The organism is uncultured Xanthomonas sp. (genome assembly GCF_964278005.1).
GTDB lineage: Bacteria > Pseudomonadota > Gammaproteobacteria > Xanthomonadales > Xanthomonadaceae > Xanthomonas_A > Xanthomonas_A sontii.
In genome coordinates, this window is sequence record NZ_CAXYKF010000023.1 from 1 (window position 1) to 57,671 (window position 57,671).

General features: G+C 69.3%; 40 protein-coding genes and 1 pseudogene. 30 read left to right on the forward strand and 11 right to left on the reverse strand.

Translation table 11 applies throughout. The annotated features are described in order from the left end of the window. Positions 1-824 precede the first annotated feature (824 nt). Positions 825-1,886 carry a LacI family DNA-binding transcriptional regulator gene (locus ACHWVH_RS14470; protein WP_394687440.1) on the reverse strand — a complete coding sequence of 354 codons (1,062 nt, stop codon included), beginning with the start codon at positions 1,884-1,886 and terminating at the stop codon, positions 825-827. 319 nt (positions 1,887-2,205) lie between these two features. On the opposite strand from ACHWVH_RS14470, the gene ACHWVH_RS14475 reads away from it, so the two are divergent. From ACHWVH_RS14475 to ACHWVH_RS14505, 7 genes are all read left to right on the forward strand, one after another. Then, positions 2,206-5,340, forward strand: a complete 3,135-nt coding sequence (locus ACHWVH_RS14475) for a TonB-dependent receptor (protein ID WP_267093409.1) — start codon at positions 2,206-2,208, stop codon at positions 5,338-5,340. A gap of 93 nt (positions 5,341-5,433) precedes the next feature. Beyond that, positions 5,434-6,192 (forward strand): SapC family protein, encoded by a 759-nt coding sequence (locus tag ACHWVH_RS14480; protein WP_394687441.1) that lies wholly within the window; start codon positions 5,434-5,436, stop codon positions 6,190-6,192. 20 nt (positions 6,193-6,212) lie between these two features. Continuing rightward, entirely contained in the window at positions 6,213-7,214 is a 1,002-nt protein-coding gene (locus ACHWVH_RS14485; protein WP_394687442.1) for a cupin-like domain-containing protein, read from the forward strand. A gap of 13 nt (positions 7,215-7,227) precedes the next feature. Beyond that, a complete protein-coding gene (locus tag ACHWVH_RS14490; RefSeq protein WP_267121833.1) occupies positions 7,228-8,757 on the forward strand; it encodes a tryptophan halogenase family protein in 1,530 nt (509 codons plus the stop codon). Between the two features lie 24 nt (positions 8,758-8,781). Beyond that, the gene (xylB, locus tag ACHWVH_RS14495; RefSeq protein WP_394687443.1) at positions 8,782-10,314 is read left to right on the forward strand and encodes a xylulokinase; all 1,533 of its coding nucleotides are present in this window, start codon (positions 8,782-8,784) and stop codon (positions 10,312-10,314) included. 44 nt (positions 10,315-10,358) lie between these two features. Next, a complete protein-coding gene (xylA, locus tag ACHWVH_RS14500) occupies positions 10,359-11,693 on the forward strand; it encodes a xylose isomerase (RefSeq protein WP_394687444.1) in 1,335 nt (444 codons plus the stop codon). 22 nt (positions 11,694-11,715) lie between these two features. After that, positions 11,716-14,268, forward strand: coding sequence for a glycoside hydrolase family 3 protein (locus tag ACHWVH_RS14505; RefSeq protein ID WP_394687445.1), 2,553 nt, complete (start codon positions 11,716-11,718; stop codon positions 14,266-14,268). 14 nt (positions 14,269-14,282) lie between these two features. Here the strand turns inward: ACHWVH_RS14505 and ACHWVH_RS14510 are convergent, their stop codons facing one another. Then, positions 14,283-15,341 carry a LacI family DNA-binding transcriptional regulator gene (locus ACHWVH_RS14510; protein ID WP_267103055.1) on the reverse strand — a complete coding sequence of 353 codons (1,059 nt, stop codon included), beginning with the start codon at positions 15,339-15,341 and terminating at the stop codon, positions 14,283-14,285. Positions 15,342-15,437: 96 nt separating this feature from the next. Here ACHWVH_RS14510 and ACHWVH_RS14515 point away from each other — a divergent pair, with 96 nt between their 5' ends. The 6 genes and pseudogenes from ACHWVH_RS14515 to ACHWVH_RS14540 all read left to right on the forward strand — a co-directional run bounded on the left by ACHWVH_RS14515 (position 15,438) and on the right by ACHWVH_RS14540 (position 26,442). Then, positions 15,438-17,594, forward strand: coding sequence for an alpha-glucuronidase family glycosyl hydrolase (locus ACHWVH_RS14515; protein WP_394687446.1), 2,157 nt, complete (start codon positions 15,438-15,440; stop codon positions 17,592-17,594). Continuing rightward, on the forward strand, positions 17,591-19,570 hold the full coding sequence (locus tag ACHWVH_RS14520) for a sialate O-acetylesterase (RefSeq protein WP_394687447.1): 1,980 nt from the start codon (positions 17,591-17,593) through the stop codon (positions 19,568-19,570). Before ACHWVH_RS14515 ends, ACHWVH_RS14520 begins: the two co-directional genes overlap by 4 nt. Next, entirely contained in the window at positions 19,570-21,264 is a 1,695-nt protein-coding gene (locus tag ACHWVH_RS14525) for a glycoside hydrolase family 43 protein (RefSeq protein WP_295939361.1), read from the forward strand. The genes ACHWVH_RS14520 and ACHWVH_RS14525 overlap by 1 nt, the downstream gene beginning before the upstream one ends. Beyond that, positions 21,264-23,969: a glycoside hydrolase family 3 C-terminal domain-containing protein gene (locus tag ACHWVH_RS14530; protein ID WP_394687448.1), complete on the forward strand. Its 2,706-nt coding sequence runs from the start codon at positions 21,264-21,266 to the stop codon at positions 23,967-23,969. The genes ACHWVH_RS14525 and ACHWVH_RS14530 overlap by 1 nt, the downstream gene beginning before the upstream one ends. After that, positions 23,923-25,452 (forward strand): annotated as a pseudogene (locus tag ACHWVH_RS14535) (MFS transporter); the annotation flags it as partial. The gene ACHWVH_RS14530 and the pseudogene ACHWVH_RS14535, both read left to right, overlap by 47 nt. Then, on the forward strand, positions 25,426-26,442 hold the full coding sequence (locus tag ACHWVH_RS14540; RefSeq protein WP_394687690.1) for a glycoside hydrolase family 43 protein: 1,017 nt from the start codon (positions 25,426-25,428) through the stop codon (positions 26,440-26,442). The pseudogene ACHWVH_RS14535 and the gene ACHWVH_RS14540, both read left to right, overlap by 27 nt. 393 nt (positions 26,443-26,835) lie before the next feature. Here ACHWVH_RS14540 and ACHWVH_RS14545 read toward each other — a convergent pair whose 3' ends face one another. Together ACHWVH_RS14545 and ACHWVH_RS14550 are read right to left on the reverse strand one after the other, a co-directional pair. After that, on the reverse strand, positions 26,836-27,939 hold the full coding sequence (locus ACHWVH_RS14545; RefSeq protein ID WP_295918068.1) for a dipeptide epimerase: 1,104 nt from the start codon (positions 27,937-27,939) through the stop codon (positions 26,836-26,838). Next, entirely contained in the window at positions 27,936-29,330 is a 1,395-nt protein-coding gene (locus ACHWVH_RS14550; protein ID WP_295926172.1) for an SH3 domain-containing protein, read from the reverse strand. The genes ACHWVH_RS14545 and ACHWVH_RS14550 overlap by 4 nt, the downstream gene beginning before the upstream one ends. 342 nt (positions 29,331-29,672) lie before the next feature. Between ACHWVH_RS14550 and ACHWVH_RS14555 the strand changes: the two genes are divergently transcribed. The 14 genes from ACHWVH_RS14555 (at position 29,673) to ACHWVH_RS14620 (ending at position 45,720) form a co-directional block, all read left to right on the forward strand. Then, a complete protein-coding gene (locus ACHWVH_RS14555; RefSeq protein WP_394687691.1) occupies positions 29,673-32,459 on the forward strand; it encodes a TonB-dependent receptor plug domain-containing protein in 2,787 nt (928 codons plus the stop codon). Between the two features lie 87 nt (positions 32,460-32,546). Beyond that, on the forward strand, positions 32,547-33,347 hold the full coding sequence (locus tag ACHWVH_RS14560; RefSeq protein ID WP_267086756.1) for an N-acetylmuramoyl-L-alanine amidase: 801 nt from the start codon (positions 32,547-32,549) through the stop codon (positions 33,345-33,347). Positions 33,348-33,460: 113 nt separating this feature from the next. After that, on the forward strand, positions 33,461-34,390 hold the full coding sequence (locus ACHWVH_RS14565) for a hypothetical protein (RefSeq protein ID WP_295926178.1): 930 nt from the start codon (positions 33,461-33,463) through the stop codon (positions 34,388-34,390). Positions 34,391-34,774: 384 nt separating this feature from the next. After that, positions 34,775-35,557: a hypothetical protein gene (locus ACHWVH_RS14570; protein WP_017910732.1), complete on the forward strand. Its 783-nt coding sequence runs from the start codon at positions 34,775-34,777 to the stop codon at positions 35,555-35,557. Positions 35,558-35,711: 154 nt separating this feature from the next. Beyond that, on the forward strand, positions 35,712-37,622 hold the full coding sequence (locus ACHWVH_RS14575; protein WP_295926180.1) for a peptidoglycan-binding protein: 1,911 nt from the start codon (positions 35,712-35,714) through the stop codon (positions 37,620-37,622). A gap of 222 nt (positions 37,623-37,844) precedes the next feature. Beyond that, complete coding sequence (locus ACHWVH_RS14580) at positions 37,845-38,396, forward strand: lysozyme inhibitor LprI family protein (RefSeq protein ID WP_295926181.1); 552 nt, start codon at positions 37,845-37,847, stop codon at positions 38,394-38,396. A 67-nt stretch (positions 38,397-38,463) separates the two neighbouring features. Continuing rightward, positions 38,464-39,828 (forward strand): XVIPCD domain-containing protein, encoded by a 1,365-nt coding sequence (locus tag ACHWVH_RS14585; protein ID WP_394687449.1) that lies wholly within the window; start codon positions 38,464-38,466, stop codon positions 39,826-39,828. 196 nt (positions 39,829-40,024) lie between these two features. Beyond that, positions 40,025-40,714: a M15 family metallopeptidase gene (locus ACHWVH_RS14590; protein WP_394687692.1), complete on the forward strand. Its 690-nt coding sequence runs from the start codon at positions 40,025-40,027 to the stop codon at positions 40,712-40,714. 29 nt (positions 40,715-40,743) lie between these two features. Continuing rightward, on the forward strand, positions 40,744-40,941 hold the full coding sequence (locus tag ACHWVH_RS14595) for a CPXCG motif-containing cysteine-rich protein (RefSeq protein WP_010340161.1): 198 nt from the start codon (positions 40,744-40,746) through the stop codon (positions 40,939-40,941). Positions 40,942-41,020: 79 nt separating this feature from the next. After that, complete coding sequence (locus ACHWVH_RS14600) at positions 41,021-41,410, forward strand: hypothetical protein (protein WP_017910737.1); 390 nt, start codon at positions 41,021-41,023, stop codon at positions 41,408-41,410. 226 nt (positions 41,411-41,636) lie between these two features. Beyond that, positions 41,637-42,023, forward strand: a complete 387-nt coding sequence (locus ACHWVH_RS14605) for an EF-hand domain-containing protein (protein WP_394687450.1) — start codon at positions 41,637-41,639, stop codon at positions 42,021-42,023. A 205-nt stretch (positions 42,024-42,228) separates the two neighbouring features. Next, positions 42,229-42,987 carry an HAD family hydrolase gene (locus ACHWVH_RS14610; protein WP_394687693.1) on the forward strand — a complete coding sequence of 253 codons (759 nt, stop codon included), beginning with the start codon at positions 42,229-42,231 and terminating at the stop codon, positions 42,985-42,987. Positions 42,988-43,408: 421 nt separating this feature from the next. Further along, positions 43,409-43,999 (forward strand): hypothetical protein, encoded by a 591-nt coding sequence (locus ACHWVH_RS14615; RefSeq protein ID WP_394687451.1) that lies wholly within the window; start codon positions 43,409-43,411, stop codon positions 43,997-43,999. A gap of 359 nt (positions 44,000-44,358) precedes the next feature. Beyond that, positions 44,359-45,720: a VOC family protein gene (locus ACHWVH_RS14620; RefSeq protein ID WP_394687452.1), complete on the forward strand. Its 1,362-nt coding sequence runs from the start codon at positions 44,359-44,361 to the stop codon at positions 45,718-45,720. 546 nt (positions 45,721-46,266) lie between these two features. Here ACHWVH_RS14620 and ACHWVH_RS14625 read toward each other — a convergent pair. The 6 genes from ACHWVH_RS14625 to ACHWVH_RS14650 form a co-directional block, all read right to left on the reverse strand. Continuing rightward, positions 46,267-47,637, reverse strand: coding sequence for a leucyl aminopeptidase family protein (locus ACHWVH_RS14625; RefSeq protein ID WP_394687453.1), 1,371 nt, complete (start codon positions 47,635-47,637; stop codon positions 46,267-46,269). A 49-nt stretch (positions 47,638-47,686) separates the two neighbouring features. Further along, positions 47,687-48,403, reverse strand: a complete 717-nt coding sequence (locus ACHWVH_RS14630) for an HAD family hydrolase (RefSeq protein ID WP_017910744.1) — start codon at positions 48,401-48,403, stop codon at positions 47,687-47,689. A 110-nt stretch (positions 48,404-48,513) separates the two neighbouring features. Further along, entirely contained in the window at positions 48,514-49,626 is a 1,113-nt protein-coding gene (locus tag ACHWVH_RS14635) for an AI-2E family transporter (protein ID WP_017910745.1), read from the reverse strand. Between the two features lie 171 nt (positions 49,627-49,797). Beyond that, on the reverse strand, positions 49,798-50,292 hold the full coding sequence (locus ACHWVH_RS14640; protein WP_267093427.1) for a hypothetical protein: 495 nt from the start codon (positions 50,290-50,292) through the stop codon (positions 49,798-49,800). Then, positions 50,289-50,765 (reverse strand): phage holin family protein, encoded by a 477-nt coding sequence (locus tag ACHWVH_RS14645; RefSeq protein ID WP_295926202.1) that lies wholly within the window; start codon positions 50,763-50,765, stop codon positions 50,289-50,291. Before ACHWVH_RS14645 ends, ACHWVH_RS14640 begins: the two co-directional genes overlap by 4 nt. Positions 50,766-50,772: 7 nt before the next feature. Then, positions 50,773-51,144, reverse strand: a complete 372-nt coding sequence (locus tag ACHWVH_RS14650; protein ID WP_010340149.1) for a hypothetical protein — start codon at positions 51,142-51,144, stop codon at positions 50,773-50,775. Positions 51,145-51,317: 173 nt separating this feature from the next. On the opposite strand from ACHWVH_RS14650, the gene ACHWVH_RS14655 reads away from it, so the two are divergent. Beyond that, entirely contained in the window at positions 51,318-51,545 is a 228-nt protein-coding gene (locus ACHWVH_RS14655; RefSeq protein ID WP_153753115.1) for a hypothetical protein, read from the forward strand. A gap of 10 nt (positions 51,546-51,555) precedes the next feature. On the opposite strand, the gene ACHWVH_RS14660 is transcribed toward ACHWVH_RS14655, so the two are convergent. Continuing rightward, the gene (locus tag ACHWVH_RS14660) at positions 51,556-52,989 is read right to left on the reverse strand and encodes a Do family serine endopeptidase (protein ID WP_017913191.1); all 1,434 of its coding nucleotides are present in this window, start codon (positions 52,987-52,989) and stop codon (positions 51,556-51,558) included. 495 nt (positions 52,990-53,484) lie between these two features. On the opposite strand from ACHWVH_RS14660, the gene ACHWVH_RS14665 reads away from it, so the two are divergent. Next, positions 53,485-56,757 carry an LAGLIDADG family homing endonuclease gene (locus ACHWVH_RS14665; protein ID WP_394687454.1) on the forward strand — a complete coding sequence of 1,091 codons (3,273 nt, stop codon included), beginning with the start codon at positions 53,485-53,487 and terminating at the stop codon, positions 56,755-56,757. A gap of 191 nt (positions 56,758-56,948) precedes the next feature. Then, positions 56,949-57,626, forward strand: coding sequence for a hypothetical protein (locus tag ACHWVH_RS14670; RefSeq protein ID WP_295916459.1), 678 nt, complete (start codon positions 56,949-56,951; stop codon positions 57,624-57,626). Positions 57,627-57,671: the final 45 nt, after the last annotated feature.

Sequence of the window (57,671 nt, forward strand, 5' to 3'; positions counted from 1 at the left end):
GCCGTTGCCGTTGCTCCGGCTTTTGACTTGCCGGGTTCCCTTCCGAAGCGGCGGCCGGCCCGGGGAAAAACCCCGAAGGGGCGGCGCACATGGATGTGCGCCGTTCGCGGCAGGGGCAGGATGCCCCATCCGCGAAACCCCGGGCTGGACGCGGACCCGGAGCGCGTTAGCGCGCAGGGCGCGAGGCAGGGTGTGCTTTCTTTTGGTTACTTTTCTTTGCACAAGCAAAGAAAAGTAACTCGCCGCAAGGCGAAAGCTTTGCTCTTGCTCTTGCTCTCGCTATCGCACTTGCTCTTGCACTTGCTATTACTACGGCGGCCGCTGGATTGTAGGAGCGGCTTACGCCGCGACATGCATGACCGATTACGTTGGTCGCGGCTGAAGCCGCTTCTACGGTTCTTCTTGTCTGACACGAAAGCTTGAAGCAACAGCAAAGGCTTTCGCCCTCTCGGGCGAGTTACTTTTCTTTGCTCGCGCAAAGAAAAGGTAACCAAAAGAAAGCGCGCCCTGCCTACGCGCCCTCCGCGCTGCGCGCTCCGGGTCCGCGAACCAGGCGGGATCCGCGGAAGGGGCATCCTGCCCCTGCCGCGGACGGCGCACGTCCATGTGCGCCGCCCTTCGGGTTTTTCCCGCCTGGTTCGCCGCTTCGGAAGGGAACCCGGTAAGTCAAAAGCAACAGCAAAAGCAACAGCCACAGCCACAGCCACAGCAAAGGCAACGGCAACGGCAACGGCAAAAGCGTTCGGCGAATGAGCGTTTTACGTATCTGAGACACAGACGCCGCATCTGCAGCGGCTTCCCGGTCTCTCGCTTATGGCACGGTGCTAGCGAACCAGCGAAGGCCGCAACACCGAATCACGCGCGACCAATCGATGCGGCACCACATGATTGACGCAGGTACGCCCCGAACCGGCCCCCTGCCGGATCTCCCGCAACAACAGATCGATGGCCGCATCGGTCATGTCCGCCACCGGCTGATGGATGGTGGTCAGCTCCGGCCACACCATCGTCGACGCCGACGTGTCGTCGAATCCCACCACCGACAGATCCTCCGGCACCTTCAGGCGCCGACGATGCGCCACCGACACCACCGCCGAGGCCATGTCGTCGTTGCTCGCGAAAATCGCACTGGGGCGTGCCCGCAACGCCAACAGTCGCTCGGCGGCCTCGAGTCCGGCGCGATAGGTGAAGTCGCCCGGCTGCACGAGCGCGGCGTCGTAGTCGATGCCCGCATCCGCCAGGGCATCGCGGTAACCTTGCCAGCGGTGCGCACTGGCGGTCTGGTTCGGGTCGCCGGTGATGTAGCCGATGCGCGTATGCCCGTGCGCGATCAGGTGCGAGACCATGTCATGGCTGGCACGGCGGTCGTCGATGTGCACGCAGGACAGCCTGTCGCTGAACCGGCTCGACGCAATGGAGACGACGGGAATCCCGGCGTCGACGAACACGGCGACGATGGCTTTCGATTCGCACAAGGGCGCGGGGAGAATCACGCCGGCCACGCTGCTGCAGAGCGTGCGTGCGGCCTCGCGGCGTGCCCGCGGACCCAGTCCGTCCCACGTGGCGATCACCAGTTGCGCCGCCACGCGGGTCGAACCACGCAGCGCGCCGACCAGCAGTTCGCGCAGATAGCTGGAGCTGGGGTTGGTGTAGATCAACGCGATGCAGGTGTGCTGCGCGGCGGCGAGCGCGCTGGCGGCCGGGTTGGGCCGGTAGTCCAGTGCGCGCACGCTGCGCATCACCCGCTCGCGCGTGCTCTCGCGCACGCCGGCGTGACCGTGGGTGACGCGCGAGACGGTCATCGGCGAGACGCCCGCATGCGCCGCGACGTCGTCGATGGTGATGGCGTTCCCTCTTCGACGCGTCGTTTTGGGGGTGTTCTTCAAGGAATGCGGTCCTTTGTTGCGACGCATGATGACAAGCGATGTCCCGGGTGCGTAGTCTGCGCCGTGACGCGATGATAGCGCTATCAATCAGCGGCAGTCGGGCTCGGGGGGAGCCTTTATCGCGCGTCGTCTGGCAATCCTGAAACGGAGTTTTGAGTCGCAGCGACCGCAGAGCGCGCTGCGATGTTCGGCGTGGAAGACGGGCATCGCCCGTGCGTGCCTCTTAGGGGAGGGGCGGTACATCCATCGATCGCATGTCAGAGGGGAGAGTCATGAGCGCTTCTATGTTTCGTCGTAGCCCAGACCTGGGGGCTCGTCCATGAGCCGCACGCTGGCGAAGTTCAAATCCAGGGCCATGTTCACCTTCGTCGGTGGCGTCCTGGTCATCAATCCCGCATTCGCACAGGACGCGTCGACGCAGACGCCGCCGGCGGCAGAGCAACAGGCGCAGAGCAGCCCGACGCAGCTGGACACGGTCCAGGTCACCGGCCTGCGCAACAGCCTCAGCCAGGCGATGGACATCAAGCGCGACGCCGCGGGCGTGGTGGATGCCATCAGTGCCGAAGACATCGGCAAGTTCCCCGATACCAACCTGGCCGAGTCGCTGCAGCGCATCACCGGCATCTCCATCGAACGGCGCGATGGCGAAGGCGCGCAGGTCACCGCGCGCGGCTTCGGCCCGCAGTTCAACATGGTGACGCTCAACGGGCGGCAGATGCCGGGCGCCGATGCGTTCGGCGCCGCCGGCCAGGTCGCCATCGGCGGGGTCGACGGCGGCACCCGTGCCTTCAACTTCGCCCAGCTGGCCGCCGAAGCGATCAATGGCATCGAGGTCTACAAGACCAGCCAGGCCAACATGCCCAGCGGCGGCATCGGCGCCACCATCAACATCCTGACCGCGCGCCCATTCGACCACCAGGGCATCGTCGCCAGTGCCGGCGCCAAGGCCGTCTCCGACCGCAGCCAGCCGTTCGACAACGACATCACCCCGGAACTGTCGGGCATCTTCAGCTACAGCAATCCGGACAAGACCTTCGGCGTCGGCGTGAGCGCGAGCTACCAGAAGCGCAAGGGCGGCTCGGTGCAGGCCACCGAAAACTATTGGAACGTGCAGCCGTGGACGGGCTCGATGCCCGGCAATCCGACCGTGGTCAATGCGCCGCAGATCGGCGCGCTGTACGCCCGGCCGAACGACCTGCGCTATGCGTTCTCCGAGTTCGAACGCGAGCGCGTCAACGGCCAGGCGGTGCTGCAGTTCGCGCCCACCGACAGCCTGACCCTGACCCTGGACTACACCTACTCGACCAACGAGATCACCGAGAATCGTGGCGAGCAGGGCATGTGGCTGCAGAACAGCAACTACACCGATGTGACGTTCGATACCAGCGGCGCGGTGGCCGTGCCGACCTACATCCGCGAAATCGCCGGCACCAAGGATTTCGGCCTTGAGCAGCAGCGCAGCATGCAGAAGTACAAGCTGGGCTCGCTCGGCCTGAATGCGGTGTGGAACGTGACCGACCGGCTCAAGCTCAGCTTCGACGCGCACGACTCGAAGAACGAAAGCCGTCCCAACGATCCGTTGACCGGTGGCGGCTCGCTGTTCATGAGCATCGCCGGCACCAACAACTGCACCACCGGGCCGCACTGCGGCGGCTCCTGGGTGCAGGAGCTGAACTTCAACAATGGCCTGCCGATCGGCACCCAGGTCTGGTATCCGAGCGACGCCGCTGCCGCGGCCAAGGCCAATGGCGTGGTCAATCCGGGCTTCGTGCCCGGCGAGATCGGTTCGCAGGTGCTGCGGGTCAACTCGCAGAGCCAGATCAGCCAGATCAAGCAGGCGCGCGTCGACGGCGAATGGAGCTTCGACCAGGGCCGCTTCCAGTTCGGCGTGGACACCAACAAGTCGACCACCCACCGCATCCAGGCCGCCGAGGCGTACTCCACGCTGGGCGACTGGGGCGTGGCCAACGTCGACCGCGATACCGCCGGCGGCCTGATGAACCTGATGCAGCCGGTCAACATCATCGGCCTGTTCCATGACTACAGCGGGACGAGTTGGCCGGCATGGCGCGGCGATGCGGGCCGGCTGGCGGAATGGGCGGCCAGCCAGTACGGCGTCGGCCTGGGCGTGAGCCCGCAGCGCGCCGCCGACAACTTCGTGGAGGAAAAGACCCGCTCGGCGTATTTCCAGGTGGAACTGGATGGCGAGCTGGCCGGTCGGCGCACCAATACCCGGCTCGGCGTGCGCTACGAAACCACCGACGTGGTGTCGACCTCGATCATCGCCACGCCAGAGGCGATCGAGTGGCAGTCCAACAACGACTTCCGCGTGGTGCTGTCCAACGAGCAGCAGCCGTTCAGCGAGAAGACCACGTACAGCTACATCCTGCCCAACCTCGATTTCAGCATCGACCTCACCGACACGCTGAAGGGTCGCGTCTCCTTCGGCAAGAGCATCGCGCGCGCGCCGATCGGCAATCTCTATGCCGGCCCCGGGGCACAGCAACCGTTCGGCTCGGTGCTGATCGATCCGTCCTCGCGCGCCAGCGGCACGGCGCAGAATCCGTCGCTGAAGCCGCTGGAGTCCGACAACCTCGACCTGGCGCTGGAGTGGTACTTCGCCGATGCGAGCTACCTGTCGGTGACGTACTGGAACAAGTCGGTCAACAACTTCATCGGCAACACCGTCGTGCAGGAGAATCTGTACGGCCTGCGCGATCCCACCTCGGGTCCGGACGCGAAGTCGGCGCTGGCGTTCCTCACCAGCGGTGCCTGCCTCGCCCAGGTCGGCCCGGCCAATGCGGCGGCCTGCTCGGCCAACGACACCTCGCTGTTCACCGCGCTGGCCCTGCTGCGCAACAACCCGGCCGGCCTGGCCGCCTACAACGGCACCGGCGCGCAGGTGCTGGCGACCGAAGCGGCCTACGATCTCTACGGCGAGGCCGACGATCCGCTGTACGAGTTCAACGTCAACCGTCCGATCAACCAGAACCAGGCCAAGCTGCACGGCTGGGAGCTCGGCGGGCAGTACTTCCTCGGCGACACCGGGTTCGGCATCCTCGCCAACTACACCATCGTCAAGGGCGACGTCGGCTACGACAATGGTGGCGACCCGGGCATCGACCAGTTCGCGCTGACCGGCCTGAGCGACACCGCCAACGCGGTGCTGATGTACGAAAAGTACGGCTGGTCGGTGCGCCTGGCCTGGAACTGGCGCGACCAGTACCTGATCCTGGCCAACCAGGGTACCAGCCGCAACCCGTACTATGTGGAGCCCTACGAACAGTGGGATCTCAGCGTGAACTACACGTTGAACGACCACTGGTCGTTCGGGCTGGAGGCGATCAACCTGACCGGCGAGGACGTGCGCTGGCGCTCGCGCACCTCGAAGATGATCGTGAAGCTGGCCGACCAGAGCCCGCGTTATATGCTGGGCGTTCGCTACAAGTTCTGAAGAAGCGGGGAGTCCTTCTTCGCATGTCGCACGGGTGTCGCCGCTGTTGCGGCGGCACCTTGTGCCGGGCTCCAGAGGGGAGTGCGCACCACCATGCCGCGTTACGAGATGCTCAACAACATCGCCCATCGCGACCTGCGCGTGGCCACCGACTTCGGTCCGGAGTTCGGCGACGCGGTGGGCATGGTGCCGGCCTACCCCAGCGAGTACGCCGAGCTGCAGCGGGAATATCCGATCTTCCTGCGTAAGGACCCGGCGGACGGCGCCTGGCAGTCGGTGGCGCTGCTGGGGTTCGAGCAGCATGAGAACCTGTTCCTGCAGGACCGGCGCTGGATGGCCTCCTATCTCCCCGGAGCGGCGGCCAAGGGGCCGTTCCTGATCGGCTTCCAAGAGCAGCGCATCGACGGCGTGCTGACCCAGGACGCGGTGCTGCACGTAGACATGGAGCATCCGCGGGTGACGGCGCTGCAGGGCGAGCCGGTGTTTCTGCCGCAGGGCGGCAACACGCCCTATCTCGACCACATCGCCACGGTGCTGCGCGGCATCCACGAGGGTCATGCCTTCGGTGCGGACATGTTCGCGGCGCTCGATGCGCACGGGCTGATCCAGCCGGTGGCGCTCGACGTGCAGCTCGATGCGCAGCACCGCGTCGGCGTGAACGGCCTGCACGCGATCGACCGTGAGCGCCTGGCCCAACTGGACGGCGCCGCGCTGGCCGCGCTCAACCGCGCCGGCTATCTGGAAGGCGCGTATCTGATGCTGGCCTCGCTGCACAACATGCGCCGCCTGATCGCCGAGAAGCAGCGACGCCTGCGCTTGCAGGATACCGCTGGCGCGGCAGGCAGGAATTGAGCGTGCCGGACGGCGCAGCCATGCGGACACTGGAAGACGTGCAGCCCACCGCGCTGCCACTGCAGGACCTGGTGGCGGCGGGGGAGCCGGTGGTGTTGCGCGGCATCGTGCGCGATTGGGGGCTGATGCAGGCCGGGCTGCGCTCCACGCAGGACGCAATGGCCTACCTGCGCAGCTTCGATACGGGGGTGCCCGTTCCGTATTCCTTCGGCGAACCCGGGATCGAGGGACGCCCGTTCTACAACGCCGACTTCACCGAATTGAATTTCGAGGTCCGCCGCGGAACGCTCACGCAGGTGCTGGACGCGATTGCCACGACCTTCGAGGATCCGCGGCCGCCCACGTACTATGTCGCGTCGCTGCCGATCGAGCGGGCGCTGCCGGGGTTCGCGCAGGCCAACGACGCCGGCCTGGCCGGGCAGGGCGTCGATGCGCCGCCGAGCATCTGGATCGGCAACCGGGTCACGGCGTCCTGCCATTTCGACACGCCGGACAACCTGGCTTGCTGTGCGGTGGGCCGGCGCCGCGTCACCCTGTTTCCGCCCGAGCAGATCGACAACCTGTATCCGGGGCCGCTGGAGCCGACGCCTGGCGGCCAGGTGGTCAGCGTGGTGGATGTCGACCGCCCCGACTTCGCGCGTTATCCGCGTTTCCGTGATGCGCTGGCCAGCGCACGGCACGTCGAGCTGGAGCCGGGCGATGCGCTGTTCATCCCCAGCATGTGGTGGCACCACGTGCGCAGCCTGGCGCCGTTCAATGTGCTGGTGAATTACTGGTGGCGCAGTGCGCCGGCGTTCCTGCCCTCGCCGCTGACGGCGCTGCAGCACGCGATGTGGGCGTTGCGCGATCTGCCGGCGCGCGAGAAACAGGCCTGGGCCAAGCTCTTCGATTACTACGTGTTCGGCCCCGGCGAATGTGCAGGCCAGCACCTGCCCGAGGCCGCGCGGGGCGAACTGGCGCCATTCGACGAGGCACGGGCGCGCCGCACGCGCGCGCAGTTGCTGGCGCGGCTCAATCGCTGATGGGAGCATCACCTTGAACCTTGCCACCACAACGGACGGACGCATCCGCAAGGTCGTCATCGCCGGCGGCGGCACCGCGGGCTGGCTGGCCGGCTGCGCGCTGGCCCACCAGTTCCGCGATCGCCTGGACATCACCCTGGTGGAGTCCGAGCATATCGGCACGGTGGGCGTCGGCGAGTCGACCGTGCCGCCGATCCGCACCTTCCACCGCTTCCTGCAGATCGACGAGCAGGAGTTCCTGCGCGCCGTCGCCGGCACGTTCAAGCTGTCGATCTCGTTCGAGCACTGGCGCCGCCCCGGCGATCGCTTCATCCATCCGTTCGGCACGATCGGGCAGGGCACCTGGGCCACGCCGTTCCATCATTTCTGGCTGGACAGCCTGCGCCGCGGCATGCCGTCGGACCTGGGCGACTTCTGCCTGGAGAGCGTGGCATCGCGTGCGGACCGGTTCTCGCTGGAGACCCAGCCGCAGGTCAACTACGCCTATCACTTCGATGCCGCGCTCTACGCGAAGCTCCTGCGCAAGAAGGCCGAAGGGTACGGGCTGCGCCGGGTCGAGGGACAGATCCGCGAGGTCCGGCAACATGCGCACGACGGCTCCGTCGCCTCACTGCTGCTGGAAGACGGGCAGCTCATCGAGGGCGATCTGTTCATCGACTGCACCGGCTTCCGCGGCCTGCTGACCGAGCAGACCCTGCACACCGGCTACGAAGACTGGCGCGAATGGTTGCCCAGCGATCGCGCCGTTGCGGTGCAGACCGAGGCGGTCGCGCCGCCGGTGCCGTATACCCGTGCCATTGCGCACGAGGCCGGGTGGCGTTGGCATATCGCCCTGCAGCACCGGGTCGGCTGCGGACTGGTGTTCTCCAGCCGGCACCTGTCCGACGACGAGGCGCACGCCAAGCTGCTGCGCGACGTCGACGGCCCGCCGCTGCGCGACCCGTGGCTGGTGCCGTTCCGCAGCGGGCGCAGGCTGCAGGCCTGGAACAAAAACGTGGTGGCGCTGGGCCTGGCCAGCGGCTTCATCGAGCCGCTGGAATCGACCAGCATCCACCTGACCATCAGTGCGGTGGTGCGCCTGATCCAGCTGTTTCCACACGACGGCATCAGCCCGGCGCTGGTGGAGCTGTACAACACGGTCAGTCGCCAGGAGATGGAGCACGTGCGCGATTTCATCATCCTGCACTACCACGCCACCCAGCGCGACGAGCCGATGTGGAAAGCCTGCCGCGAGATGGCGCTGCCCGAGTCGCTGGCGATTCGGCTGCGCGCCTGGCGCGAGCGGGCGCACGCCTGGCAGGACCCGGGCGAGTTGTTCCGCGTGGATTCCTGGACCAGCGTGTTGCTGGGGCAGGGAATCCAGCCGGGACCGCCGCATCCGCTGGCCGCCGCCATCGGCGATGCGGATCTGCGCACGCTGCTGACGCGGATCCGGCAGCCGCTGCAGCAGGCCAGCGCGGCGATGCCGTCGCAGGCGGAGTTCATCGAACGCTACTGCAAGGCGACCCCGGACGTCTGGCAGCGGAGCGTATCCCTGGCGTAACGGCACACACGCTGTCGTCCAAAAATGATAGCGCTAACGAAAAGGCGGTACGACGTGGAAGAAAGGGAACTGGTAGCCGGAATCGATGCGGGAACGCAGAGCCTGAAGGTCGTGGTCTACGACCCGGTCGGGCGCAGCGTCGTGGCCAGCAGCAGGGCGCCGCTGGAGTTGCATTCCGCCGCCGATGGCAGCCGTGAACAACATCCGGCCGACTGGGTCGCGGCCCTGCAGGCCTGCTTCCAGGCCATCGATCCTGCGCTGCGCTCGCGCCTCGGCGCGCTGGCGGTCTCGGGCCAGCAGCATGGCTTCGTGCCGGTCGACGCGGCAGGCGAGGTGCTGGCACCGGCCAAGTTGTGGTGCGACACCAGCACCTCGGCCGAGTGCGTGCAGATCATGGACGCAGTCGGCGGCGCGGCGCACACCATCGCGCTGGCGGGCAATCCGATCCTGGCCGGTTACACCGCCTCCAAGCTGCCGTGGACCAGGACGCACCGGCCCGAGGCCTATGCGCGGCTCGCCACGATCCTGCTGCCGCACGACTATCTCAACTTCGTGCTGACCGGCCAGCGCTTCTGCGAATACGGCGATGCGTCGGGCACGGGCTGGCTGGACGTGCGCACGCGCACCTGGTCGACCGAGCTGCTGCGCGCCACCGATCCGCAGCGCGATCTGGCGGATTGCCTGCCGCGCCTGGCCGCACCCGATGCCCTGTTCGACATCGACCCGGCCGCGGCCAACTTGCTCGGCGTGCCAGCGACGCTGAAGATCGCCGTCGGCGGCGGCGACAACATGATGGCGGCCATCGGCACCGGCTGCGTCGTGCCCGGCCGCCTGGCGATGAGTCTGGGCACCTCCGGCACCCTGTTCGCCTACTCCGACACGCCGGTGGTCGACCCGGACGGCGCGTGGGCCGCGTTCTGCTCCTCCACCGGCGGCTGGTTGCCGCTGATCTGCACGATGAACTGTACCGTGGCGACCGAGCAGGTCGCCGCCGCGTTCGGCTTCAGCACCCGCGACGGCGATGCGCACCTGCACGCCACCGCACCCGGTGCCGACGGCCTGATGATGCTGCCGTTCCTCAATGGCGAGCGCACGCCGGACCTGCCGTTGGGCAAGGGCCTGCTGGCGGGCCTGGACACGCACAACATGACCCCGGCCCACCTCTATCGCGCGGCGATGGAAGGGGCGACCTACAGCCTGAAGTATGGCTTCGACGCATTCGTGCGTACGGGCATGCAGTTCGAGCGCATCGTGCTGACCGGCGGCGGCAGCAACAGCGGCGCGTGGCGGCAACTGGTGGCCGATGTGTTCGGCCTGCCGGTGGACGTGCCCATGCAGCCGGAAGGCGCGGCATTCGGCGCCGCCTTGCAGGCGCTGTGGGCCGTGGGCCTGGCACGCGGCGATGCCGCTTCCATTGCCGACATCGCGCAACAGCATGTGGCGGTCGATCCGCAGCTGTCCGCCCGTCCGGATCCGGCGCGCACCCAGGCCTATGCCGCGGCCTATGCACGCTTCCTGCGCCACCTCGATGCGGTCATGCCGCTGTTCCGCGGTTGATCCTCCGTTTCGCACACCCTCCCACCACGACAGGAACCCACACCATGCACACCCAGCCCTTCATCGGCGCCAAGGAATACTTCCCCGGCATCGGCCGCATCCCCTTCGAAGGCCGCGGCTCGGACAACCCGCTGGCCTTCAAGGTCTACGACGCCAACAAGGTCATCGGCGGAAAGACCATGCAGGACCATCTGCGCTTCGCAGTCTGCTACTGGCACACCTTCTGCAACGCAGGACAGGACCCGTTCGGCCCGGGCACGCGCCATTTCCCGTGGGAGGTCGGTGCGCCGCTGGCCAGCGCCGAGGCGAAAGTGGATGCGGCGTTCGAGTTCTTCACCAAGCTCGGCGTGCCGTACTGGTGCTTCCACGACATCGACCTGGCGCCGGACGCCGACGATGCCGGCCAGTACGAGAAGAACCTCAAGCACATGGTCGGCCTGGCCAAGGCGCGCCAGGACGCGACCGGCATGAAGCTGCTGTGGGGCACGGCGAATCTGTTCTCGCATCCGCGCTACATGAACGGTGCCGCGACCAATCCCGATTTCGCCGTGGTGGCGCGCGCCGCCGTGCAGGTGAAGGCGGCGCTGGAGGCGACGGTGGAATTGGGCGGCGAGCACTACGTGTTCTGGGGCGGCCGCGAAGGCTATGCCTCGCTGGTCAACACGCAGATGAAGCGCGAACTCGACCACTTCGCGCGCTTCCTGACCATGGCGCGCGACTACGGCCGCAGCATCGGCCTGAAAGGCAACTTCCTGATCGAGCCCAAGCCGATGGAGCCGATGAAGCACCAGTACGACTTCGACAGCGCGACGGTGGCGGGCTTTCTGAAGGCGCACGGCCTGGACAAGGACTTCAAGCTCAACATCGAGGCCAACCACGCCACGCTGTCCGGCCACACCTTCGAACACGACCTGCAGGTCGCTTCCGACCACGGCCTGCTGGGCAGCATCGACGCCAACCGCGGCAATGCGCAGAACGGCTGGGATACCGACCAGTTTCCGACCGATCTGTACGACACGGTCGGCGCCATGCTGGTGGTGCTGCGCCAGGGCGGCCTGGAGGGCGGCCTGAACTTCGACGCCAAGGTGCGCCGCGAGTCCACCGAACTCGAGGATCTGTTCATTGCCCACATCGGCGGCATGGATGCCTTCGCCCGCGGGCTGGAAGTGGCCCACGCGCTGCTCACCGACTCGCCCTGGGAGCAGTGGCGCCGGGAGCGATATGCCAGCTTCGACAGTGGCGCCGGCGAGCAGTTCGCGCGCGGTGCGCTCGGCCTCGCCGAGCTGGCGGCATTGGGCGCGAAGGGCGGCGAGCCGCGGCAGATCAGCGGCCGCCAGGAGCGCTACGAGAATCTGATCAACCAGTACCTGCTGCGCTGAGCGCAGCGGCAAGGAGAGCGCCGTGACCGATACCCGTTCCACACGCCACACCGGCGCGTTGCTGGCCGCGCTGCTGCTCGCGCTCGCCGTGTGCAAGGGCGACGTCCAGGCTGCGGCGCCCGCCCGCGCGGAGGCCAGCCCCTGGCCCAGCGTGACCTGGCCGCTGCCCGAGGATCCCGCGCTGGAAAAGCGCCTTACCGCGCTGATCGCCACCATGACGGTGGAGGAGAAGGTCGGCCAACTGGTGCAGGGCGATATCGGCAGCCTCACCCCGGAGGACGTACGCAAATATCGCCTGGGGTCGATCCTGGCCGGCGGCAATTCCGATCCCGGCGGCCGCTACGACGCCGCGCCGGCCGAATGGCTGGCGCTGGCCGATGCGTTCTATGCGGCGTCGATGGACACCTCGCATGGCGGCAAGGCGATTCCGATGCTGTTCGGCATCGATGCCGTGCACGGGCAGAGCAACATCGTCGGCGCCACGCTGTTCCCGCACAACATCGGCCTGGGCGCGACCCGCAACCCGGCGCTGCTGCGCCGGATCGGCGAAATCACCGCGCTGGAAACCCGCGCCACCGGCATGGAGTGGACCTTCGCGCCGACCGTGGCGGTGCCGCAGGACGACCGCTGGGGACGCACCTACGAGGGCTATTCGGAATCGCCCGAGGTGGTGGCCAGCTACGCCGGGGCGATGGTCGAGGGGCTGCAGGGCAAGGTGGGTACGCCGGACTTCCTCAATGGCCGCCATGTGATCGCCTCGGTCAAGCATTTCCTGGGTGATGGCGGCACCACCGACGGCCGCGACCAGGGCGACACCAAAATCGGCGAAGCCGAACTGGTCCGTATCCATGCTGCGGGCTATCCCCCGGCCATCGCCGCCGGCGCGCAGACCGCGATGGCCTCGTTCAACAGCGTCAACGGCGAAAAGATGCACGGTCACAAGACCTACCTGACCGACGCGCTGAAGGGGCGCATGCACTTCGGCGGCTTCGTGGTCGGCGACTGGAACGGCCACGGACAGGTCAAGGGCTGCACGCCGACCGATTGCCCGGCCACCATCAATGCCGGCCTGGACATGGCCATGGCCTCGGACAGTTGGAAGGGCTTCTACACCACCACGCTGGCGGCGGCGAAGAACGGCACCATCTCGCAACAGCGCCTGGACGATGCGGTGCGCCGGATCCTGCGGGTCAAGATGCGGCTGGGCCTGTTCGAGGCGGGCAAGCCGTCGGCGCGCGCGGTCGGTGGCCAGTTCGCGCTGATCGGTGCGCCGGCGCATCGCGCGGTGGCGCGGCAGGCGGTGCGCGAGTCGCTGGTGCTGCTGAAGAACCAGGGCGGTCTGCTGCCGCTGTCGCCGAAGCAGCGCATCCTGGTGGCCGGCGACGGCGCCAACGACGTCGGCAAGCAGGCCGGCGGCTGGACGCTGAACTGGCAGGGCACCGGCACCACCCGCAAGGACTTCCCGAATGCGGACACCATCTACGAGGGCTTCGCGCAGCAGGCCAAGGCCGCGGGCGGCGAGGCCGTGCTGGCGGTCGACGGCACGTACACGACCAGGCCGGACGTCGCGGTGGTGGTGTTCGGCGAGAATCCCTACGCGGAGTTCCAGGGCGATCGGCCGACCCTGGCCTACAAGCCGGGCGACGACACCGACCTGGCGCTGATCAAGCGGCTCAAGGCCGACGGCATTCCTGTGGTCGCGGTGTTTCTCAGCGGGCGACCGCTGTGGGTCAACCGCGAACTCAACGCGGCCGATGCCTTCGTGGCGGCGTGGCTGCCCGGCTCGGAAGGCGCGGGTATCGCCGACGTGTTGCTGCGCACTGCGCAGGGCGGCGTGCAGCACGACTTCAAGGGCACGCTGAGCTTCAGTTGGCCGCGCACGGCGACGCAATACGCCAACAACGTGGGGCAGAAGGGCTACGACCCGCTGTTCGCCTTCGGCTACGGCCTGCGCTATGCCGACAATGGCAACCTGGCCAGGTTGCCGGAAGTCTCCGGCCTCACCGGCAACGAAGCTGCGGCCGGCGTGTTCTTCGCCCGCGGCGCGGCCGGCCCGGGCATGGCCTTGCGCCTGGAAGGGGCCAATGGACAGGGCGTCACCGTCACCCGCGTGCCGGAATCGCTCGACGGCGCGCTGCTCAAGGTCACCGGCGTGGACCACCTGGCGCAGGAGGATGGCCGCCGCCTCGCCTGGTCGGGTGGACGCGAGGCGTTGGTCGCGCTGCAGTCGCATACGCCGCTGGACCTGCAGCGCGAGAGCAACGGCGACCTGATGCTGGTGACCACGCTGCGCGTGGATGCCGCCCCGCAGGGCGAGGCGTGGCTGGCGGTCGGCTGCGGCAGCGGCTGCGCGGCGCGGGTGGCGATCGGGCCGACGCTGACAGCCCTGCCGGTCGGCCAGTGGAAGCGCGTGGGCGTGCCGCTCAAGTGCCTGGCGGCGGCCGGCGCGGATCTGAGCAAGCTGGACCGCCCCTGGGCGTTGACCACGGCGGGCGCGATGACGCTGTCGGTGTCGCGGGTGGCGCTCGGCGCGTTGAACGAAGCGGAGAGCACCGTCGCATGCCCGAGCGCGTGAGCCTGCGTCCTGCGTCAGCGCCCCTTGGGCGGGCTGGCGACCGAACCGCGCAGCACCAGCCGGTGCGGGACCACGTGGTCGCTGGACATGCGTGCGTCGTCGCGCTTGCGGCGGATGCTGCGCAGCAGGATGTCGATGGCGGCATCGGCCATCGAGGCGATCGGTTGGTGGATGGTGGTGAGCTCCGGCCACACGGTGGTGGCGGCCGAGGTGTCGTCGAAGCCGACCACCGACAGGTCGCGCGGCACTTCCAGGCCGCGCCGGTGCGCGACGGAGATCGCCGCCGCGCCCATGTCGTCGTTGCTGGCGAAGATCGCGGTCGGCGGCCGCCGCTGCGACAGCAGCTTTTCGGCGGCGGCCAACCCCGAGCGGTAGGTGTAGTCGCCCTGCTGGACCAGGCCGGGTTCGACCTTCAGCCCGGCCTCCTGCAGCGCAGTGACAAAGCCCTCGTAGCGCCGCGCACTGGCGCTGAGGTCCTGGCGCCCACGGATGAAGCCGATGCGCCGGTGGCCGTGCTGGATCAGGTGTTCGGCCATCTCCTTGCCGGCATGGAAGTCGTCGATGCGCACGCAGGAGATCGCGTCGCTGAGGCGCCCGGCGGCGATCGCGATCACCGGGATGCCGGCCTTCACCAGTTCGCTCACCGCCGCCTGCGATTCGCACAACGGCGGCGGCAGGATCACGCCATCCACGCGCCCGCCCAGGGCGCGCGCGGCCTTGCGCTCGGCATCGGGGTCCAGGTCTTCCCAGTAGTGGATGACCAACTGGATGGCGGCGTTGGAGGCGACGCGCAGCAGGCCGACCAGCAGCTCGCGCAGGTAGGCGCCGCTGGGATTGGTGTAGATCAGGGCGATGCGGGTGTGCTGCGCGGCGGCCAGCGAACTGGCGGCCAGGTTGGGCGTGTAGCCCAGTTCGCGCACCGCGCGCATCACGCGCTCGCGGGTGGCATCGCGCACCTTGCCCTGGTTGATCGCGCGCGACACGGTCATCGGCGAAACCCCGGCCAAGGCCGCCACCTCGTCGATCGTCACCCCGCTGGTCTTGCGGCGGACCGCTTTCTTCGGCTTGTCCAAAACGCGTTCCCTTTGTTGTTCCTGACGCTGCCGCGCCGCGGGTACGCCGTCAGCTTACAAGGTTTGCTGGCGGCGCTTGGCTGCCGTCCGCATGTCATGCGGTGTCAGTGGATGGCATGCGCTGCCATGGTGCTGATGGTCTGCGCGGGCAGCCTGCGCGCGGAGGATGGCGCTGCGCTATGGATGCGTTACCTGCCCTCGCAAGGCGCCGCACGTGCGGATGGCGCCGCCCGCCTGGACGAGGTGGTGGCGCCGGCGCGGACGCCGACGCAGCGGGTGGCGCGCGACGAGCTGGTGCGTGGCCTCACCGGCCTGCTGGGGCGCGCCCCGGCGGCGCGTGCGGCCGCGAGCGGCGGTCATGCTGTGGTGCTGGGCACGCCGCAGTCGTCGCCAGCGCTTGCGCCGTTCCGCGAGGAGATCGCGTCGCTGGGCGAGGAGGGCTACCTGCTCAAGCGCACCCGCATCGACGGGCACGCGGTGGTGCTGGTGGCAGGACGCCGGGACATCGGTGTGCTGTATGGCGTGTTCCATCTGCTGCGCCTGCTGCAGACCGGCGCGTCGCTCGAAGCGCTCGCGGTGCGCGAGTCGCCACGGATCCGCCTGCGCGTGCTCGACCATTGGGACGACCTGGACGGCCACGTCGAGCGCGGCTATGCGGGCCGCTCCTTGTGGGACTGGCAAAGCCTGCCGGAATGGCGCGACCCGCGTTACACCGATTACGCGCGCGCCAATGCCTCGATCGGCATCAACGGCACCGTGCTCAACAATGTCAACGCCAATGCGCAGAGCCTGGCGCCGGCCTACCTCGACAAGGCGGCGGCGCTGGCGGACGTGTTCCGGCCCTACGGCATCCGCGTCTACCTGAGCGCACGCTTCAGCGCGCCCATCGAACTGGGGGGATTGAACACCGCCGATCCGCGCGACCCGGCCGTGCAGCGCTGGTGGCGCGACAAGGCCGACCAGATCTATGCGCGCATTCCGGATTTCGGCGGCTTCCTGGTCAAGGCCAATTCGGAAGGTCAGCCCGGCCCGCAGGACTATGGCCGTTCGCACGCCGACGGCGCCAACCTGCTGGCCGATGCGCTGGCGCCGCACGGCGGCGTGGTGATGTGGCGGGCCTTCGTCTACGCCCACGACGTGCCGGTGGACCGCGCCATGCAGGCCTACGCCGAGTTCGTCGGCCTCGACGGCGCCTTCCGCCCGAACGTGATCGTGCAGGTCAAGAACGGCCCCATCGATTTCCAGCCGCGCGAGCCCTTCCATCCACTGTTCGGCGCCATGCCGCGCACGCCGCTGATGCTGGAATTCCAGATCACCAAGGAGTATCTCGGCTTCGCCACGCACCTGGTGTACCTGGGGCCGCTGTACGAGGACGTGCTGCAATCCGACACCCATGCCCGCGGCGCGGGATCCACGGTGGCGGACGTGGTGGATGGCACATTGGAAGGCCACGCCCTGACCGGCATCGCCGGCGTCGCCAACATTGGCAACGACCGCACCTGGAGCGGCTCGCACTTCGACCAGGCCAACTGGTACGCCTTCGGTCGCCTGGCCTGGAATCCGCACCAATCCGCCCGCGCCATCGCCGAGAACTGGGCGGCGATGACGTTCTCGCCGGCACCCGAGGTGGTGCAGCCCATCGTCGGGATGATGATGGGCTCGCGCGAGGCCGCGGTGAACTACATGACCCCGCTGGGCCTGCACCACCTGATGGCGCGCGGCCACCACTACGGTCCCGGCCCCTGGGTGGACGGCGGCCCGCGCGCGGACTGGACCGCGGTGTACTACCACCGCGCCGATCGCGATGGCATCGGTTTCGATCGCACTGCGCATGGCAGCAATGCGGTGAGCCAGTACGCGCCGGACGTGGCGGCCGTGTATGGCGACCCGGCGCGGGTGCCCGAGTCGCTGCTGCTGTGGTTCCATCACGTGCCGTGGGACCACCGCATGGCCTCCGGACGACCGTTGTGGGACGAACTGGTCGGCCGCTATGCGCTGGGCGTGCGCCAGGTGCAGACCATGCAGGCCACCTGGGATGGGCTGCGCGGCAAGGTGGACGCCGAGCGGCACGCGCAGGTGGCGGCGTTCCTGCGCATCCAGCTGCGCGAAGCGCAATGGTGGCGCGATGCCAGCGTGGCGTACTTCCAGTCGGTGAGCGGGCGGCCGTTGCCCGCGGGCGAAGCCGCGCCACCGCACTCGTTGGCCTGGTACCAGGCCCTGCAGTTTCCCTCCGCACCGGGAGATGGACGATGAAGCCGACCACGTGGACGGGCTGGTTGCTGGCGGCGGCCTTGGGGTGCAGCGCCACGCCCTGCGTGGCGCAAGACGCGGTGCCGCCGCTGTTGCATGCGCTGTTTCAGGATCACGCCGTGCTGCAGCGCGACCGGCCGATGCCGGTGTGGGGGAACGCCGCGCCGGGTGCCACGGTGTCGGTGACCTTCGCCCGCCAGTGGGTCAGCGCACGTGCCGATGCCGGCGGCCGCTGGCATGCCACGTTCAAGCCGGTCGCCGCGGGCGGTCCTTACGACATGACGGTGCGCGCGGGACAGGCGCGCCAGGTCGTGCGCGATGTGCTGGTGGGCGATGTGTGGCTGTGTTCCGGGCAGTCGAACATGGAGCTGCCGGTGTGGCGCGCGCTGGATGCGAGCCGCGAACTGGCCGCGGCCGCCGAGCCCAGCATCCGTCTGTTCACCGTGCCCAAGGCCGCGGCGGTCGCGCCGCAGGATGCGTTCCCTGCTACGGTCGCATGGCAACCCGCGACGCTGGACACAGTGCGGGAGTTTTCGGCCGCGTGCTTCTACTTCGCGCGGGAGCTGCAGAAGACGGTCAAGGTGCCGATGGGGCTGATCCAGGCGGCCTGGGGCGGTGCGCGGATCGAGGCCTGGACCAGCGCCGAGGCGCTGCGTGCGCAGGGTGGCATGGACGAGGCGCTGGACGTGCTGGCGCTGTACGCCACCGACCCCGTCGCCGCGAGCGCACGCTGGGGCCGGCACTGGCAGCATTGGTGGACCACGCGCGCTGGTGCCACGCCGGGCGATACGCCATGGCAGCCCGGTGCGGGCCGCACCGGGTGGCAGGACGCGCCGGCGGCACTCGGCGCATGGGAGCGCTGGGGCGTGCCGGCGCTCGCCGACTACAACGGCATGGTCTGGTACCGCACGCAGGTCACCCTGGCCGCCGCGCAGGCGGCGCAGGGCGTACGGCTGGTGCTGGGGCCGGTCGACGAGACCGACATGACCTGGGTCAACGGCGTGGCCGTGGGCAGCCAGAACGCGCCGAGCGATTCACGCCGGTATGCGCTTGCGCCCGGCCTGTTGAAGGCGGGCAGCAACACGGTGGTCGTCAACGTGCTGGATACCTACGGCGAGGGCGGACTGGCAGGCCCCGCCAGTGCGCATGCCGTCGAATTGGCCGATGGCACGCGCATCGTCCTGGATCGGCATTGGCAGTACCGGGTCGCGCCCGATCCGCAGTCACCGCCGCTGGCGCCGTGGCATGCGGCCTCCGGTATGTCGACGCTGTACAACGGCATGATCGCGCCGCTGGGGCGTTACGGGCTGCGCGGCATGCTGTGGTACCAGGGCGAATCCAACACCGGCGACGGCGCGGCCTATGCGATGCGGTTGCGTGGCTTGCGCGACGACTGGCGCCGGCAATTCGGTGCAAAGATGCCGCTGCTGGTGGTGCAGCTCGCCGGTTACGGCCTGCCGCCGCAGGCCCCGGTGGAGAGCGGCTGGGCGCAGGTGCGCGAGGCGCAGCGCCGTGTGGCCGCGGAAGACCCGTACAGCGGCCTCGCGGTGGCCATCGACATCGGCGATGCCTACGACATCCATCCGCCGAACAAGCAGGAACTGGGACGGCGCCTGGCGCGGGCGGCGCGCCACGTGGTCTACGGCGAACGCGCGCTGGCGCCGTCCGGCCCGATCCCCCGCACGGCAACGCGCACGCAGGGCGGAGTGCGCATCGTGTTCGACGACGTCGACGGCAGCCTGGTCACGACCGGGGCGAGCGGCCCCATCGGCTTCGAACTCTGCGATGCCCAGGCGCAGCACTGCACGTATGCCGACGCGGCGCTGGACGGGCGCACCGTCGTCCTGCGCAGTCCCCAGGTAGCCGCCGCCGCGCGCGTGCGCTACTGCTGGGCCGATGGCCCGGTCTGCACGCTGCGCGACCGTTCCGGTGCGACGGCAGGACCGTTCGAACTCGCACTGTCCGAAGGAGTTCCCTGATGCGCCCGTTGCTCGCCACGGCCGTCCTGCTGTTGTCCGCTGCGCTGCAGCCGCTGTGGGCCGCGCCCGCACCGCCGGTCTATTTCGACTGGTTCGACTACGCCGGGAGCGACGCAGCCTTCGAGGCGCCGTTGCCGGCCGGGCATTACCGCAACCCGATCCTGGCCGGCTTCCACGCCGACCCGAGCATCGTGCGCGCGAACGGGCGGTTCTATCTGGTCAATTCCAGCTTCACCTACTTCCCGGGCATTCCGGTGTTCGAGAGCGTCGACCTGGTGCACTGGAAACAGATCGGCAACGTGATCGACCGGCCGACGCAAGTCGACTTCGATGGCCTGAGCGTGTCGCGCGGCATCTTCGCGCCGGCCATTTCCTATCACGACGGCGAGTTCTACGTGGTCACAACCGCCGTGGACAGCGGCGGCAACTTCATCGCCACCGCGCGCGATCCCGCTGGCCCCTGGTCGGATCCGCACTGGCTGCCGGGCATCGACGGCATCGATCCGTCGCTGTTCTTCGACGCCGACGGCCGCGTCTACCTGCTCAACAACGACGTGCCGCCCGGCGCGCCGCGCTACGACGGCCACCGCGCGATCTGGATGCAGCAACTCGACCTGGCGACCTTCACCCCGGTGGGGCCGCGCAAGGTGCTGATCGACGGCGGCGTCGAGCCGGCAAAGAATCCGATCTGGATCGAGGGGCCGCATCTGTATCGACGCGACGGCTGGTACTACCTCTCCGATGCCGAGGGCGGCACCGGACCGCAGCATTCGCAGGTGGTGCTGCGCAGCCGCGACGTGTGGGGGCCTTACCAGCCGTATGCGGGCAATCCGATCCTCACCCAGCGCGACCTGCCCGACGACCGATCGCTGCCGATCGCCAACGCCGGGCATGCGGATATTGTGGAAGGGCCGGACGGTTCCTGGTGGGCGGTGTTCCTGGCCAGCCGCACCTACGACGTGCGCCACTACAACACCGGGCGCGAGACCTACCTGCTGCCGGTGCAGTGGCGCGACGGCTGGCCGGTGATTCTGCCGGCCGGGCAGGCCATTCCCTATGCGGTCAAGGCGCCGTCGTGGATGCAGGGCGAGGCGTCGCAGGCGCCGTCCACCGGCAACTTCGTCGAGCGCGATGAGTTCGATGCGCCGACGCTCGGCCGCGGCTGGTTGCGCGTGCGTGTGCCCAAGCAGGGCTGGGCGGACCTGCGCACGCGTCCGGGAAGTCTGGCGGTGCATCCGCTGCCGGAGAACCTGGATACCTTGCGCAACCCCGCGTTCCTGGGGCGCCGCCAGCAGCATTTGCGGTTCGAGGCCAGCACCGCAATGACGCGCCCCGAAGCGGGCGTGGCGGCCGGGCTGGCGGCGTTCCAGAACGAGGACTGGTGGTACTTCCTTGGCGTACGCCGCCTGGGCCGCGATCGCGTGGTGGTGTTCCTCGAAGCGCGCGCGGGCAAGGGTGCGACCAGGACCGTTGCCAGCCGCGAAGTGGACGCGTCCACGTCGCTGCGTCTGAAGATCGCCGGCGACGCCGGCACGTATGCGTTCGCGTTCGACACCGGCACGGGGCAGGGCTGGCAGACCCTCGCCGACGACGTCGACGGAACCGCGTTGAGTACGGATCGTGCTGGCGGCTTCGTGGGCGCCCTGCTCGGTCCTTTCGCGCGCGACGAGCGTGCCTCCAGGAGCAAACGATGATGAAGCGCAGGTTTTCCTTTCGCAGCGGTGTTCGTGGCCGCCTGTTCCGCACGCTGGCCCTGTGCGCCGCCATCGCGCTGGCCGGCGTGGGCCATGCCGCCGACGCCGTCGACGCCAAGCCGTGGCAGGACACCTCGGCCAGCTTCGAGGCCCGGGCGGCGGCGCTGGTCGCGCAGATGTCCCTGGAGGAGAAAGCGGGGCAGATGCAGAACGCCGCGCCGGCGATCGAGCGCCTGGGCGTGCCGGCCTACGACTGGTGGAACGAGGCGCTGCACGGCGTGGCGCGGGCCGGGCAGGCCACGGTGTTTCCGCAGGCCATCGGGCTGGCCGCCACCTTCGACGTGCCGTTGATGGGGCAGGTGGCCACCACCATCAGCGACGAGGCGCGCGCCAAGCACCACCAGTTCCTGCGCGAGGGCGCGCATGGCCGTTACCAGGGGCTGACCTTCTGGTCGCCGAACATCAACATCTTCCGCGACCCGCGCTGGGGCCGCGGCCAGGAAACCTACGGCGAGGATCCCTACCTCACCGCGCGCATGGGCGTGGCCTTCGTGCGGGGATTGCAGGGCGACGACCCGGTGTACCGCAAGCTCGACGCCACCGCCAAGCATTTCGCCGTGCACAGCGGCCCGGAGGCCGACCGCCACCACTTCGATGCGCGCCCGAGCAAGCGCGACCTCTACGACACCTACCTGCCGGCGTTCGAGGCGCTGGTGAAGGAGGGCAAGGTGGACGCGGTGATGGGCGCCTACAACCGGGTGTACGGCGAGTCCGCCAGCGCCAGCCAGTTCCTGTTGCGCGGCGTGTTGCGCCGCGACTGGGGCTTCACCGGCTACGTGGTGTCGGACTGCTGGGCCATCGTCGATATCTGGAAGCATCACCATCTGGCGCCCAGCCGCGAGGCCGCCGCGGCGCTGGCAGTCAGGAACGGCACCGAACTGGAGTGCGGCCAGGAGTACGCCACGCTGCCGGCCGCGGTACGCCAGGGGCTGATCGGCGAAGCGGAGATCGACGACGCGGTGACGCGCCTGTTCGCCGCGCGCATGCGGCTGGGCATGTTCGACCCGCCCGAGCGCGTGCGCTGGGCGCGGATTCCGGCGTCGGTGAACCAGGCGCCCGCGCACGATGCGCTGGCCCTGCAGGCCGCGCAGGAATCGCTGGTGCTGTTGAAGAACGATGGCGTGCTGCCGCTGTCGCGCACGCTCAAGCGCATCGCCGTGGTCGGCCCGACCGCCGACGACACCATGGCCCTGCTCGGCAACTACTTCGGCACGCCGGCGGCGCCGGTGACGATCCTGCAGGGCATCCGTGACGCGGCCAAGGGCATCGAGGTGCGCTATGCGCGCGGTGTGGATCTGGTCGAAGGGCGCGACGATCCGAGCGCCACGCCCCTGATCGAAGCAGCCTATCTTCGGCCCTCGGCGGACTCGCCGGAACGCGGCCTGCGCGGCGAGTATTTCCGCACGCCCGATCTGTCGGGGACGCCGGCGCTGGTGCGCACCGACGCGCAGATCGGCTTCCGCTGGGACCGCGGTTCGCCGACCGACAATCTGCTGGCCCGCGGCGAAGCGGGGCCGGGGCAGGGCATTCCCAACGATCATTTCAGCATCCGCTGGAGCGGTCAGTTGCTGCCGCCGGTCTCGGGCCGCTACCGGATCGAGGCGGCCGCCGACGACGGCTTCCGCCTCTATGTCGACGGCAAGCTGGTGCTGGATCACTGGACCGACAGCGACCGCATGCGCGCCGACGGCGTGGACCTGGAGCTGCAGGCGGGCCGCGCCTATGCGGTGAAGCTGGAGTACTACGACGCCGAGCGCGACGCGAGCGTGCGCCTGGGCTGGCGCATGCCCGGGGCGAAGCCGCCGTTCGACGAGGCGCTCGATGCCGCGCGCAACGCGGACGTGGTGGTGTTCGTCGGCGGGCTGACCGGCGATGTCGAGGGCGAAGAGATGAAGGTGGACTACCCGGGCTTCGCCGGTGGCGACCGCACCGACCTGCGCCTGCCCGCGCCGCAGCGCGCCTTGCTGGAAGCGCTGCACGCCACCGGCAAGCCGGTGGTGATGGTGCTGACCGGCGGCTCGGCGCTGGCGGTGGAGTGGGCGCAGGCGCATCTGTCGGCGATCCTGATGAGCTGGTATCCCGGGCAGCGCGGCGGCACCGCGGTGGGCCAGGCGCTATTCGGGGAGGTCAACCCCGCCGGCCGCCTGCCGGTGACGTTCTACCGGGCGGACCAGGCGCTGCCCGCCTTCGACGACTACGCGATGGAAGGCCGCACCTACCGCTACTTCCGCGGCACGCCGCTGTATCCGTTCGGCCACGGGCTGTCGTATACGCGCTTCGACTACGGCAAGCTGCGCGTGGATGCGCCGCGCATCGCCGACGACGGACGCCTCAAGGTGCAGGTGGAGGTGGCCAATACCGGCAAGCGCGCCGGCGACGAAGTCGCGCAGCTGTACGTGCGGCGGCTGGCGGCCGCGCCCGGCGATGCGCAGCAGGCGCTGCGCGGCTTCCAGCGCGTGCGCCTGGCCCCGGGCGAACGCCGGACCCTGACGTTCGAGCTGGATGCGCAGCAGGCGCTGCGGCAGTACGACGATGCGCGCGGCACCTACGTCGTGCCGGCAGGGAGCTACGAAGTACGGATCGGCGGTTCCAGCGCCGATGCCCGCGTGCGTGGGCGCTTCACCGTGGAGGCGCACCGTGACTGAGCCCCGCAGTGCGGAGACCGCCGTGCACGTGCTGTCGGTGCGGGAGAAGCTGGGCTACAGCCTGGGCGACCTGGCAGCGAACCTGATCTTCCAGACCCTGATCACCTACCTGGCGTTCTTCTACACCGACGTGTACCGATTGCCGGCCGCCACGGCGGCGACGATCATCTTCGTGATCGGCCTGCTGGGCGCCTTCGTGTTCACCCCGCTGATCGGCATTGCCGCCGACCGCACGGCCACGCGCTGGGGCAAGTTCAGGCCCTGGATCCTGTGGACGGCGATTCCGTTCGGGGTGCTGTCGCTGCTCGCCTTCAGCACGCCGGAGCTCGGCGCGCGCGGCAAGGTCGTTTACGCGTTGACCACCTATGGTCTGCTGATGCTGGTGTACGCGGCCAACAACCTGCCGTATTCGGCGCTCAGCGGCGTGCTCACCGGCAACATGGCTCAGCGCAACAGCCTGTCGGCCTACCGCTTCGTGGCGGTGATGATCGCGCAGTTCATCATCCAGGTGTTGCTGTTGCCGCTGGTGCTGATCCTGGGTGACGGCGACAATGTGCGCGGCTTCGAGCGCCTGATGACGGTGTTCGCGGTGGTGGGCACGCTGTTCTTCCTGATCACCTTCGCCACCACCCGCGAGCGCATCGTCCCGGCCAAGGAACAGAGCGCCGGCGTGCTGCAGGACCTGTCCGACCTGCTGCACAACCGGCCGTGGAAGGTGATGCTGGCGCTGACCGTGCTGGTCTTCGTCAACCTGGCGCTGAAGGGCGGCACCTACATCTACTACTTCCAGTACTACCTGAGCGAGGCCGCGCTGGCGGGCTTTCTCGACGCCTCCGGCTTCAACGGCTTCATCGGTGGCGTGAACGCCCTGCTCGGCGGCTGGGGCCTGTCCGGCTTCACCTGGCCGCAGGATGCGGCGACCTCGGCGTTCAGCCTGTTCAATGCGTGCGGCATCCTGTGCATGATCCTGGGCATCGGCTTCTCCCGGCGCCTGGCCGACCGCTTCGGCAAGCGCGATGCCTTCGGTGGCGCGTTGCTGGTTTCCACCGTGTTCCTGCTGGCGTTCTACGTGTTTCCGCCCACCGCGATCGGCGTGGCCTTCGGCGCCTTCATGCTGCACGGCTTCTGCTACGGCATCACCATCCCCTTGCTGTGGGCGATGATCGCCGACGTCGCCGACTACTCGGAATGGAAGAACCATCGCCGCGCCACCGCGATCATCTTCTCGGCGATGCTGTGCGGGCTGAAGATCGGGCTCAGTATCGGCGGCGCGCTGGTCGCCGGCATCCTCGCGCACCACGGCTACCAGGCGGGCGCCGAACAACAGCCGCAGGCCGTGGTGGACGGCATCCGCCTGACCGTGAGCGTCTACAGCGCCATTCCGTTCCTGGTCGCGGTGGCGCTGCTGTGCTTCTACCGGATCGACAAGCGCATGGAACGTCGCATCGAACACGACCTGCAGGCGCGGCGCCAGGGCAGCGACCTAGACCATCTCGCGGCACACGCCGTCTCGCAACCACTGGTCACCCACATCTACACGGCCGATCCGTCGGCCCATGTGTTCGAGGGGCGCCTGTACATCTATCCGTCGCACGACATCGACAGCGGCGCGCCGTTCGACGACGACGGCGGCCACTTCGGCATGGAGGACTACCACGTGCTGCGCATGGACACACCTGAGGGAGCGGCCGCCGACTGCGGCGTCGCCCTGCATGTGCGCGACGTGCCCTGGGCCAGCCGGCAGATGTGGGCGCCGGACGCGGCGGCACGCGACGGGCGCTATTACCTGTACTTCCCCGCCAAGGACGCGCAGGGTCTGTTCCGCATCGGCGTGGCGGTGGCCGATCGCCCGGAAGGCCCGTTCGCCGCCGAGCCCGAGCCGATCGCGGGCACCTATTCGATCGACCCGGCCGTGTTCGAGGACGACGACGGCGCGCACTACCTGTGCTTCGGCGGCATCTGGGGCGGGCAGTTGCAGAAATATCGCGACGATCGCTTCGATGCGGCGCACGCCGAGCCTGTCGGCGACGAACCGGCGCTGGGGCCGCGCATCGCCAGGCTCGACCCCGGCATGACGCAGCTGGCGGAGCGCACACGCGAAATCGTCATCCTCGACGAACACGGCCAGCCGCTGCGCGCCGACGACCACGCGCGCCGCTTCTTCGAGGGACCGTGGCTGCACAAGGATCAGGGCCGGTATTACCTGTCGTATTCCACCGGCGATACGCACCTGCTGTGCTATGCCATCGGCGACAGTCCGTATGGCCCGTTCACCTATCGCGGCGTGCTGTTGAAGCCGGTAGTGGGCTGGACCACGCACCACTCCATCTGCGCGTTTCAGGGGCGCTGGTACCTGTTCTACCACGACGCCCTGTTGTCCGGCGGCGTGACCCACCTGCGCTCGGTCAAGTGCACGCCGCTGCACGTCGAGCCGGACGGGAGCATTCGCACTGTCGATCCCTATGGTGGCTGAAAGGCCGTGGTCTAGTGACACTGCGCCGCCTGCGGAGTTGGCGGGCGGCGCATTGGCCTCCTCTAGGCGTCGGCTGCCATGCAGCCGAGGCGAGCGATGGGCTATGCATCCGATGGCGCAATGCGTCGGGACTGAAGTCCCTCCCACAGTGCACCCGGCAGGCTCCCGCAAGCCCCTGTGAGAGCGACTTCAGTCGCGACGAGTGAAGCCATGACCGATTGCTACAGCAGTCGGGACTGTAGTCCTTCCCACCGAGCACCCGGCAGGCTTCCCGCAAGCCACTGTGGGAGCGACTTCAGTCGCGACGAGTGAAGCCATCCAATGACCGATTGCGACAGCAGTCGGGAATGAAGTCCCTCCCACAATTGCGACAGCCAGCGATGCGCGTCGCCATTACACCGACCGCGGCAACAGTTCCAACCCCTGGATCTCGCGAATCCCCAATCCCGGCGCCTCGCCGATGCGGATCTGCGCCTCGTCGAATTGCACCCCGCCCACCACCGGATCGAACGCCCCCAGCGACGGGCCGTCCAGGTCGACCTTGGTGATGACGTCCGCGCGCGCCACCGCCAGGTGCGCCGCCGCGGCCACACCGATGCTCGATTCGAGCATGCAGCCGATCATGCACGGCACCCCGTACACCGCCGCGATATCGGCGATGCGCAATGCGTTGGACAGGCCGCCGGCCTTGACCAGCTTGATGTTGACGATGTCCGCCGCGCGCCGCTGCAGCAGCGCGATCGCCTGCGCCGGCGAGAACACGCTTTCGTCGGCCATCACCGGGGTCTGCACGCGCTCGGTCACGTACTGCAGGCCGTCCACGTCGCCGGCCTTGACCGGCTGCTCCAGCAGTTCCAGCGTGACCCCGGCATGTTCCAGTGCGTGCATCGCCTGCACCGCCTGCTTCGGCGTCCAGCCCTGGTTGGCGTCCAGCCGCAGTTGCGCGCGATCGCCGACCGCGGCATGGATCGCCTTGACCCGTGCGATGTCCTCGGCGAGATCGGTGCCGATCTTGATCTTCAGCGCCACGAAGCCGCGCGCCAGCGCCGACAGCGCGTCGGCCACCATCGTGTCCACGGCATTCACGCTGATGGTCAGGTCGGTGGTCAGGTGCGGCGTGCCGCCGCCGAGCAGGCGGTACAGCGGTGCGCCGTGCTGCTGCGCCCACAGGTCGTGCACGGCGATCTCCAGCGCCGCCTTGGCGCTGCTGTTGTGCTCCAGCGCGCCCTGGATCAGGCCGCGCAGGCGCTGCAGGTCGGCGATGTCCTCGCCGATCAGGCGCGGTGCCAGGCAGCGCTCGATCGCCGCGATGATCGCTCCATGGGTGTCGCCGGTGATCGGCGGCGTGGCCGGGGCGCTGCCATGCCCGATCCGGCCATCGTCGGTGTGGACCATGACCACCACGTCCTCGATCGCCTGCACGGTGCGCAGCGCGGTCTTGAACGGGGTCTTCAGCGGCACGCGCAGCATGCCCAGGCGGATCTCGGTGATCTTCATTCGGCGGTCGGCGCGCGCAGGCGCTGGATGCGGGTGATGCGGTCGATGAACGGCGTGCCGTCGCCGAGCAGCAGCGATTCCAGTGGCGTCACCGACACGCCGTTGAGGCGCACGCGCTGCAGCTGGCCGGCGGCGTTGCGGTAGCTGGCGCCGGCCACGTCGTGGATCACCCAGGTCTGGCCGTCTTCGTGGCCGATCACCAGCATCACGTGGCCGGGGATATAGACCAGGTCGCCGACGCGCAGTTGCGCCAATGCCTGCCGCCGCTGCGGCAGCGGGTCGGTGGCGGTGTAGGACACGGACGCAAGCGCCGGGCTGCGCGCCTGGTCGCCAGTGTTGCGCGGCAGGTCGATGCCGAGGCTGCGGTGCAGGTCGACGACGAAGCCGCTGCAATCGCGCGCGTCGTAACTGTTGCCCCAGCCGTAGCGTTCGCCGAGGAACTTGAACGCCTGCTGCAGCAGCATCTGAGGCGTGGCCGGCAGCGGCGCCTCAGCGACGTCGGCGCTGCGCGGTATCAGCGCCGGCACCAGTTGCAGGCGTCCGTCGCGGTCGCGCAGCGGTAGCTGCACCACGTAGGCGGCCAGCGGCGACTGGCCGTTGACCACGTTCTGCGGCGGCCAGTCGCGCAGCAACGGCAGCGCGCTGCCCATGTCCAGCGCCACCTGCGAGGCGGCCGGCAGGTCCGGGGTGAACACGGTGGCCACGCGCGCACCGGTGACCAGTAGCCGCGGCGCGCGCTGCGCGTACGCCAGCACGCTGGCGCGGTCGCTCTCGGCCACGCGGTTGCGGGCGATCCAGGCAGCGTAGTTGTTCGCCAGCACGAACAGCCACTGCCCATCGGCGCTGGCGTGCAGGATCGCCACTGCACTGCCCGGATACAGCGCCGATTCCTGGAAGCGGTCGATGTCGCGATCGTCGCGGTCGCTGAACACGCGCTCGGCGGTCGGGAAGCGCCGCAGGTCGGCGCGTTGCACCACCAGCGCGTAGCGCGGCTGCACCTGCGCCGGCAGCGCGTCCAGCGCCAGCGCGCGCTGCAGCGCCTGCAATCGCGCGGCGTCCAGTACGCCGCCCTGGATGTCGTACAGCGTACGCGTTGGTGGCGCCGACAGCGCCAGGATCTGCGCGCGCACCTGTGCGGCGGGCAGTTGCGTCGGCAGCGCCGTCAGGTCGTGCATCGACGGGTCGTCGCGCAGCAGTCGGGCGTTGAACGAGGCGCGCTGCGTCGCCTCCAGCAGCGGTGCCGACGCCGCCGGCAGCCGCGCGATCCAGTGTTCGGCCTGCAACTGCGCCGGCTGTGCCTGCAGCGGCATGGCCTCGGTGGCGCGTGCCGTGGCGATGGCGCCGCTCGCCGCCGCGGCGAGCAACAGGCACAGGCCGCGCATAGTGATCATGGGAACCCACTGTCTGGAAAGAAGGTCGGCGTGTGCTACACGCCGACGCCAGGATCTTCGATTCCCGGTTTTTTCCTGTCAAGGCGCTGCGTTGACAGGTTTTGCGAGCGCGTGTTACACCCGACTGCACAGGGGGCGCGTGGCGATGGCGCTGGGGAACGTGCAGGCAGCGCACGGCAGCGCCGCGTCCGCTCGGCAAGATGCAGGAACCCGCAACACGATGGCCGCGGGCCGCGCACGGGTCATCGCCGTGTGCGTGGACGCCAGGGACAGGCGCTCGGCCGTGGCCGCGCCCGCGGCGTTCGCGCCATCCACCCGCGCCAGCAGGAGAGCCGCGTGCCCATGCGAATCGTTCGTCGTCCTTTTCCCTTGCGGTCCGTGCGCGTGGCGCTGGCTTCGCTGACGACGCTGGTCGCGGCCTTGCCGGCCGCGGCGCAGGAACAGGCGGCGACGCCGCGCGATCTCGATGCGGTGCTGGTCACCGGCTCGCGCATCGCCCGCGCGCAGGTGGAAGGCCCGGCGCCGGTCACCGTCATCACCGCCGAGGACATCCGCAAGCAGGGCTTCGCCACGGTGTGGGAATCGCTGGGCACGCTGACCCAGTTCAGCGGTAGCACCTTCAACGAGAGCGACCAGACCGGCAGTTCGCCCAACGGCCAGTACCTCAACCTGCGCGGGCTGGGGCCGGGCTATCAGTTGATCCTGCTCAACGGCAAGCGCATGGCCGATTATCCGCAGCCCTACGGCGCCAACGGCACCGCGGTCAGCCTGGGCAGCATTCCGGCGGCGGCGGTGGAACGCATCGAGGTGATGAGCGGCGGCGCCTCGGCCATCTATGGCTCCGATGCGGTCGCCGGCGTGGTCAACATCATCACCAAGCGCGATTTCCAGGGCGACAGCCTACGCGTGCGCGCCGGCACCACCACCCGCGGTGGCGGCGACAGTGGGCAACTGCAGTGGAGCGGCGGGCGCCGCGGCGACGGCTGGAGCGTCACCTACGCCTTCGAGCGGCTGGATCGCGAACCCATCGTCGCCCGCCAGCGCGACTTCATGGATTCCTACGACGACCATCCGGCCAACAAGGCCGATCCCAGCTCGCCCAATGTGTCGATCTCCGGCGTGTATCTGCGCCGCGGCACCACCTATCTGTGGCCGCAGGCGGGCACGCTGTCGACCTCGCCGCAGGCGCTGGTCGCGGCCTGCACCGCCACCAATCCGGCGTTCCGTCCGTACCGCACCAGCGACAGCCTGGCCGCGCCCAACCGCTGCGGCGCGTTCGACTACTACGCCGGGCGCTCGGTGCAGAACGGCTACGGCAAGACCTCGGCCTACCTGGCCGGCGATGCCGAACTCGGCCACGACGTCACCGCCTACGCGCAACTGCTGGCCAACCGCTCGCAGGACAAAAGTTCCAGCCAGACCCACTACTACATCGGCGAAGGCGCGTTCACCGCCTACGATCCGGACCTGGGGCTGGTCACCGCGCAGCGCATCTTCCTGCCGGACGAGGTCGGCGGCATCAAGACCATCGACTACGACGAGCGCAGCTGGAACCTCAACGCCGGCGTGCGCGGCAAGGCCTTCGATGGGCGCTTCGACTGGGATGCCAGCGTGTCGCTGTCGCGCTACGACATCACCACGCGGCGCCCGCGCTTCCTCACCAACGCGGTGCGCGATTACTACTTCGGGCCGGTGCTGGGCTATCGGCCGGACGGCACCGAAATCCGCCGTGTGCGCCCGGACCGGTTGTTCGCGCCCGGCAGCCCGGCGTTGTACCAGCAGCTCACCACCGAGGTGGTCAGCCGCGGCGAATCGGCCACCGACCAGGCGCAGTTCGTGGTCAGTGGCGACCTGTTCGAGCTGCCGGCGGGCATGGTGCAGATCGCCACCGTGCTGGAAGCCGCGCGGCAGACCTACGACCTGCAGCCCGATCCGCGCACCACCGTCGACTACACCGGCAGCGAGCGCATCTACAACCTTACCCAGACACCCGGCGGCGGTCCGCGCAAGCGCTACGCCGCCGGCCTGGAACTGCGCGTGCCGATCGCCAGCCGGCTCAGCGCCACCCTGGCCGCGCGTTACGACGCCTACGACGACATCACCGCGGTCGATGGCGCGGCGACCTGGCAGGCCGGTCTGGAGTGGCGCCCGTTCGACACCCTGCTGCTGCGCGGCAGCCACGCCACCAGCTTCCGCGCGCCGGACCTGCTGTGGATCTACGCCGGCACCAGCGCCAACAATCCCACCGTGGTCGACGAATACCTGTGCCGCCGCGACGGTCTGGATCCGTTGTCGGCGGCCTGCGCGAGCGCGCACGAGTATCAGACCTTCTCCACCCAGGCTTCCAATCCGCTGCTGCGCGAGGAGACCGGCAAGTCGACCACGCTCGGCGCGGTGTGGGATGCGCTGCCGGCGCTGTCGCTGAGCGTCGATTACTACCGCATCGAACTCAAGGGCCGTGTCGAGGCCATCTCCAGCGAAACCCTGTTGGAGAACAACGCCAACTGCCTGCTCGGCCGCGACCGCGCCGGCGCCGCGGTGGACACCGCCTCGGCGGCCTGCCGCTTCTACCTGGACGCGGTGACGCGCAGCCCCGGCACCGACCTGACCAGCGAAGGCCAGATCACCGTGTTCAAGACCTTCCCCATCAACCAGTCGCTGATGCGCACCGACGGCATCGACGCCAGCCTGCGCTACGACCTCGACCTCGGCGCCTGGGGCACGCTCGGCCTGCAGGGCGGCCTGACCCGGGTGCTGCGGATGGAGGTGGCGCAGTTCGCCGGCGCGCGCCCGGTGGACGTGATGAACGACGTCGACTACCTGGCGTTCCGCACGCGCAGCAACTGGCGTGCGAACTGGAACCGCGGCGACTGGTCGGCCAGCGTGTACGGCTACCGCTACGGCTCGCGGCCCGACTACGCCGAGCGCGGCCGCGTGGCGCCCTACCTGGTGTGGAACCTCGACCTCGCCAAGCAGATCACCGACAAGGCGACCATCGGCCTGAGCGTGCTCAACGTGTTCGACGCGCTGCACCCACGCGACGACACCTACACCACCTGGCCGTACTTCCCGCGGGTGTACAGCGCGATCGGCCGGCAGTGGTACGTCAGCTTCAACTACCGCTTCTGAGTGCGCGGCGGTGAGCGCCGACGTGCGCCTGCACGCCACCGCCGCACCGATTGCGTACGCTTGTGCGTCCCCGACCAGGATGTGCCCATGACCCGCGTTCCCGTGCCGTCCCCATCCGCCGTGCGCCGGCTGCTGCTGCTGGGCACGCTGGCGCTGCTCGGGGCCTGCGCGCACGCGCCGCAGCGCAATCCGCTGGCCACCTGGGTGCCGTCGCCGAACTACGACGCGCGCCGGCCGATCCTGATCGTCATCCATTACACCGACCAGCACTCGGTGCAGCAGAGCCTGGACACGCTGCGCTCGCACAACAGCAAGGGCAAGGTCAGCGCCCACTACCTGATCGGCCGCGACGGCACGCGCTACCAACTGGTCGCCGACCAGGACCGCGCCTGGCACGGCGGCGCCGGGCGCTGGGGCAGCATCACCGACATCAACTCCGCCTCGATCGGCATCGAACTGGACAACGATGGCAAGACCCCGTTCGCACCGCAACAGATCGACAGCCTGCTGGTGCTGCTCGAGGACCTGTGCACGCGCCTGCGCATCCCGCGCACCCAGGTGGTCGGCCACGAGGACTTCGCGCCCTCGCGCAAGGTCGACCCGGGCCCGCTGTTCCCGTGGAAGCGACTGGCCGACGCCGGCTTCGGCCGCTGGCCGGCCGCCGACACGCCGCCGGCGCCCCCCGGCTTCGATCCGTGGCAGGCGCTGGCGCTGATCGGCTATCCGGTCGACGACCGGGCGGCGACCCTGCGCGCCTTCCACCACCACTACCGCGGCAACGACGCCACTGCCTTCGACGATGAAGACCTGCGCATCCTGTACGCGCTGACCCAGCCGCTGCTGGCGCGCCCGCAGCCGGTGCCGGCGATGGAGCCGGACGCGCCCTGAGCCGGGGCGCTGCGGCCTGGGCGCCGGTCCCGGCGGCGTGCACGCCTGTCACTTGGCGTCGCCGCGGTTCTTGGTAGCATCGCGCGCCAACGGACTCCAAAGGACGCAGTGCGATGAGGCGAGGAACCACGGCCCTGTGGGCGGCAACCTTCCTGCTGTTGGGCGGGTGCAAGGACAAGGCCGCCGATGCGCCGGCCGCGGCGCAGACCCCGGCGACGGCGAGCGCGCCCGCATCCGCCGCGCCCGCCGACGCGAGCGCCGCGGCGCAGCCGGCCGCCGCCGAGGTGCCGGCGCCGGGCCAGGTGCTGGCCGACATCTACGGCGCCAAGGGCGACGGCTCGGCGTCCTATGCCATCGACAACGGCGCGGTGGCCAGCTTCTGGTACGGCTACCGCTTCGACCTCGGCGGCAAGCAGTACTACACCGGTTTCGCCAATGCCACCGGCGGCAAGTACGCCAAGCCCGGGGACCAGGGCGGCGACCAGGACATGCCCGACCCGGCCGCGACCGTCAGCATCAGCCAGGCCACCTACGTGCTCGACAGCGCCGGCGGCAAGCCGGCCTGGACCCTGTTCCACGCGCAGCGCTGGGCCGGCGACTTCGGCTCCGACGGCAAGGCCGACACCCTGGACGAGCAGCGCAAGCCGCAGAGCACCGAGACCAAGGATGGCCACCTGCTGCTGGCGCTGCCGACCACCCGTTTCGCCGACGGCATCACCAGTGCCGGCTTCGCGGTGTTCACCTTCGACCCGAACAAGAACGACCTTGGCGACTACAAGGGTTGGGTCTACCTGGGCACGGTCGCCGCCGGCGAGGACAACAGCGCCGCCTGCGATGACCAGGGCACCATGAAGTGCGCCACCAGCACCGGCACGCTGAGCTTCGTGCCGCCGGCCAGCGGCAATGTGCCGTCGCTGCGGATCGCCCTGCAGGGCACGGCGGTGGAAGGGCCGGGCAAGGTGCGCACGCTGGGCCCCGCCGACGCCGTCACCTACACCTACGACGCCGCCAAGCAGCACTACACCCCGCCGCTGGACCGCTGAACGGACGGCGCGCGGATGTGACGCGGCGCGCGCGGCAGCGGTGGTTTCGGGCGTAGGACCTGGTTTAAGATGCGCCCCACGGGGCCTGATGATCAGGCGAGTCATTCGCGAGCGGCATGGGATGCTGCACTCGCCCGAAATGCCGGCGTGGATTGCCGGCGTGCGGTTCGCCATGTGCGACCGCCATCACCGCCCCTGCTCGGGGCCGGCGTGCACGTCACCTTGTTCCGTCCGAAGCTGCGCCTGCGGGGAGTGTGCTCTCCGTGCAGCGCGCCGCGTCCGCGTCGTGCGCCTCCTGCGTCACGCCGGCCGCGGTAGCGGGGCGCATCGGAATGTGCAGGTGGGTTCTTCCGGCTTCTTCACCGAATACAGGATGTTCTGGACATGTCGAACGACAACAAGCGCGCCGCTCCCGAAGTGCCACCCGATGCGGGCAGCGTGCTGTACCTGATCTACGGCTGGGACGGCGATGGCGCCGTGTCCTACGAGATCGACAACGGTGCCGTGGTGAATTTCTGGGGCGGCCGGCATTTCGAGCTGGACGGCAAGCAGTACTACACCGGTTTCAGCTACGCCACGCCGGGCCGGTACGGCATCGACGATGCGGAAACCTTCCCGAACCCCGGCGAGGGCGTCTCGCTCGGTGCCGCCACCTTCCAGCTGACCACCCCGGGCGGCGAGCGGCCGTGGATGGTGCTGCATGCGCAGCGTTACGTCGGCAGCTTCGGCGCCTACGCGCGCGCCGATGCGTTCGATACCACCCGCGCGCCGCAGCAGCATGCGCTGGGCGATGGCCGGTTGCTGCTGGCCGTGCCGACCACCCGCTTCGAAAACGGCATCACCGAAGCCGGTTTCGCCATGTTCGTGTTCGATCCGAACCGGCACGATCTCGGCGATTACCGTAGCTGGGTCTACTGCGGCACGGTGGCGGCCGGCGAGGACAACGAGGCGGCCAGCGACCCGGACGGCGTGGTGCCGCACGTGTCCAGCACTGGCGCTCTGGAATTCCAGGCGGTGCCCGGCCAGCACATGCCGGCGCTGCGGGTGGCGCTGCACGGCACCGCGATCGCCGGTCCCGGCCGCGCGCGCCTGCTCGATGGCAGCGACGTCCTGCAGTACGCCTACGACCCGGACAGCGGCCAGTATCAGCCGACGCCCGTCGCATGACTCCACGGCGCGCGGCGGCGCGCCGGTGACGCAGCACCCGATGTTCCGCAGTACGCAATCGTTCTGTTGACCGCGCACTAACAAGCTCATGGACGAGCTCGGTTGACCCAGGCGGCCGCGATGGCCGTACCTCAACCTCAAGGAGTTACACGAGATGGCACGCGATACCAGCAAGGCAGAGAATCTCGACATCATCGAGCGAGAAGCCAGGCAGCGGCAGATTCCGGTCGACGATTTCATGCGTTTCGCCTACATCGAAACCGGCGGCCGCTTCGACGAGCAGGCCAGCCGCGGTCCCAACAGCGCCAAGGGCCTGTTCCAGTTCACGCCCGGCGCCGCCAGCGCCTACGGCATCCGCGGTCGCGAGCTCGACGCGGTGGCCAACACCGATGCCGCCGCGCGCATGTACCAGGACAACCGCAACAGCCTGACCCGCCAGCACGAGCGCGACGGCCGCGCCTACCTGTCCGGCAAGGCGCAGCCCGACGGCCTGGACATGTACATGGCGCACCAGCAGGGCGCCGGCGGCTATCGCTCGATCCAGACCGCGATCGCCACCGGCCACTTCGAGCTGAAGGGCACCCGCGCCAACATCCTCAACAACGTCCCCGGCGAAAAGGATGCGCAGGGCGCGCGCCAGTTCCAGGCCTACACCGGCACCTCGCTGGCCGACTTCAAGAAGCTGTCCGACCAGGACATGGCCAAGGCCTTCGTGAAGTACTGGGACGCCAAGTACGACCACATCGCGATCCCGGAAAAGGGCATCAAGCCGCTCGCCGAGGGCCAGGCCGCCCAGGCGCCCGCGCGCACGCCGGCACCGGCCGGCGGCAAGCAGGGCGGCCACGACGGCATCGCGCTGACCGCCGCCTACGACCTGGGCGTCAAGCACGACGACGTCAAGTACGCGATCAACGTCAAGAGCAGCAAGTACTACCACCCCGGCGTGGACGGCAAGCATCTGTCGCAGGGCTACATCGACTGTTCCGGCTGGGTCACCGAGCTGCAGAACGCGACGATGAACGAGATCAACCGCAAGGCCGGTCGCGACGTGTTCACCCAGAAGGACATGCTGGTGCAGGGCATGACCGGCTCCGGCGAGATCGTCAAGAAGGCCTACGACAGCTCCGGCGTGCTGCTGGAGGGCAAGGACGTGTTCAAGCCCGGCGCGCTGAAGGAAGGCATGGTCATCGGCGTGGATTCGGGCAAGACCGCGCACGAGCACTGGAAGGGCATCGACCACATCATGATGGTCGTGCGCGATCCCAAGAGCGGCGAACTGCTGGTCAGCCAGTCCACCGGCAGCAAGGGCGTCAACACCATGCCGCTGGACGACTACCTGGCCACGCATCAGAACGCCAAGCTGTTCGCCTCCGATCCGCTGGCCAAGGGCCGCGACCTGCTGCAGGACCGCCAGCAGACCCAGGCGCAGACGCAGGGCGCGCAGGAGCCGCGCACGGCGCTGAAGCCGGGCGAGCAGGGCGCCGACGTCAAGGCGATGCAGCAGCGCCTGATCGAACTGGGCGTCAAGGACGACCAGGGCAAGCTGCTCAGCGGTACCGGCTACTACGGCGATCGCACCAAGGAAGTGGTCGCCAACCTGCAGCGCGAGAAGGGCCTGGCGGCGACCGGCATCGCCGACAAGGCCACCCTGGAGGCGATCGCCAAGCAGCCTGCGCCGGCCAAGGCGGAGGCTGCGGCGCTGGCCGACAACCCGCTGTACAAGCAGGCCATGGACCACCTGCAGAAGCAGGGACCCAACGGCGGCTTCAAGAGCGCCGAAGAGATGCAGCGCGCCGCCGGCCAGGTCGCGTTCGAGGCCAAGGTCAGCGGCATGAACCGCATCGACGACCTGGTGCTCAGCGGCGACCGCCGCGGCCTGATCGCCGTGCAGCGCAATCCCGACAATCCGCACGACGTCAATCGTGCCTACGTGGACAGGCAGCAGGCCGCGGCGGTGCCGCTGGAGCGCAGCCAGCAGCAGCTGGCCGCCGAAACCCAGCGGCAGACGCAGGAGCAGGCGCAGCAGCCGGATCCGCAGCGCGAAAAGACCCAGGCGCCGCGCTGATCGGTCTCGCGGCAACGGCCGCCGTCGCGCGTTGCGCGGAGGTGGTCGTGCGTGGAGATGTCGAGCGCTGCGCAAAACCGCCGCGCATGCGCCGGCGCGACATTGCCCAACGCCGGCCAAACACGATCGCCTGCCATCGCGGCGTGCGATGGACAGGGTGCACGACGATCGATTAGAACCTCGCCTTCCCGCTCGCGCAAACGACAAGGACGCATTCCGACCATGGCCATCGCCAAGGCGTTCCAACACTCTTCCCTGCTGCTGTTGTGCGTGGCCGCCGCCGCGTGCAGTGCGCCGTCTTCCACCCCCGGCCAGACGCAGGCACCGGCCGCTCCGTCGGCGGACACTGCGGCCGCCGCGTCCCCTGCCGCCGCGCACGATGCCGGTACCCAGGCCGATGCGGGCGCGGCCACGCCGGCTGCACCGGCTGCGGCGCCCACCCCTTCCACCGCTTCAGGAGATTCCCCCGTGCTGCGACCGTCCTACGACACCTGCATCACCGCCGCCGGCGGCGCGACCCCGGCGATGCTGGACTGCATTTCCGACGAACACGCCTACCAGGACCAGCGCCTCAACACCGCCTACAAGGCGGCGATGGCCAAGCTCGGCGAGGCCGAGCAGCACGCGCTGCGCGAGCGGCAGCGCAAGTGGATCGCCGAGCGCGACGAGAAGTGCGTCGCCGATCCGGATGGCGGACAGGCCGAGCGCGTGGATGCGGCCGAATGCCGGCTGGAAATGACCGCGCACCGCGCCGACGAACTCGAAGCGCACTGATTTCACCCCTGTATCGAACCCGACGCGCGGCGCTTTCCACGCCGCGCGTCCTGCCAAGGAGAACGCGATGAGCGACAAGGATTGGGAACTGGGCCAGACCTCCAAACACTACGAGACCGGCAGCCGCGGCGCGTCGACCGTGTCCTCCGGCGTCGACGACCCGGGCGGCGTGTCCTACGGCTCGTACCAGATGACCTCGCAGACGACGACCCGTGAGGGCAAGGTCATCAACGGCGGCACCGTCGCCGCGTTCGTCAAGGACAGCAAGTACAGCGACGACTTCGCCGGCCTCAAGCCGGGTTCGGACGCGTTCAGCGCCAAGTGGAAGGAACTGGCCAAGAACGACCCCGGCTTCGGCCAGGAACAGCACGACTACATCAAGCGCACCCACTTCGACAAACTGGTCGACCGGCTCAAGGACAAGGGCATGGACCTGTCCGACCGCGGCCCGGCGGTGCAGGACGCGATGTGGAGCACCGCGGTCCAGTACGGTCCGGGCAGCGACAAGAAGCCGGGCGGGTCCGGCGTGTTCCTGCGCGCCATGGAAGAGAAGTTCGGCAAGCAGGCGGATCTGTCCAAGATTTCCGACAAGGAGATCGTCAGCGCGGTGCAGGACTACAAGGCCGAGCACGTCAAGGACCTGTTCCCGCGCGTGCACAAGCAGAAGACCCTGGACTCGCTGGAGAACCGCGCCGAGAACGAGAAGGCCGACCTGCTCAAGCTGGCCGACCTCGGCAAGACCATTGCCAAGCCCGGCGAGCAGCGCGACGGGCACACCGCGCCGAAGCCGCACGACGGCCATCGCGAGCCGGCCGCGCACAACGGCGTGCTGGCGCGCAATGCGCAGGGCGAGGCGGTGAAGGGCCTGCAGGAGAAACTGGCCACGCTCGGCTACCTGGAGGCCAAGGATGCGATCGGCACCTACGGCCCGAAGACCGAAGCGGCGGTGGAGAAGTTCCAGCAGGACCAGCACCTGAAGGGCGTGGACGGCAAGGCCGGCCCGGAGACGCTGGGCGCGATCGACCGCAGCGTGCAGCGGCAGCAGGGCGTGGAGCAACTGCGGCGCGACAGTCCGCTGTTCGACCAGGCGGTCGCGCAGCTGGAAAAGCAGGGGCGCAACGGTGGCTACGGCGACCGCGAGTCCATGCAGCGTGCGGCCGGGCAGTTGGCGTTCGAGGCCAAGGTCAGCGGCATGTCGCGCATCGACGACCTGGTCGCCAGCACCGATGGCCGCGGCATGATCGCGGTGCAGCGCAATCCGGAGAACGCGCACGACGTGCATCGCGCGTATGTTGACCGTCAGCAGGCGGCGACCGTGCCGCTGGAGCAGAGCCAGCAGCAACTGGCGGCCGAGACCCAGCGCCAGGCGCAGGAGCGGCAGGTACAGGACCAGCAGCGCACCCAGACCCAGTCGCAGACGCCCGGGCGCTGAGTCGCCCCGCGCAGGGCGGTCATCGGCACGTGCCGCTGGCCGCCCTGCCTTGCGCAGTTCGCATCGCGCGTCGTGGCAGGCGCGCGGCAGGACAGCGGCCGCGGCCATGGCCTATGCTGCACACATGTCGCATGACCGCTTCTGCCGCCACCTTTCTCCGTCGCGCCCCGGGCGCCGGGCTGGCGCGCTGCGCGCAGTGGGCCTGACGCTCGCGTTCGCCGTCGTGCCTGCTACGTTCGCGGTGGAACCGACCACCTCGCCGGCGACCACGGCGGAACAGGCGGGACTGGTCGACGTGCACACGCTCGCGCCGGATATCGCGATGGACATCCGCTACGCCGGCCACGACAACTTCACCGGTCGCCCGGTGCCCGGCTACGACGCGCCCAAGTGCTATCTGCTGGCGCTGGTGGCCAAGGCCCTGGCGCAGGTGCAACGCGACCTGCAGGCCAAGGGCTACCGCCTGCAGGTGTTCGACTGCTATCGGCCGCAGCGCTCGGTCCGCGCCTTCGTCGCCTGGGCGCGCGATCCGCAGGATCAGGTCGCCAAGGCGCGCTACTACCCCAAGCTCGACAAGGGCGTGCTGCTCGGCGACTACATCGCCGAACACTCCGGCCACAGCCGTGGCGCCACCGTCGATCTGGGTCTGCTGGACTGCCGCCAGGGCGCTTGCCGCGCAGTGGACATGGGCACCGGCTTCGACTTCTTCGACCCCAGCGCGCACACCGACACGCCGGCCATCGACGCCACCCAGCGCGGGCATCGTCAGCAGCTCCTGAAGGCGATGGCCGCGCGCGGCTTCGTCAACTATCCGATGGAATGGTGGCACTACACCTTCCAGCCCGAGCCCAGCCCCGGCGTCGCCTTCGACGTGCCGGTGCGCTAGCGCCTCCTCGTCTTCGCCACGGACCACCCATGACCGGCACGCACCAGTTCGTCGACCTGCAATGCCCTTACTGCGGCGAATGGATCGACGTCGCCCTGGATCCGTCGGTGGACGTGCAGCAGTACGTGGAGGACTGCCAGGTGTGCTGCAAGCCGATGCTGATGACGGTGCGCTGGGACGAGGACGGCGCGCCGGTGGTGAGCGCGATCGCCGAAAACGCCAGTTGATTCGCGTGCTGCCGTGGCGCGGCGCACGCCGATGCGCGACACCCTCTAGACTTGCGGCCTTGCCGACCGAGGACACCCGATGAACCTGCCGCTGCACTTCGGCCTGCTGGGCTCGCTGGAAGCCGGGCTGATCGCCTTGGCGGTCGGCTTCCTGGTGTATGCGCTGTGGCAATGGCTGGGCCGGCGGCTGGGCTGGTCCGAGGGCCAGCAACTCGGCGGCGCCTGCCTGATCGCGGTGGCGGTGGCGGCCGGGATCGACTGCTGGAACCTGTTCTACACCAGCATCGTGCGCCTGGAGTCGCCGCTGTACGCGCGCATCGCCTTGGCCAGCATCCACGATCCGGACGAACTGGGCTCGCGGGTGGTGCTGGAAGTGGCCGGCGCCCTCTCCGGCGTGGCCCTGGCGTGGGTCGTATTCAGGGCGCGTTCAAGCGAAAACGCCGGCGACGGCGGTCACGAAACACGCTGAAACAGACGTTTTCTTTCTGCAATCCGAACGTCTCGAATGGATGCCTTACCAAGGGCTCACCGAACCCTAACCAACGCAGTAGCGCCTCGCGCACGCGCCGTGGTTAACGATCCGTTTTGCGGTGTTTTTCCACAGGGAATGGATTCAGTCTGAGACCGGCACGGTAGCGCCGTGTTCCGGAATCGACCGGACATGCCACACCGAGAGAGCCAAGGAGAATCCACCCATGAACATTCGCAACCGCACCCCGCTGATCGGTACCGCCGCCATTCTCGCCGCCGCGCTGGCCCTGCCCGCGTTCGCCCAGGATGCGCAGGCCGATGCCGCCGCGCAGGCGCAGACGCAGTCGTCCACCAGCGCCACCGGCCAGAGCGGACAGGCCGGTGCGGCCTCGGGCGGCGGCCAGACCTGGGCCGATGTCGACGCCGACAAGGACGGTGCCATCAGCAAGCAGGAGGCGCAGGTCAACGCCGGCCTCAGCCAGATCTTCGCGCAGGCCGATGCCGACCATAACGGCAAGCTGACCCCGGAAGAATACAAGGCCTACGTCGCCAAGCAGCAGGGCGGCGCGGCGACCGGCAGCACCGGCAGCGACAGCAACGGCGGCCAGTAACGGGAGCGGTCCCGGCACGGGCGACTGCGCGGCGATGAGGGCGCGCACCGCCTCGCCGGGACCGAACTTGCGGTGCACCATCTCGCGTGTCGGTGCACCCGGACGCTCCAGCACGACGGCGGCCCATGGCCGCCGTCGTGCTTTGTGCGGTGGCGCAGTGGGTGTCGCCTGCGGGTCGGGGATGCGCTGCTATGCTTGACCGATGATGCCGACACCCCCCGCGCTGCGCTCCTCTCCCATCGCCCTGGTCGGTTTCGACGGCGACGATACCCTGTGGAAGAGCGAGGATTACTACCGCGACGCCGAGGCCGCGTTCGAAGCGATCCTCGGCCAGTACCTGGATCTGCGCGACGCGCGCACCCTGCAACACCTGCTGGCGGTCGAGCGCCGCAACCTGGCGGTGTTCGGCTACGGCGTGAAGGGCATGACCCTGTCGATGATCGAGGCGGCGATCGAGTTGACCGAGGCGCGCATTTCCGCGCGCGACATCGGGCGCATCGTCGAGATCGGCCGCGCCACCCTGCAGCATCCGGTGGAGGTGATCGCCGGCGTGCGCGAGGCGGTGGCGGCGATCGCCGCCGAGTTCGAGATCGTGCTGATCACCAAGGGCGACCTGTTCCACCAGGAAGCCAAGATCGCGCAGTCCGGCCTGGGCGAACTGTTCCCGCGGATCGAGGTGGTGTCGGAGAAGGATCCCAAGACCTACGCCAAGGTGCTGTCCGAGTTCGGCATCGGTGCCGAGCGCTTCGTGATGATCGGCAATTCGCTGCGTTCGGACGTGGAGCCGGTGATCGCCCTCGGCGGCTGGGGCATCCATACGCCGTACACCACCACCTGGGCGCACGAGGCCGAGCACGGGCTGTCGGCGGACGAACCGCGCCTGCGCGAAGTGGCCGCGGCGGCGGACTGGCCTCGAGCGGTGGCGGATCTCAACCGGCATGCGGCAGGGCTGCAGCACGGCTGAGCAACCGCGGCGCCCGGCGACGACGCGTGCCAGTCTGGTCTTGCCGCAGGGGAACGGCGTTAGGGCGCCTCCAGTGCTGAAGCCGCTCCCACGAGTGCACGGTCGGTGTGGCGGATGCCCTGTGGGAGGGACTTCAGTCCCGACGGTGTCCGAAGCCAGCCATGCGCGCGCCACCGCGCGTCGCGGCTGAAGTCGCTCCTACAGGCTACTTTCCGGCCAGCACCATGCAGCGACCCCATCCGGACGCGATGCTGCCGACCGTCGCGTGTCGGTGAGCATGCGACTGCGCGTTCGCGTGGTTGCGCGGCGAACGCGTTGCGGCGCGCGACGGAACCTTCCTGTCCAACGTGCCGGCTGCCAGGCCGGCGAGGCCCCTCGCACGCACGCTGACAGCGCCCGCCGCCTCCGGCAGAATCGACGCATGCGCCTGCATCGCTCTCCTGCCGGTCTGTTCCTGTGCGTCGCGCTGTGCGCTGCCGGCCCGGCCGTGGCGCAGGGCGCGGCGGCGCCTGCACGCGCCCCTGCCGGCGAGGCCAAGGAGGACGCGCCGGCGGAGGTGCCCGGCACCGACGATGCCTGGATCGATCGGCAGTTGCTGGACATCGACCGCTACGCCGCGCGTTATCCCGACAGCTTCCTCGACGAGGTCGCGCGCTACGCGCAGATGCCGCGCGGTTATGCCGAGGTCCTGCTGCGCGAGCGGCGCTGGCCGCCGCGCGATGTCTATGTCGCCGCATTCCTGGCCAAGGCCGCGGGACGACCCTACCGCGAGGTGGTGCGTGCGCGCACGGCTGCCGGCGTGCCGGCTGGCTGGGCGACGGTGGCGAGCGACCTGGACGCAGCGCCCGGCTCGCTGGCCTACCGTGCGCTGCGCCATGCCATCGTCGCCAGCTACGACCACTGGGACCGACCGATCATGCTGGACGCGCTGCTGCGCCGGCAACTGGGCGACCGCGCCGCCCGCGACCGCGCCGCGGCACAGCCCCAGGACGGGTCGACGCGCCCGCAGTAAGCGCGGCGCAGCACGACGCACGGCGTTGCCGCCTGCACGCGCGTCCATGTCTTTACGCGTATTTTCCGTCGCCATGCATGGGCGACCCAGGATGCATGCCGGGCAACGCTGTGCCCCGACTTCGGCGCGAACCTGGCCCCTCTCCCCCCGGGAGAGGGGTTGGGGTGAGGGGTGGGCGCGCAGCGCACTCGCACTTCCCCAATCCCCAATCCTCGCTCGGCAACATCCGGCCGCCGGCCACTCCCCACCGCACTCGGCACGCAGCCTCCCCCCACACACTGGCCGCGCCGCCGCCGCGGCGCGAGAATAGGCGTTCTGCCGGTCCTGCCGCCGGCGCCACTGCCGCTCCGGACCGCCCGATGACCAACGCCTTCGTTTCGCCCGACGCTATCCGCAGCCTGTTCGCGCAGGCCATGTCCGACATGTACCGCACCGAGGTGCCGCTGTACGGCACGCTGATGGAACTGGTGGCGCAGGTCAATGCGCAGACCCTGACCGCCGATCCGGCGCTGGAGGCGCAACTGCAGCGCAACGACGAACGTGCGCGCTTGGATCAGGAACGGCATGGCGCGATCCGCGTCGGCACGGCCGAGGAACTGGCCACGCTGCGCCGCCTGTTCGCGGTGATGGGCATGGCGCCGGTGGGCTATTACGACCTGTCGGTGGCCGGCGTGCCGGTGCACTCCACCGCGTTCCGCCCGCTGGAGGCGGCGGCGCTGGCGCGCAATCCGTTCCGCGTGTTCACCTCGCTGCTGCGGCTGGAGCTGATCGAGGACCCGGCGCTGCGCGAGCAGGCGGCGCAGATCCTCGCCAAGCGGCGCATCTTCACCGACGGCGCGCTCGCGTTGATCGCGCAGTGCGAACGCGACGGCGGCCTGGCCGACGCCGACGCGCAGCGCTTCGTCGCCGAGGCGCTGGAAACCTTCCGCTGGCACAGCGACGCGACCGTGAGCCTGCCGACCTACCGCGCGCTGAGCGAGGCGCACAAGTTGATCGCCGACGTGGTCAGCTTCCATGGCCCGCACATCAACCACCTGACCCCGCGCACCCTGGACATCGACGCGGCGCAGGCGGAAATGCTGCGCCGGGGCATCGACGCCAAGGCGGTGATCGAAGGCCCGCCGCGTCGCGCCTGCCCGATCCTGCTGCGCCAGACCAGCTTCAAGGCACTGGAGGAAACCGTGCGCTTCCCCGCCGGCGCGGACGGCGCCGAGGCCGGCACCCACACCGCGCGGTTCGGCGAGATCGAACAGCGCGGCCTGGCCCTGACGCCGAAGGGCCGCGCGCTGTACGACGCGCTGCTGGAACGCGCACGCGCAGCGGACGGCAGCGCCGGTGCCGACTACGCCACGCGCCTGCAGGCTGCCTTCGCCGACTTCCCCGACGACTACGCCACCCTGCGTCGCGAGGGCCTGGGCTATTTCCGCTACGCCCTCACCGATGCCGGTCGCGCCGCCGGCGCCGCGGCCCTGGCCGGCAAGCCGGCCGAAGCGCTGATCGCTGATGGCCTGGTCAGCGCTGACCCGATCGTCTACGAGGATTTCCTGCCGGTCAGCGCCGCCGGCATCTTCCAGTCCAATCTCGGCGGCGGCGAACAGCGCGCCTACGCCGCGCACGCCAACCGCGCCGCGTTCGAGCAGGCGCTGGGCGCGACGGTGCACGACGAGTTCGCTATCTACGCCGGTATCGAGCGCGATTCGCTGGAGGCGTTGGCGGGTTGAGGCGGGGATTGGGGAATGGGGATTGGGGAATCGCAACAGCGGTTTCCCAGCGTCGTGTCGCCACACGCGCACGACCGATATTGCGGTGCGTTGGGAATGGGCTTCAGTCCCGATGGTGTCTGAAGACAACAACGCTGCTCATACCGCCGCGCGTCGCGGCTGAAGCCGCTCCCACCGGGCCGCGGTCGGCGTGGCGAATGCACTGTGGGAGGGACTTCAGTCCCGACGATGTCCGAGGGCGATCAACCCGCACACCACCGCGCGTCGCGGCTGAAGCCGCTCCCACAAGTGTGCGACCGGTGTGGTGGGTGCACTGTGGGAGGGACTTCAGTCCCGACTGTGTCCGCGGGCGATCAACCTTCACACCACCGCGCGTCGCGGCTGAAGCCGCTCCCACAAGTGTGCGACCGGTGTGGTGGGTGCACTGTGGGAGGGACTTCAGTCCCGACTGTGTCCGCGGGCGATCAACCCTCAACACCACCGCGCGCTGCAGCTGAAGCCGCTCCCACAAGGGCGAGGGCGACGCATAGGCGCGTTCCACGCGGGCTATGCGGCGTAACGCGTCTTCAGCATGGCATACGCCGAACGCAGCGCCAGTGCTTCGCCACCCGCCGGGCGGCCGGGGCGGTCGCTGTCGTTCCAGGCGTACACGTCCAGGTGCGCCCAGGCCTGCCGCGCCGGCACGAAACGCTCCAGATACAGGGCGGCGGTCACCGCGCCGGCCATGCGCGAGCCGGCGTTGGCCAGGTCGGCGACCGAGCTGGTGAGGTAGCGCAGATAAGGACGCCACAGCGGCATGCGCCAGACCGGGTCGCGGGTGCGCTCGCCGGCGGCGATCCAGGCCTGCGCCAGCGTGTCGTCGTTGCAGAACAGTGCCGGCAGATCCGGACCCAGGGCGATGCGCGCCGCGCCGGTCAGCGTGGCGAAATCCAGGATCGCGTCGGGGCGCTGTTCGCCGGCGTAGGCCAGCGCATCGCACAGCACCAGGCGGCCTTCGGCGTCGGTGTTGTCGATCTCCACGCTGGTGCCATGACGGGTGGCGATCACCTCGCCCGGGCGGAACGCGTTCGGGCCGACCGCGTTCTCCACCGCCGGCAGCAGCACGGTCAGCCGCAGCGGCAGGCGCTGCGCCATCACCAGCCCGGCCAGCGCCAGCGCGTGTGCGGCGCCGCCCATGTCCTTCTTCATGTTGCGCATGCCGTCGGCCGGCTTCAGGTCCAGGCCGCCGGTGTCGAAGCACACGCCCTTGCCGACCAGCGCCACGTGCGGATGCGCCTCTTCGCCCCAGCGCAGCACCAGCAGGCGCGGCGCGCGGTGCGAGGCGCGGCCGACCGCGTGGATCGCCGGGAAGTTCTGCTCCAGCAGCGCGTCGCCGACGATGCTCTCGAACTGCGCGCCGTGTTCCTGCGCGATCGCGCGTGCGGCCTCTTCCAGTTGCTCCGGCCCCATGTGCTCGGTCGGCGTGTTGACCCAGTCGCGCACGCGCAGGCTGGCCGCGATCAGGTCGCACACTTCGGCCTGCGGCGTGGCCAGCAACTGTGCCGGCAGCCGCGGCGGTTGCTTGTAGCGGGCGAAGCGGTAGCTGCCCAGGCCCCAGCCCAGGTGCAGGGTCGCCAGCGTGTCGGCGTCCAGCGCGCTGTCCACGCGCCAGGTGCTGCCGGCCGGCAGCGCGAACGGCGCATGCGCGTAGGCATACGCATCGCCGCGATCGCCGACGCCCAGCACCGCGGCCGCCACGCCGTCGGCACCCGGTAGCAGCAGCACGCTGCCCGGCGCGGCCATGAACTGCTGGGTGTCCATCCACGCCACCCACGCGGGCGATTGCGCCGCGCGCCATTCGGCCAGGTGCTCGCGGTCGAGCACGTACAGCGGCAGCGCATGGGTGGAGGCGTCGGTGAAGCCGGTCGGCAGGGACATCAGCGGATCCTTGGAAGAGGGAGAAGACCGGTGGGCGAGAGGGCGCGGATCAGGCGCGCGCCGCGTCGGCCGGCTGGGTCGCGTCCAGCCAGTCGGCCAGGCCGGTGAGGGTGTCGAAATGCAGATCGGGTGGGGTCGGCGGATGCCAGGCCTGCGCCTCGCGGTTGATCCAGCAACCGCGCAGGCCGGCCTGCATCGCACCGACCACGTCGATCTCGATATGGTCGCCCACGTGCAGTACCTGCGCGCAGGGCAGGCCCAGGCGCGCGCAGGCGGCGCGGAAGATGCCCGGGTCCGGCTTGGCCGCGCCGTGTTCGCGGGCACTGAGCTGGAAGGCGAAATGGTGGTCCAGGCCGATCGTGGCCAGGTCGGCATTGCCGTTGCTCAGCGCCACCACCGGCACGCGCGCGGCGATGCGCTCCAGCGCGGCGATGCTGTCCGGGTAGCACTCCACCTGATTGCGCGCGGCATGGAACACCGCATACGCAGGTTCCAGCAACGCTTCATCGGCGCCGCTGTCCTGCAGCGCACGGCGCAGGGTCAGCCGACGCAGTTCGCTGAGGTCGTGGTGCAGGTGCGGATGCGCGGCGAACACCGCTTCGCGCAGCTGCCGCATCGCCGCGACCGGGAAGCGCGCGGCGGTGGCCGGGCTGTGCTGCAGCAGCCAGTCGTGCAGCACCTGCTCGATGCGCGCGCCGATCGGTGCGAACGGCCACAGGGTGTCGTCCAGATCCAGCGTGATCGCGCGGACGGGGAAGGAGGGCATGGAAGTCACCGGCGCATTTTACGCCAAGCGTCGCCGCCGCCGCGGGCCGGGCCCGGTAGACAGCACTCGCGCTTCCGCCAATCCCCAATCCCGACTCCCCAATCCCGGCCTCACTCCAGCAACCGCGCCCAACGCTGCATGCCTTCGACCCGCGCCAGCACCATCTTGATGCACACCAGCAGCGGCACCGCCAGCAGCAGGCCGATCATGCCCCACAGCCAGCCGAACAGCATCAGCGCCAGGATCAGCATCAGCGGCGAGATCGCCATGCGCCGGCCGAGCACGATCGGCGTCACCACCTGGCCTTCCAGGGTGTGCAGCGCCAGGTACAGGATCGCCGGCAGCGCCGCGCTCAGCGGTTCGCGGAATGCGACGAAGCCCATCAGCAGCATCAGCACCGCGCCGATCAGCGGCCCCACGTAGGGCGCGAAATTCAGCAGCGCCACCACCGTGCCCCACAGCAGCGCTTCCTGCGGCGGAATGCCCAGCAGGATCAGAATGCCGGCGAAGATCAGGCCGACCAGCGTATTGATCACGGTGATGGTCAGGACGTAGCGCGAGACCTCGCGTTCGATCGAGCGCAGGATCTCGGTAGTGAATTTCTGTTGCTGGCGGCTGGGCAGCAGCGCGATCGCATGGCGCTGCAGATTCTCGCCGAACACCATGAAGAAGAACGTCAGCAACACCACCGCCAGCGCCGAGGCGGCCACCCGCGGGGTCCGCACCAGCGCCTTGTACGGGTCGTCCATCTGCGTGCGGATCACCTGCACGCGGCGTCCGCTCTCGCCGCCGGCGGCGCGGGCGAAGTTCTCCGCGGCCTGGTTGGCCTGCTGCATCGGCTTGGTCAGGTCGCGCACCTGGGTGGCCAGATGGCGCAGCTGTGCCGGCGCCTGCTGCGCCCACTCGGCGGCGGGGCCGGCCAGTTGCACGGTCAGCGTCGTCGCTACCGCCATGCCCGACAGCAGCACCAGCAGCGCGGCCAGGAAGCGCGGCAGGTACAGCCGTTGCAGCATGCGCAGGATCGGGTTGCCGACCAGGGCGAAGAAGGCGGCGAGCAGGATCGGCAGGATCACGTCCTGTGCGGCCCACAGCGTGTAGCAGACCGCCAGGGTGGCCAGCACCACCAGCGAGACCGGTCCGCGCGGGCGTGGAGCGGGCGGCGGCGGCAGGGGGCCGTGCGGGGCGTCGTCGGCGACGACCGCGGGATCGGGAACTGTGCTCATCGGACCTGCGATGCAGTGGCCGCGGCGCGCGCCGCAGTGCACGCGCCGAACGGCGTCGAAAAGGAAGCGAAGTGTAGGCCGGATCGTGGCCGGCGCGATATCAAGGCGGCGTGGCCGCCGCGTGCGCGCGGCGTGGCGGCCCAGGCCAGCCACGCGCCGATCCCAGGAACGTCAGTCCCTGCCCTGGCGCTCGGACAGGTCGGTGGCCGCTTCGGCCGCGGCGGGTTGCCCGGGGCGCGAGGCCATCGGCGGCCGCGGCGGCTGCGGGCGGACAGCGGATGGGGGAACGGGTGCAACGGGAGGCGGGGCCTGGGTGGCGGCATCCACGGCCGCATCCTGTGCGGTGTCCGCCGCTTCCTCGGCATCGTCGGAGGCGCGCTCGGCGTCATCGGACGCGCTCTTGGCGGTGGTGGCGTTGATCAGGCTGGAGAGCGCGCTGAGCATCTGCAGCCAGCGCGCGCCGCCAAGCTTGCCGACCACCGCCGCCGGTTCGGCGCGACCGACCAGGAAGCCGGTGCCGAGGCCGACGATCACGATCCGCCACGGTGTCCAGCCTTCGCGCCAGACCTGCTGCAGGGTCGTCCAGTGCGTGCGCACCTGCTCCTGGCGTCCTTCCAGCACCGCTTCGGCGCGGGCGATGCGGTGCTGCAATTGCCGCAGGGTCATGGTGTGGCCTCGCGCCTGGCGACATCCTCGTCGCCGTCCTCGTCGTCGCCGCCGATGCCCAGCTTGGCCAACTGGCGGCGGGTGGCGTCGAGCTTGCTCATGTCGAAGTAACGCAGCGCCTGCCAGGCGCCGAGCGCGGTGACCACCAGGCTGAAGGCCGCGGTCGCCGAGATCGACGCCAGCCACGACCAGCCCATGCGCTGCAGCAGGGCAATCATCGCGCCCATCAGCAGCATCCACGCCGACGCGCCGAACGCCACCGACACAGTCAGCCACACCAGCGCCCGCGCCAGGGCGGCACGGGCCAGGGCGAAGTCCGCGGCCACCAGCTTGCGCAGCGCGCGGCCGGTGTCCAGGGTGGCATTGAGTCCTTCGCGCCCGGCCGTGCCGAGCGCGCGGAAGGATTCCTCCAGCGACGGTGCGGCCGCGGCGTCTGCCGCGGCGCCGTCGGTGCGGGCCTGCTCCTCGCTCACGCGCGGCTTACTTGTCGCCGCCGCTGCGCGCCAGCTTGGCGATGATCCAGCCGGTGGCGAAGGCCACGCCGAACGAGGCCAGCGGACGCTCGCGGATCAGCTCGGCAGCGCTGTCGATCAGGTCGCGGCCCTTGTCCAGCAGCACGTCCACCTGCTCCTTCGCCGCCGCGCCGCCGAACTCGGCTGCCGCCAGTCCGGACAGCGCGCTGTCGGACAGCTCGGCCTTGACGTTGGCCTTGCCCAGCTTCAGTTCTTCGCCGGCGGCACCGGCAGCGCCCTTGATCGCATCGCCGGCATAGCTGGCCGCGGACTTCAAGTGCGCGCCGGCTTCGCTCAGGTTGTCCTTGAGGTTCTCGGTATTGGTCGGGCTGGCATTCATGGGCATGTCTCCTCTGGGGTTTGGGGGCCTGCCGTCCGCCGATGCGGACGCTGCGCAGAACGGGCGACACCAATACCATCGGCGGGGTGTACGGGGTGTTAGCTCGTCGCCGCAGGCAGTGCGCCATAGTGTCGGCGCTCGCCGCCGAGCGGCCAAGTCCCGGAGTGACTGTCATGCACGCGTACGGCAACCGGAGCGGCCATGCCGGGGTGGTCGCCTACGACAGCGGCCCGGACTGGATCGTGCTGCGCTTCGCCGACGGCGCCACCTACCGCTACGACCGTCGGCATCCCGGCCTGCTCCAGGTCATGGAGATGCAGCGCCTGGCCGCCGCCGGGCGCGGTCTCACCACCTACTTGAACCAGCACGTGCGCGACGATTACGCCGCGCGCCTGGACTGAGCGTGCCGGCTCACTGCATGACCAGGTCGGCCTGCGCGCCGCCGCGCACCACGCGCAGCACGAGTTGCGCCGGCTTGCGCGCGAAGTTGGCGCGGTAGCTGGCCAGGTCGGCGAACTCGCCGACCGAGGCGGCCACCACGATGTCGCCGCTGGCCAGGCCGTTGCGCGCCGCACGGCTGCCCCGCGCCACGTTGCCGATCAGCACGCCGGAGATGCCGGACTGGCGCAGCGATTCGGGCAGGTCGGCGAAGGTGGCGCCGCTCAGCCGCGGGTCCAGCGACTCGCCGCTGATCGCGCGCGGCTGTTCCTTGAGCGTGGCCTTGAGCTGCAGCGGCTTGCCATCGCGGCGCACGTCCAGGGTGACCGTGCTGCCCACCGGCTGCAGGCCCTCGTAGTTGTGCAGCGCCTCGGCACTGTCCAGGCGCTCGCCGTTGGCGCCGGTGATCACATCGCCCGGCTGCAGCCCGGCGGCCGCGGCCGCCGAGCCGGCCAGCACCCGCGTCACCAGCGCCCCGCGCGGCGCCGACAGGCCCAGGCCCTGCGCCATCTGCGTGGTCAGGTTCTGCGTCTCGATGCCGAAGGTGCCGCGGATCATCACCCCGTTGTTCTTGATCAACTGGTCGACCACCGCGCGCGCCAGGTTCGACGGGATCGCCAGGCCCAGGCCGATGTTGCCGGCCATGCTGCCCTGCGGGTTGAAGCTGGCGGTGTTGATGCCGACCAGTTCGCCGCGCAGGTCCACCAGTGCGCCGCCGGAGTTGCCGGGGTTGATCGAGGCGTCGGTCTGGATGAAGTTCTGATAGCCCAGGCCGCGGATGCCGTTGCGGCCCATCGCCGAGACGATGCCGGAGGTGACGGTCTGGGTGAAGCCGAACGGGTTGCCGATGGCCGCGACGAAATCGCCCACGCGCAGCTTGTCGCTGTCGCCCAGGCGGATCTCGGTGAGGTTGTCGGCCTTGATCCGGATCAGCGCGATGTCGGTGTCCGCGTCCGAGCCCATGAACTCGGCCTTGAAGCTGCGCCCGTCGGCCAGGGTCACCTGCACGTCGTCGGCGTTCTCCACCACGTGGTGGTTGGTCAGCACGTAGCCGTTCTTCGCGTCGATGATCACACCCGAACCCAGCGACTCGTTGATGCGCTCCTGCGGGATGTCCGGGAACAGGCGGCGCAGGATCGGGTCGTTGAAGAACGGATTGCGCACCCGCACGACTTGCTTGGTGTTGATGCTCACCACCGCCGGCATCACCTTCTGCAGCATCGGCGCCAGCGACGGCAGCGGCTCGCCGGCCACCGCGGACGGCAGGCGCGCGGCCCCGGACAGCGGCGGCGCCGCGACCGGCGCGGCCTCGGCGCGGTTGTCCAGTTGCGCATTGATGGCGGTGGCGGCGAAACCGCCGAAGGCAGCGGCGGCGGTCAGGGTCAGCAGCGTGGGCAGCGGTCGCATGGGGTCGGTTTCCGGGGAACGCGGGAGACGTGGGGCAGATGGGCGCGCGTGCGCGTAAATCAAGATGAACGCGCGGCGTTTAACCGCCAGTGAAAGCGTTCCGACGCCGCCTGCGCAAGGCCGCCACGGCACGCCGCGTGCACACCCGCTCGATGTCACGTGATCGGCGCGCGACGACGTTGACAGTCGGCCTGCCCGGCGTTAGCGTTCACGCTTGCATTAGCCACTACATGTAGCGGTATCGATTCGGTACGGCACTAGAACTAGGGTTTTCTTCACCAGGACTTCACATCCAGGGGCGCGCTCGGCGATGCATGACGGGACGGTGACAGGGGACGTCGCGGATTCGGGGAATTTCGGTCGGTCGAGGGCAGGCGCCGCGCGCGCTGCCGCGGCCGTCGCTGCCGTGCAGCGCAAGTGCGATATAGATCAAGACACACGGCGGATGACCACCCATCCGCCCCATCGGGACAGGTTCGAGGAGAACACAGCAGAATGAGTACGGTGCGCCTGGAAGTCGTCCAGACCGGATCCAAGCACGACCCCATCCCGATGCAGCCGGCGTCGCAGGACATCTGGGACAAGAAGTATCGGCTCAAGACCAAGCAGGGCGATCCGCTGGATGCCGACATCGACGGCACCTACCTGCGCGTGGCGCGGGCGCTGGCCGATGCCGAGGTCGGCGAGGAGCAGCGCGCCCACTGGTTCGAGCGCTTCGCCTGGGCGCTGCGCCGCGGCGCGATCCCGGCCGGGCGCATCACCTCCAATGCCGGCGCGCAGGAACACAAGCCGGCCACCAGCACCATCAACTGCACCGTGTCGGGCACCATCACCGACTCGATGGACGGCATCCTGGAGAAGGTCCACGAGGCCGGGCTGACCCTCAAGGCCGGCTGTGGCATCGGCTACGAGTTCAGCACGCTGCGCCCGCGCGGCGCGTTCGTGGCCGGCGCCGGCGCCTACACCTCCGGGCCGATGTCGTTCATGGATATCTTCGACAAGATGTGCTTCACCGTGTCCTCGGCCGGCGGCCGCCGCGGCGCGCAGATGGGCACCTTCGACGTGTCCCACCCGGACGTGAAGGACTTCATCCGCGCCAAGCGCGAGGACGGGCGCCTGCGCCAGTTCAACCTGTCGCTGCTGATCACCGACGGCTTCATGCAGGCGGTGGAGCAGGATGCCGACTGGCCGCTGGTGTTCCCGGTGAACCGCAAGGAAGAGGCCGACGTCGACCTGGCCGACGCCAGCGCCGTGGTCTGGCGCGACTGGCCCACGCACAAGGACTACATCGTGCGCGACGACGGCCTGGTCGCGTGCAAGGTGTACGGGCACATCCGCGCCCGCCACCTGTGGGACATGATCATGGTCTCCACCTACGACTACGCCGAGCCGGGCTTCATCCTGATCGACCGCGTCAACGAAATGAACAACAACTGGTGGTGCGAGAACGTCCGCGCGACCAACCCGTGTGTGACCGCCGATACCTGGGTGCAGACCGCCGAGGGGCCGCGTCAGGTCGCCGATCTGCTGGGAACGCCGTTCCTGGCGCGGGTCGATGGCGGCGACCATGCCACCGGTGTGGAGGGTTTCTTCAAGACCGCGCACAAGCAGGTGGTGCGACTGCAGACGCAGGAAGGTTACGCGCTGCGTCTGACCGCAGACCACCGCGTGCGGCGCGTGGTGCGGCAGACCCGCTGGTCGCTGGACACCCAATGGTGCCAGGCGGACCAACTGGTCGCAGGCGACCGGGTGCTGCTCAACAATCACCGTGCCGGTGCGGAGTGGGGCGGCGCGCGCAGCTATGAGGAAGGTTTCCTCCTCGGCATGCTGGTGGGCGACGGCACGCTCAAGCACGAAGCCGCCGTGTTGTCCGTCTGGTCGCAGGCCGCCGCCGTCAATGCGGCGCCGCTGGCACCGGTGGCACTGATGGACGAAGCCCTGCGCTGCGCGCGCAGCCTGCCGCACCGTGCCGACTTCGCCGGCTGGAGCGAGGTGCGCGACCGTGGCGAGTACCGCCTGAAGTCGGCCGCATTACGCGATCTGGCTCTGGAGCTGGGCCTGCGTCCGGGCGACAAGGCGATCACCCCGGCCGTCGAGAAGACCTCCAGCGATTTCCATCGCGGCTTCCTGCGTGGCCTGTTCGACACCGACGGCTCGGTGCAGGGCAGCCAGGAGAAGGGCGTCAGCGTGCGCCTGGCACAGTCGGACCTGGCGCGGCTGGAGGCAGCGCAGCGCATGCTGTTGCGGCTGGGCATCGCCTCGCAGATCTACCGCGACCGGCGCCCCGCCGGCACCGCGTTGCTGCCCGACGGGCACGGCGGCACGCGTGCCTACGTCACCAAGGCGCAGCACGAACTGGTCGTCAGCGGCGACAACCTCGATGCCTTCGCCCAACGGGTGGGCTTTGCCGACACCGCCAAGGCCAACCGCCTCAAGGCGCTGCTGTCCGGCTATCGTCGCCAGTTGAACCGCGAGCGCTTCGTGGCGACCGTGCAGTCGGTGGCCGCCGATGGCATCGAAGACGTCTACGACGTGCAGGTCCCCGGCATCAACACCTTCGACGGCAACGGTCTGCACGCCCACAATTGCGGCGAGCAGCCGCTGCCGCCCTACGGCGCCTGCCTGCTCGGCTCGATCAACCTCACCACCTTCGTGCGCGAGCCGTTCACCGAGCGCGCCCGCTTCGACTGGGAGGAATACAAGGAAGTGGTGCGGGTGTTCACCCGCATGCTCGACAACGTGGTCGAGGTCAACGGCCTGCCGCTGCAGCAGCAGCGCGACGAGATCATGCGCAAGCGCCGCCACGGCATGGGCTTCCTCGGCCTGGGCTCGACCATGACCATGCTGCGCATGAAGTACGGCAGCGCCGAATCGTGTGAGTTCACCGAGTCCATCGCCCGCGATATGGCCGTGGCCGGCTGGGAGACCGCGCTGTCGCTGGCCAAGGAGAAGGGCCCGGCGCCGATCATGCAGGAGACCTTCGAGGTCACCGCGGCGATGCTGCGGCAGCGCCCGGAGATGGCACGCGATGGCTGGCGCGTCGGTGAGCGCATCGAGGGCCGGCTGCTGCACGCCAAGTACAGCCGCTACATGCAGCGCATCGCCGAGGTGGCGCCGGCGCTGGTCGAGGAACTGGCCGAGGTGGGCGCGCGCTTCACCCACCACAGCTCCATCGCCCCCACCGGCACCATTTCGTTGAGCCTGGCCAACAACGCCTCCAACGGCATCGAGCCGAGCTTCGCCCACCACTACAGCCGCAACGTGATCCGCGAGGGCAAGAAGAGCAAGGAGAAGGTGGACGTGTTCTCCTTCGAGCTGCTGGCCTACCGCCACCTGGTCAACGCCAAGGCGATGCCGTTCGCCGAGGACGCCGCCGCGCGCCTGCCGGAGTACTTCATCGCCGCCGACGACATCCACCCCAAGGAACACGTGGATGTGCAGGCCGCCGCGCAGAAGTGGGTGGACAGCTCCATCTCCAAGACCGCCAACGTCCCCACCGACTATCCCTACGAGCAGTTCAAGGACATCTACCGCTACGCCCACCAGCAGGGGCTGAAGGGCTGCACCACGTTCCGCTTCAACCCGGCCGCCTTCCAGGGCGTGCTGGTGAAGGAAGCGGACCTGGAGAACACCACCTACCGCTTCGAGCTGGAAGACGGCAGCGTGGTCGAGGTCAAGGGCAACGAACAGATCGAGTACGACGGCGAGATGCACACCGCCGCCAACCTGTTCGATGCGCTGAAAGAAGGGTATTACGGCAAGTTCTGACGCCGTCCCGTCTCCCCTTCGCGCCGGCGGAGGGGAGGGCGGCGGTGGAAGCCCCGGAAGTGCGGTGCGCCGCGCTTCCCCAACGTTTCCCCACCGTCCGCCGAATGTCGCCGTTTCCGGCTCCCCGCTTCGCTGCAATCGGTATAGCATCGCCCGCGTGACATAAACACTGACACCCTGAGGAGGGTTTTATGAGCAATGGGAATGGCGTCACGGCGACGCTGACGCAGGTCGCCGAGAACGTGAAAGAAACCGCCACCAACGTCGGCGAGACCATCGCCGCCACCGCCAGCGAGGCCGTCGCCACGGTCAAGCAGACCGCCGAGACCGTGCAGAAGCGCGTGCAGGACCAGGTCGCCAAGACCCGCAAGGCGGTGAAGAAGGCCGAGAAGGCCGTCGCCAAGCGCGCCGAGAAGGCCGGCAAGGCCGTCAAGAAGACCGTCGCCAGCGCGCGCAAGAAGCTGGAAGCGGCCAAAGCCAGCGCCCAGGCCGAAGCGGCCGCGCTGACCAAGGGCGGCAAGAAGACCGCCAAGAAGGCGGCTGCGAAGAAGGCGCCGGCGAAGAAGGCCGCTGCCAAGAAGGCCGTTGCGAAGAAGGCTCCGGCCAAGAAAGTGACCGCCAAGAAGGCCGCGCCGAAGAAGGCGGTCAAGAAGGTCGCCGCGAAGAAGGCCGTGGCCAAGAAAGCGGTGAAGAAGGCCGCCAAGAAGGTCGCCGCGAAGAAGGTCGTCGCCAAGAAGGCCGTGAAGAAAGCCGCCAAGGCGGTCAAGAAGAGCACTGCCAAGGTCGCCAAGAAGAGCGCGGCGGTGAAGAAGACCGCCGTGCGCAAGGCCGCCGGCAAGAAGGCCGCGGCCACCCGCGCCAAGAAGTAAGCCGTCCCGTCGCACCCTCTCCCCCGCACGTGGGGGAGAGGCCGG

Coding starts and splice junctions, on each gene's coding strand:
- ACHWVH_RS14475 (WP_267093409.1), top strand. CDS start 2,206: ATGAGCCGCACGCTGGCGAAGTTCAAATCCAGGGCCATGTTCACCTTC.
- ACHWVH_RS14630 (WP_017910744.1), bottom strand. CDS start 48,403: ATGCCCTCCTTCCCCGTCCGCGCGATCACGCTGGATCTGGACGACACC.
- ACHWVH_RS14670 (WP_295916459.1), top strand. CDS start 56,949: ATGAGCAATGGGAATGGCGTCACGGCGACGCTGACGCAGGTCGCCGAG.
- ACHWVH_RS14565 (WP_295926178.1), top strand. CDS start 33,461: ATGAGGCGAGGAACCACGGCCCTGTGGGCGGCAACCTTCCTGCTGTTG.
- ACHWVH_RS14525 (WP_295939361.1), top strand. CDS start 19,570: ATGCGCCCGTTGCTCGCCACGGCCGTCCTGCTGTTGTCCGCTGCGCTG.
- ACHWVH_RS14625 (WP_394687453.1), bottom strand. CDS start 47,637: ATGTCCCTGCCGACCGGCTTCACCGACGCCTCCACCCATGCGCTGCCG.
- xylA (WP_394687444.1), top strand. CDS start 10,359: ATGCACACCCAGCCCTTCATCGGCGCCAAGGAATACTTCCCCGGCATC.
- ACHWVH_RS14595 (WP_010340161.1), top strand. CDS start 40,744: ATGACCGGCACGCACCAGTTCGTCGACCTGCAATGCCCTTACTGCGGC.
- xylB (WP_394687443.1), top strand. CDS start 8,782: ATGATAGCGCTAACGAAAAGGCGGTACGACGTGGAAGAAAGGGAACTG.
- ACHWVH_RS14480 (WP_394687441.1), top strand. CDS start 5,434: ATGCCGCGTTACGAGATGCTCAACAACATCGCCCATCGCGACCTGCGC.
- ACHWVH_RS14575 (WP_295926180.1), top strand. CDS start 35,712: ATGGCACGCGATACCAGCAAGGCAGAGAATCTCGACATCATCGAGCGA.
- ACHWVH_RS14515 (WP_394687446.1), top strand. CDS start 15,438: ATGCGGTGTCAGTGGATGGCATGCGCTGCCATGGTGCTGATGGTCTGC.
- ACHWVH_RS14520 (WP_394687447.1), top strand. CDS start 17,591: ATGAAGCCGACCACGTGGACGGGCTGGTTGCTGGCGGCGGCCTTGGGG.
- ACHWVH_RS14605 (WP_394687450.1), top strand. CDS start 41,637: ATGAACATTCGCAACCGCACCCCGCTGATCGGTACCGCCGCCATTCTC.
- ACHWVH_RS14530 (WP_394687448.1), top strand. CDS start 21,264: ATGAAGCGCAGGTTTTCCTTTCGCAGCGGTGTTCGTGGCCGCCTGTTC.
- ACHWVH_RS14570 (WP_017910732.1), top strand. CDS start 34,775: ATGTCGAACGACAACAAGCGCGCCGCTCCCGAAGTGCCACCCGATGCG.
- ACHWVH_RS14610 (WP_394687693.1), top strand. CDS start 42,229: ATGCCGACACCCCCCGCGCTGCGCTCCTCTCCCATCGCCCTGGTCGGT.
- ACHWVH_RS14600 (WP_017910737.1), top strand. CDS start 41,021: ATGAACCTGCCGCTGCACTTCGGCCTGCTGGGCTCGCTGGAAGCCGGG.
- ACHWVH_RS14650 (WP_010340149.1), bottom strand. CDS start 51,144: ATGAATGCCAGCCCGACCAATACCGAGAACCTCAAGGACAACCTGAGC.
- ACHWVH_RS14545 (WP_295918068.1), bottom strand. CDS start 27,939: ATGAAGATCACCGAGATCCGCCTGGGCATGCTGCGCGTGCCGCTGAAG.
- ACHWVH_RS14615 (WP_394687451.1), top strand. CDS start 43,409: ATGCGCCTGCATCGCTCTCCTGCCGGTCTGTTCCTGTGCGTCGCGCTG.
- ACHWVH_RS14580 (WP_295926181.1), top strand. CDS start 37,845: ATGGCCATCGCCAAGGCGTTCCAACACTCTTCCCTGCTGCTGTTGTGC.
- ACHWVH_RS14550 (WP_295926172.1), bottom strand. CDS start 29,330: ATGATCACTATGCGCGGCCTGTGCCTGTTGCTCGCCGCGGCGGCGAGC.
- ACHWVH_RS14485 (WP_394687442.1), top strand. CDS start 6,213: ATGCGGACACTGGAAGACGTGCAGCCCACCGCGCTGCCACTGCAGGAC.
- ACHWVH_RS14585 (WP_394687449.1), top strand. CDS start 38,464: ATGAGCGACAAGGATTGGGAACTGGGCCAGACCTCCAAACACTACGAG.
- ACHWVH_RS14665 (WP_394687454.1), top strand. CDS start 53,485: ATGAGTACGGTGCGCCTGGAAGTCGTCCAGACCGGATCCAAGCACGAC.
- ACHWVH_RS14635 (WP_017910745.1), bottom strand. CDS start 49,626: ATGAGCACAGTTCCCGATCCCGCGGTCGTCGCCGACGACGCCCCGCAC.
- ACHWVH_RS14620 (WP_394687452.1), top strand. CDS start 44,359: ATGACCAACGCCTTCGTTTCGCCCGACGCTATCCGCAGCCTGTTCGCG.
- ACHWVH_RS14560 (WP_267086756.1), top strand. CDS start 32,547: ATGACCCGCGTTCCCGTGCCGTCCCCATCCGCCGTGCGCCGGCTGCTG.
- ACHWVH_RS14660 (WP_017913191.1), bottom strand. CDS start 52,989: ATGCGACCGCTGCCCACGCTGCTGACCCTGACCGCCGCCGCTGCCTTC.
- ACHWVH_RS14555 (WP_394687691.1), top strand. CDS start 29,673: ATGCGAATCGTTCGTCGTCCTTTTCCCTTGCGGTCCGTGCGCGTGGCG.
- ACHWVH_RS14655 (WP_153753115.1), top strand. CDS start 51,318: ATGCACGCGTACGGCAACCGGAGCGGCCATGCCGGGGTGGTCGCCTAC.
- ACHWVH_RS14640 (WP_267093427.1), bottom strand. CDS start 50,292: ATGACCCTGCGGCAATTGCAGCACCGCATCGCCCGCGCCGAAGCGGTG.